This window comes from Mesorhizobium sp. ESP6-5 (assembly GCF_020164695.1).
GTDB lineage: Bacteria > Pseudomonadota > Alphaproteobacteria > Rhizobiales > Rhizobiaceae > Mesorhizobium > Mesorhizobium australicum.
In genome coordinates this window covers 113,341-169,147 of sequence record NZ_JAIUGR010000013.1, presented here as the reverse complement: position 1 = coordinate 169,147, position 55,807 = coordinate 113,341, and the positions used below count along the sequence as shown (strand labels likewise).

Genomic DNA, 55,807 nt, shown 5'->3' with positions numbered 1-55,807 from the left:
GTTCTTCAGACGGACTTGCGAGGTGACGTTGAAGCTGAGCCTCTGGTTGGCATCGGTCGCCGATTTGCCGACGAACTGGGCGAAGGCGGGGTAGAAATAGGGTTTGTAATTAAGTTGGGCGGTCATGGTCAGCAGGCCGCCGCCGCTGGTGTTGCTCGGCAAGGTAACGTTGAGCGTCGCGCTGGCGGGATCGATGTCGTTCAAATTGGCGTTGAAAAAGTCGAGCGCGTAGGCTCTCAGCTGATCGTCGGTGGCGCCTTCCGTCAGCCGGCGGGCCGTGGCGAAGTTGGCGGCGTCGAGCGCGTTCATCACCATCTGCTTTTCACGGTTCATTTCCGTGAAGTCGACCGCGATCGCCAGGCCGCCCATCAGCGGCACCATCGCCACAGCCGTCATGAGAGCATAGTTGCCGCGCCTATCGCGGCGGAACTGACGCCAGATTTCAAACATGCTTGCAGCAGCCCCCGCCGACGGATTCTCGGCCGGCGCCAGCTTTCCACAAAACGCTGAAGGACGAGTTTGGGAAACCGCTCTATTGCTTGGTCGGCGCTTCACCAACCGCTAACCAATCAAGGCCGCGGCTTGCGCCGCAATTCGCGCCGATCAAGGCGAAAGCTGGTGACAGCATGGGCCGGTTCGGATAATTCGAACCGGCTGCGGGGAACCGTCGGCCGCTGTAACCGCAACGATCATACTGAAGGAAACGGCATGGCGGATTCGCCTGAAATCGTCGGCTCGCTCGAAGACGTCTCGAAAGCCTATTCGGCAATTCTTTGCGATGTCTGGGGGGTGGTGCATAATGGCGAATGGCATTTTCCGGCTGCCGCGGCTGCGCTGGCAGCGGCAAGGGCGGACGGCACTCCTGTCGTTCTGATCACCAATTCGCCGCGCCGCCGCGCCGATGTCGTGGCGCAGATGAGCGTGATCGGCGTCCCGCCATCAGCCTATGACCGTGTGGTGACCTCGGGCGACGTGACCCGTGATCTGATCGCGGAGGGCCCGCGCAAGGTCTTCCACATCGGCGCCGACCGCGATCTGACGCTTTATGACGGCCTCGATGTCGAACTCGTCGAGGAGTTCGAGGCCACTGGCGTCGTGTGCACCGGGCTGTTCGACGACGAGGTCGAAAAACCCGACGACTATACGGAACTGCTGCGCCGGTTGCGCGCCAGGAACCTGCCGTTCATCTGCGCCAATCCCGATATCATGGTGGAACGAGGCGAACGGATCATCTGGTGCGCCGGCGCGCTCGCGCGCGACTACGCGCAGCTCGGCGGTCGCACGCTGATCGCCGGAAAACCCTACGCGCCGATTTACGAGGTCGCGATGAAGGAGGTGGCCGAGATCCTCGGCCGGTCGGTTGAGCGTTCGCGAATACTGGCAATCGGCGACGGCATGATGACCGACGTCAAGGGCGCTGCCGACAATGGTTTCGACGTCCTCTATGTCTCTGGCGGCATTCATGCCCGCGACTATGGCGATCCATCCCGGCCGGATCCGGCAAAGCTCGGGCTCTTCCTGGAGCGGCACGGCTATCGTCCGGTGGCCGTGATCGCAAGACTGCAGTAGGTGGCAATGGTCGCGTTCCAGCATCTTACGACAACCGCGCCGCTGCCCGCCGATCTGCGAGGGGGCGTGGTCGCGATCGGCAATTTCGATGGCGTCCACCGCGGCCATCAATCCGTGCTCGAACGGGCATTGGCGGAGGCCGTGCGGCGTGGCGTACCGGCCCTGGTGCTGACCTTTGAACCGCACCCGCGAACGGTTTTCAGGCCTGATCTGCCGCTTTTCGTGCTGACGCCGCCGCCGATGAAGGCGCGCCTCCTGTCGCTGCTGGGCTTTGCCGCGCTCGTCGAGCAGCCCTTCACGCGCGACTTCGCCTCGCTGTCGGCGGAAGCCTTCGTCACCGATGTGCTGGAGAGGGCGCTGGGCATTACCCATGCCGTGACCGGTTTCGATTTCCATTTCGGCAAGGACCGCCAGGGCGGGCCGGCTTATCTGATGGCTGCCGGCGAGCGCCACGGCTTCGGTGTTACCCTCGTCGACGCCTTTCGCGACGAAGGCGCCGAGGTGGTTTCGTCGAGCCGCATCCGTGCCTTGCTTTGCAAGGGCGAGGTGGCCGAGGCCGCCGGTCTGCTTGGCTATCGCTTTACGGTGGAAAGCGAGGTTGTCGGCGGCCAGCAGCTCGGGCGAACGCTCGGCTTTCCCACAGCCAATATGAGGCTTCCGGCGGAAGCCACGCTCAAGGAAGGGATCTACGCCGTCCGCTTCCGTCGCGCGGACGGTACGCTGCACGACGGCGTCGCCAGCTTTGGCCGCCGCCCGACCGTCGACGACAATGGCGCGCCGCTCCTGGAAACCTTCGTCTTCGATTTTTCCGGCGATCTCTATGGCGAGACTTGCGAGGTGTCGTTCTTCGGCTTCCTGCGCAGCGAGATCAAGTTCGACGGGCTCGACGCACTGGTCGTGCAGATGAAGCGCGATGAAGTCGAGGCCCGCGCGCTGCTTGGCGGCGTCAAGCCGCTCTCCGGCCTGGACGCCGCGGTGGCGTTCTGAAGCATGATCCCGAAAGGGGAAACGAGTTCCTATTTCTTCAACGCAAGGCCGACGGCGATGAAGGTCCAGCCCTGGAAGATCAGGTCGATCGCCAGGAACAGTCCGAGCACCCACAGGCTGTTGACCGGCCAGCCCATGGCGATGATCAGGCCCGCGAGCACGCTGATGACGCCCGCCGCGACAATCCAGCCCCAGCCGCGCTCCGGACGGTGGCTGTAGCCGACCCAGGCCCGCAGCGCGCCGGAAGCGACGAGCGCGATGGCCAGCAGGAAGGTCAGCACCGCCGAGGCGAGCAGCGGATTGTCGAAAGCGAAGAACCCTGCGACCGCATAAAGCAGTCCGCTGAGCAGCCAGTAGAAGAAGCGGCCCCAGGTCTTGACCCCGAAAGCATGCATGATCTCGATGATGCCGGCCACCAGCATCAGCCATCCGACAACGTAGACGGAAGCCACCGTGGCGATGAACAGATTGCCGAAGGCTACACCGCCGAGGATCAGCAGCACCACGCCCAGACCGACGAACCATCCCCATTTGTCACGCGTCCGGCCGATCGCGTTCTTCAGAGTATCGCCGTGCAAGGTCATGTCGCCACCTCCATAGAGGACCGCCAGCATGCAGGGAGGTTACCCTCGGCGCCGACCCGCGTCCAGCCGATGGCGGGCGCGATGGTGCAGGCAATGCGCGCTGGATGTCTCGCCCTTAAATCAAATTTTACCAAAGCCTCGTCAAAGCTGTCGCCGCAGGGCAGTTGTATCGTGTTAGTGGAGTGACCATGAGTCAGGTCGGGAAGATTTCTGTAGCCGTGGCTACTGTCGTGCTCGCCATGTCAGGCGCGGCCGAAGCCGGTGATGGCGCTTTCGGCTGGCTGTCCGGCGACTGGTATCTGACGGTCGGCGCGACCGGCCTGGTGGCGCCCAATTTCGAAGGCGGCAAGAAATACATGCTGAGCGCCCAGCCCATCATTTCGCTGGGCAAGGCCGGCCCTGCTGCTCGCTTCACCTCACGCAACGACAATATTTCGCTGGCGCTTGTCGACGACGGCGGCGTCCGTGCAGGCCTGACCGGCAAGTTCCTGTTCTCGCGCGACGACGGCGATGCCGACGAGCTCAGGGGGCTCGACCCGGTCCGCTGGGGCGGCGAGGTCGGCGGCTTCTTCGAATTCTATCCGACGGACTGGATGCGCGCGCGCGCGGAATTGCGGCATGGCATCCGAGCCCATAACGGCTTTGTCGCCGACATCGCCGCCGATGCTTTCTACGACGTGACGCCAACCGTCAGGATCTCGGGTGGCCCGCGCGTGTCGTTCGCCTCGGCGAACTATTTCGATGCCTATTACGGTGTCAACGCGCAGGAAGCCGTGGCCTCGGGCCTGAGCCAGTACAATCCCGGCGGCGGCCTGAAATCCGTCGGCCTCGGTGGCGCGGTGACCTGGAAGGTGACCGATCCGATGACTGCCAGCCTGTTTGGCGAATATTCGCGCCTGGAGGGTCCGGCCGCCGATTCCAGCCTGGTCAGGGAGCGTGGCGACCGCAACCAGTTCATGGTCGGCGTGTCGACCACCTACCGCTTCGACTTCAAGATGTAAGCGAATCGAACGAGACGCTTTATTCCTGCGCTCTTCTCCGCTAAAAGCCCAGCAATGACGAGCTTTTTGCGCCTTCACGCGCCGACGATACGAATTACCAGCCCGGTGTTCCCAGCAGCCTGAAGGCTGTAGGAGCTGCCGGGAATATTGCGCGCGGCCTCTCGCGCTTTTCCAGATCATCAAAGCATGTCGCCCCGAGTGGGCCCCGTTTTTGGGAACGGCATGCGTGTAAAATAGAGTTTCACGCCGCAAGCCACGTGGCCCGGCATGCACATGGCAGACCAATGACCGACGAAACCCAATCGAAGATCGACTATTCGAAGACCCTTTATCTGCCGCAGACGGAGTTTCCGATGCGCGCCGGCCTGCCCGAGAAGGAGCCGGTGCTGGTCAAGCGCTGGCAGGACATGGACCTCTACCGCAAGCTGCGCGAGAGCGCGGCGGGGCGTACAAAATACGTGCTGCATGACGGCCCGCCCTACGCCAACGGCAACATCCATATCGGCCACGCGCTGAACAAGATCCTCAAGGACGTTATCACCCGCTCATTCCAGATGCGCGGCTATGACTCGAACTATGTGCCCGGCTGGGACTGTCACGGCCTGCCGATCGAATGGAAGATCGAGGAACAATACCGCGCCAAGGGCAAGAACAAGGACGAGGTGCCGGTCAACGAATTCCGCCAGGAATGCCGTGAATTCGCCGCGCACTGGATCTCGGTGCAGGGTGGAGAGTTCCAGCGTCTCGGTGTCATCGGCGACTTCAAGAACCCTTATACGACCATGGCCTTCCACGCCGAGTCGCGCATCGCGGGTGAATTGTTGAAGTTCGCCATGTCCGGCCAGCTCTACCGTGGTTCGAAGCCGGTGATGTGGAGCGTCGTCGAGCGGACTGCGCTCGCCGAGGCCGAGATCGAGTACCAGGACTACGAGTCCGACACGATCTGGGCGAAGTTTCCGGTGGCCAATCTCGTGGTAGCCAGTGTCGTGGACGGGCAGCCGGCGGAGCTCGATCCGGACCTGAGCGGTCGGTCGCTTGACCTGCTGGATGCTCATGTCGTCATCTGGACGACGACGCCGTGGACCATCCCGGGCAATCGCGCCGTCAGCTATTCGCCGCGTGTCGCCTACGGCCTCTACAAGGTGACGGCGGCCGAGAATGCGTTTGGCCCGCAGCCAGGCGAGAAGCTGATCTTTGCCGATGCGCTGGCAGAGGAAAGCCAGGCCAAGGCCAAGGTCACCTTGAAGCGTCTTCACGGCATCAGCGCCGAACAGCTTGGAAATCTTGTGCTTTCGCATCCCTTCAAGGGCCTCGGTGGCGGCTATGAATTCCCGGTTGCGATGATTGCCGGCGACCATGTCACCGACGATGCCGGCACCGGCTTCGTGCACACCGCTCCCGGCCATGGCCGGGAGGACTTTGATGCCTGGATGGACGCCGCGCCCGCGCTGCGCCAACGTGGCATCGACACCGAAATCCCGTTCACCGTCGACGATGCCGGCTTCTTCACCAAGGACGCGCCGGGCCTCGGCCCTGACCGCGAAGGCGGAGCCGCGCGCGTGATCGACGACAATGGCAAGAAGGGCAACGCCAACCAGGCGGTCATCGATGAGCTGATCAAGCGCAATGCGCTGTTCGCGCGCGGCCGGCTGAAGCACAGCTACCCGCATTCATGGCGTTCGAAGAAGCCGGTCATCTTCCGCAACACGCCGCAATGGTTCGTCTACATGGACAAGGACCTCGGCGACGGCACCACGCTGCGGGGCCGCGCGCTGAAGGCCATCGACGAGACGCGCTTTGTCCCGGCCGCCGGCCAGAACCGCATTCGCGCCATGATCGAGGAGCGCCCGGACTGGGTGCTGTCGCGCCAGCGCGCCTGGGGCGTGCCGATCGCCGTCTTCGCCGACGAGGATGGCAATGTGCTGAAGGATGAGGCCGTCAACCGCCGCATCATGGACGCCTTCGAGGCGGAAGGCGCCGACGCCTGGTTCGCGCCCGGCGCCAAGGAGCGCTTCCTCGGCAATCACGATGCCTCCAAATGGAAGCAGGTGATGGACATTCTCGACGTCTGGTTCGATTCGGGCTCGACACATGTCTTCACCTTGGAAGACCGGCCCGACCTGAAGTGGCCGGCCGACGTCTATCTCGAAGGCTCCGACCAGCATCGCGGCTGGTTCCACTCCTCGCTGCTCGAAAGTTGCGGCACCAGGGGCAGGGCGCCTTACGACACCGTCGTCACCCATGGCTTCACCATGGACGAGGATGGGCGCAAGATGTCGAAATCGCTCGGCAACACGGTCGTGCCGCAGGATGTGATCAAGCAGTCCGGCGCCGATATCCTGCGGCTCTGGGTGGTGACGACCGACTATTGGGAAGACCAGCGCCTCGGCAAGAACGTGCTGCAGACCAACATCGACGCCTATCGCAAGCTGCGCAACACCATACGCTGGATGCTGGGCACGCTCGCCCATGACGATGGTGAGGTCGTTCCCCTGGAGACGATGCCGGAGCTTGAGCGGCTGATGCTGCACCGGCTGGCCGAACTCGACGAGGTGGTACGCCAGGGCTACGACGCCTTCGAGTTCAAGCGCATCACGCGCGCACTGCTCGATTTCATGGTGGTCGAGCTGTCGGCCTTCTATTTCGATATCCGCAAGGACGCGCTCTACTGCGACGGCCCGTCGAGCGTGAAGCGCAAGGCCTCGGTCCAGGTGGTGCGCCATCTCTTCGACTGCCTGGTGAAATGGCTGGCGCCGATGCTGCCCTTCACCATGGAGGAGGCGTGGCTGGAGCGTCATGCCGATGGGGTGTCGGTGCATCTCGACCAGTTCCCGCAAATCCCTGCGGGTTGGAGGAACGAGGCGCTGGCGGAGAAATGGCGCAAGGTCAGGCAGGTGCGCCGCGTCGTCACCGGCGCGCTCGAGATTGCGCGTGCCCAGAAGGTGATCGGCTCCTCGCTGGAGGCTGTCCCCGTGGTCACGATCAACGACGCGGCGCTCGAGGCGGCGATATCGGACGTCGACATGGCTGAAATGGCCATCACCAGCGATCTCGTCATTGCCCATGGCGAGGCGCCGCGAACCGCCTTCGCCCTCGATGATGTTAAGGGCGTTGCCGTGGTCGTCGAGAAAGCGGAGGATCGCGGCCTGGTCAAATGCGCGCGTTCCTGGCGCTACACCGCCGATGTCGGGCAGGATTCCGAGTTTCCGGATGTTTCGGCACGGGATGCCGCGGTGCTGCACGAACTGAAAGCGCTGGGAAGGCTCTAGTGCCTGTCGCCCAAAGAAGTGCACAAATGCCACGCCGCGCGGGTGCAAACCCGCCCGTGCGTTGCCCTTAACGAGTGGTTGAGGTAAACACGCGAAACTCCGGAAGACAAATTGTCGCCGGATTTCCGTCGCAAGTGCTTGCACGATGGGGACCGGACACAAGGCCGGTGCGATCGAGAGGTTGTCTAGAGTGGGACTTTTTGGCATGACCGAAAGATATAACGCGCGCCTTGCGCTGCTGGCGCCGCTTGTCGCATCGGGCCTCGCTTTGTCCGGCTGCATGGGCTCTCCGACCTACGGCACCGACAAGACCGCCGCCGAGCAGCTGGCCGGCGATCTTACAGGCGCCGTTTCCTTCGCGCCGAAGCGCAAGGACCCGATCGACTACAAGCCACGTCCCACCCTGGTGAAGCCGGCACCTGGCCAGAAGGAAGCGCTGCCTGCCCCGCAGGAAAGCATCCAGACGGCAAACGCCGGTTGGCCCGAATCGCCCGAGCAGCGCCGCGCGCGCCTGCGCGCCGACGCCACCGCACACCAGAATGATCCGGCCTACCAGTCGGAGATCGTCGATGACGTGCAGACGGATCCGGCTTCGGTGAAAAGGGCGATGGAGGAATCAGGATCGAGCCACCCGCCGGCGTGGAAACCCGCCGATTCCGACAAGGGCCGCGCCGCCGAGATCCAGCGCCGCCTTGCCGAGAGCAAGCAGGGCGATCCGAACACGCGTAAATACCTCAGCGAGCCGCCATTGGCCTACCGTGTCGCCTCCGATGCCGCGCCGCAGAACGAACTCGGCGAAGACGAGTACAAGAAAGAACGCGCTCTCAAGGCAAAGGCCGAGGGCAAGAAGGGCGGCTGGTTCGACTGGTTGCAGTAAGAACAAGTCGCGCAGGTCTTGCGGCGGCCTTGGCTCAGTCTCGACGTCCCCTGAAAAAATCCTTCAGCAGCAGGCCTGCTTCGGTCTCGGCCATGCCCGGATAGATGTCGGGCGTGTGGTGGCAGGTCGGAGAGGCGAAGAAGCGCACGCCGTTGACGACGGCGCCGCCCTTTTCGTCGGCCGCGCCAAAATAGAGACGGCGCAGCCTGGCGAAGGAGATTGCCCCGGCGCACATGGCGCAGGGCTCCAGCGTGACATAGAGATCGTGGCCGGTGAGCCGCTCGCTCGAGAGTTTGCCGCAGGCTTCACGGATCACCAGCATCTCGGCATGGGCCGTCGGGTCCGCAAGCTCGCGCGTGCGGTTGCCTGCACTGGCAATAACCGCGCCGCCATTGGCGATGACCGCGCCGACCGGCACTTCGCCACGCAAGGCTGCCGCTTCGGCCTCTTTTAGCGCCAGGGCCATGAAATCCGGCCTCTTCAAGGGGTTTGTCTTCCCATTATATCCTCGCCACCCGGCGGTGATCCTGTTATGGAGCGCATCAACCCGAAAAATCGGACTCGATTTTCGGAAATGATCATGCGCCAAATCAAAAGTGCTACAGCGTTCGTTGCGCGCCGAACGGATGCGCCACGCTGTAGCAGCGCAAACGGACAAAGGCCACATGGACGACAACGACAAGAAATCTCCGCGCAAAGCCGGCCCGGGCAGGAGTGGCCCGAAATCGGCAGGTGCACGTGGCCGCGATGCCGGCAAGGGCGGGAAGCCGTCCTTTGCTGCGAAAAAACCTTATGCGCCACGTGGCGATCGGCCGATGGCCGCCGACGGCGACCGGCCGAAGCGGGACTTCAAGGGCGGCGACAGGCCATTCAGCAAGGGACCGCGCCCCGAAGGCAAGCCTTATGAAAAGCGCGAAGGCCCGCGCAAGCCCTATGCGCCGCGTGGCGACCGCCCGATGGCGGCCGAAGGCGAGCGCAAGCCTTATGAAAAGCGTGAGGGACCACGCAAGCCCTACGCGCCGCGCGGCGACCGCCCGATGGCAGCCGAAGGCGAACGCAAGCCCTATGAGAAGCGCGAGGGACCACGCAAGCCCTACGCGCCGCGTGGCGACCGTCCGGTTTCTGCATCGGCGGAGGGCGGTGAAAAGCGCTTCGACCGTCCCAAGCGTGATTTCGGAGATCGTCCGAAGCGGGATTTCGCTGACCGTCCAAAGCGTGACTTTGGCGGCGACAGACCCAAGCGTGATTTCGGTGATCGGCCGCAAGGCGCGTCTGGCGGCGGCTTCAAGCCGCGCTCGCGGCCTGCCGAAGCAACGGAAGAAGCCGGCGAGCGCATCGCCAAGCGGCTGGCACGCGCCGGGCTCGCCTCGCGCCGCGACGCCGAGGAGTTGATCGCCGCCGGCCGCGTCAAGGTCAATGGCAAGGTGCTGGCTTCGCCGGCGTTCAACGTCATGCCCAATGACATCATCCATCTCGATGGCATGGAAATCCCGCCGATCGAACGCACGCGCCTGTTCCTGTTCCACAAGCCGGCCGGCGTCGTCACCACCAACCGCGATCCGGAAGGCCGCAAGACCGTCTTCGACGTGCTGCCGGCCGAACTGCCGCGGCTGATGACCATCGGCCGCCTCGATATCAACACCGAAGGCCTGCTGCTGCTGACCAATGATGGCGGCCTGTCGCGCGTACTCGAACTGCCGGCCACTGGCTGGTTGCGCCGCTACCGCGTGCGCGTTCATGGCAAGGTCGAGGAAAGCGCGCTCGCCGGCCTGCGCGAGGGCATTGCCGTCGACGGCGTCTTCTACGGCGCCATCGAAGCCAGCTTGGATCGCGAGCAGGGCTCCAACGCCTGGCTGACGATCGGTCTGCGCGAGGGCAAGAACCGTGAGGTCAAGAACATCCTCGGCGCGCTCGGCCTCGACGTCACGCGGCTGATCCGCATCTCCTACGGTCCGTTCCAGCTCGAGGACCTCGCCGAGGGCCATGTTCTGGAGATCAAGGGCCGGGTGCTGCGCGACCAGCTCGGCGAGCGCCTGGTCGAGGAATCCGGCGCCAATTTCGAGGCCGAGATAACAAAACCGTTTTCCAACCAGCCGGTGCGGCGCACCGAAGTGCGTGAGGTCGAGCCCGAACGGCCGAAGTTTACGCGAGATGGCGAGCGCCGGCCGATCGGCGAGGGCGGGCTGATCAAGAACCGCAAACGCCGGGAAGGCAGCCGCGACGAGGCGCTCGGCAAACTGTCGACGAGCCCCGACAGGGGTGAGAGACCAGAAAAGAGCTTCGGCGATCGCGGTCCGCGACCGGAGCGCGGTGGCTTTGGCGATAAGCCGCGTGGAAGTTTTGGCGACAAGCCGCGCGGTGGATTCGGTGACAAGCCTCGCGGCGGCGGCAAGAAACCCGAGCGCGAGCAACGGCCGATCGAGCCGCCCGGCCAGCGCAAGGCCAATGTCTGGATGGCGCCGGGAGCCCGGCCGATCGGCAAGGGCAGGGCGGAGGCCGATGCGGCCAAGGCGGCCGAGAACAAGGCACGCAAGGCCTCGTTCAAGCCGTCTTATGGCAAGCCCGCCGGCAAGCCAGGTGGCGCGAAACCGTTCGGCAAGCCGCGTGGCGAGCGTCCAGGAGGCGCCGGTGGCGGCGAGCGGCCGCGCGGCGGCCCCAAGGGCCCCCGGACAAGATGAGAATCGTCGGCGGTGAGTTTCGCGGGCGTCCGCTGGCGACGCCCCGCAGCAGCGCCATCCGCCCGACGACCGATCGCACCCGCGAGGCCGTCTTCAACGTTCTGGCGCATCGCTTTGCCGGGCAACTGGACGGCGCGCGCGTGCTCGACCTGTTCGCTGGCACCGGCGCGCTTGGCCTGGAAGCCCTGTCGCGCGGGGCATCCTATGGCGTCTTCATCGAGGAATCGGCCGAGGGCCGTGGCCTGATCCGCGACAATGTCGAAGCCTTCGGCCTGACCGGACGCACCAAGATCTTCCGCCGCGACGCAACCGGCCTTGGCGAGGCGGGCACGCTGGCGCCGTTCGGCCTGGTCTTTGCCGATCCGCCCTATGGCAAGGGCCTTGGCGAGCTAGCCCTGCGGTCGGCCCAGGCCGGCGGCTGGCTGCGGCCAGGCGCACTCTGTGTGGTCGAGGAGACGGCGGTGGTTCCCTTCGAGCCAGGCCCGGGCTTTTCCGTGCTTGATGAGCGCAACTATGGCGAGACCGTGATCCGCTTCATCGAAGCTGCCTGAGAGGCCTGCTTTCAGCCGTGGCCTCTTTGCCGCCGCCTTTGCCGGCAACATGACCAACAATTCACTTTGCTAGTCGCCAGCGCCTTGCCTATCGTCGCTGCATGAAACCGGAGCCATCGATGACATCAAGGACTGAATGGCTTCGGGCCACGCTGCTGGCGACGTCGCTGGCATTGTTCATGACCGCCCCCGTCCTGGCGGACGGCCCCGTATTGCCAAGCACAGTGCCGGCCGAGTTCAAGGTCACGGACTTCCTGCTCGACAACGGCATGGAAGTGGTCGTCATTCCCGATCACCGCGCGCCGATCGTCACCCACATGGTCTGGTACAAGATCGGCAGCGCCGACGAGCCGCCGGGCAAATCCGGCATCGCCCATTTCTTCGAGCATCTGATGTTCAAAGCCACGGCCCACCACGCGGCCGGCGAGTTCGACCGCGCCGTCTCCGACATTGGCGGCTCCAACAACGCCTTCACCTCCTACGACTACACCGCTTTCCACGAGACGGTGGCACCGTCGGCGCTCGAGCTGATGATGAGCTTCGAAGCCGACCGCATGCGCAACCTCATCCTCACCGATGACGTCATCAAGACCGAGCGCGATGTCATCCTGGAGGAGCGCCGCTCGCGCATCGACAACAATCCGCAGGCCGTGCTCGACGAAGAGGTCGATGCCACGCTATGGCAGAACCAGCCCTATCGCATCCCGGTCATCGGCTGGATGCAGGAGATGGAGCAGCTGAACCGCACCGACGCGGTGGCGTTCTACGACAAATACTACCGGCCCAACAACGTCGTGCTGATCGTGACCGGCGATGTCGAACCGGACACGGTGAAGGCGCTGGCCGAAAAGACTTATGGCAAGGTGGCCCGCGGGCCGGACCTGCCGCCGCGCGTCCGTCCGGTCGAGCCGGAGCAGAACACCAGGCGCACGGTCACGCTCTCCGACGCTCGCGTCAGCGTGCCGAGTTTCTCGACACAATGGGTCGTGCCCTCCTATCACACTGCGAAGCCCGGCGAGGCCGAAGCGCTCGATCTGCTGGCCGAGATCCTCGGCGGCGGCAACCGCAGCCGGCTTTACCAGGCCCTTGTCGTCAAGCAGGGCATTGCTTCCGGCGCCGGTGCGTACTTCCAGGGCACCATGCTCGACGACACCAATTTCACCGTCTACGGCGCGCCGCGCGGTGACGCCAAACTGGCCGACGTCGAAGCCGCGGTCGATGCGGAAGTGGCGCGCATCGCCAGCGACGGCGTCACCCCGGACGAGCTCGAAAAAGCCAAGGACCGCTATGTCAGGTCGATGATCTTTGCTCGCGACAAGCAGGATTCCATGGCCAACATCTATGGCTCGACGCTTGCCACCGGCGGCAACGTCCAGGACGTGCAGCAATGGCCGGACCGCATCCGCAAGGTCACCACCGACGAGGTCAAGGCCGTTGCCGCGCGCTATCTGGTATTGGCCCGCTCGACGACCGGCTATCTCTTGCCGCAGCAACAGGCGGGGAATTGATGATGACGAACCAGTTTAGCGGCGCGTTGACGTCGCCCCGCCAGGCTCCCCCTTCTCCCCTCGTGCGAGAAGGGAAGGCCCTCCACGCCCTCGCAACCTTCTTCCTCTCCGTCCTCTTCCTGGTTCTGCCGGCACTTGCCGCCCGCGCCATGGAGATCCAGTCCGTTACCTCCTCGAAAGGCGTCACGGCCTGGCTGGTCGAGGACTATTCCGTGCCGGTGGTCGCCGTCCGCTTCGTCTTCGGCGGCGGCTCGACGCAAGATCCGGTGGGGAAGGAAGGTCTCGCCAACCTGATGACCGGCCTGTTCGACGAGGGTGCCGGCCCGCTCGACTCGGAAGCCTTCCAGATCAAGCTCGACGATGCCGGGGCGGAAATGAGCTTCGACGAGACCCGCGATGGCATCTACGGTTCCATGCGCATGCTGGCCGAACAGCGCGACGAAGCCTTCGACCTGTTGCGTCTGGCGGTCAATGAGCCGCGCTTCGACCAGGCGCCGATCGACCGCATCCGCGCGCAGGTCCTGTCCGGCATCATCGCCAACGAGAACGATCCCGACACGGTGGCGCAGAACCGCTGGGCGCGCGCCGTCTATGGCGACCACCCTTATTCGCGTTCCGACCAGGGCACCAGGCAGAGCATCGCCGCCGTCACGCAGGCCGATCTCGAGGCCCTGCACAAGGCGGTGTTCGCGCGCGGCGGCTTGCATGTCGCCGTGGTCGGGGCCATCGACCCCGAGACCCTGAAGAAGAAGCTCGACATGGTGTTCGGCGACTTGCCGCGGGACCAGGCGCTCGCTCCTGTAGCCGATATCGAGCCCAAGCTGGCGCAGCATATCGAGGTCAATTACGACCTGCCGCAGACATCGCTGCAGCTCGCCTGGCCGGGCGTGAAGCGCAAGGCGACGGATTTCTTCCCGGCGGTGCTGATGAATGAGATCCTCGGCGGTGGAACTTTCACCTCGCGCCTGTTCCAGGAGGTGCGCGAAAAGCGCGGGCTCGCCTACAGCGTCAATTCCTCTCTGGTCAACCAGGACCATGCCAATGCGCTGATCGTCACCACTGGGACGCGCTCCGATCGCGCGGCCGAGACGCTCGCTATCGTGCGCGACGTCGCCAAGCGCCTGGCCGAGGATGGCCCGACTGAGGCCGAACTGGCGGCGACCAAGAAATATCTGATCGGCGCCTATGCGATCAGCAATCTGGATTCGTCGAGTTCCATCGCCGCCACGCTTGTCGAGCTGCAGATTGACGATCTCGGCATCGACTACATGCAGCGCCGGGCCGGCTATATCAACGCGGTGACGATCGATCAGGTCAAGGAGGCGGCGAAGAAGCTGCTGACGACCGAGCCGACCATCATGGTGGTCGGGCCGCCGCTGGCGGGAGCCGGCAAGGGATGAGCCCCACTTTCGGCATAGCGTTCGGCGGTGGCGGCGCGCGCGGTCTGGCGCATATCCATGTCATCGAGGCGCTGGACGAGCTCGGCATCAAGCCGGTGGCGATAGCCGGCTCGTCGATCGGCGCCATCATGGGTGCCGGCATGGCCTCGGGCATGACCGGCAAGGATATCCACGACTATGCCCGCTCGATCCTCGGCCGCCGCGCCGAGGTGGCGAGCCGCATGTGGCGGGCGCGGCCGGGCACGATCGCGGAAGCCATGCAAAATGGCATCCGCGTCAGCCAGTTCAATGTCGAGCGCATCCTGAAGGCGTTTCTGCCCGAGGCTATTCCCGAATCCTTCGCCGGATTGAAAATCCCGCTGAAGGTGACAGCAACCGACTATTTCGGCCACAAGCTCGCCGTGTTCGACGATGGCGACCTGCATTCCGCCCTTGCTGCCTCTGCCGCCATTCCTGCCGTCTTCCGTCCGGTGACGCGCGACGGCAGGCTGCTGATCGACGGCGGCATCTACAACCCCGTGCCCTTCGACCTGATCGAGAAGGATGCCGATATCATCATCGGCGTCGACGTGGTCGGCGCGCCGGAAGAGGCCGACCGCAAGCAGCCGACCTCCGTCGACCTGATGTTCGGCGCCACGCAATTGATGATGCAGTCGATCATCGCCAACAAGCTGAAACAGTGCCAGCCTGACATACTGGTCCGCCCAGCGGTATCGAAATACCGCGTCCTCGATTTCCTGAAGATCGAGGCCCTGATGAGCGAGACGGTTGAAATCAAGGATCGGCTGAAGCGGGAGGTGGAGGTCGCAATTGAACGGCGTTCCGCCAACGTCGAGGCAAAAAGGACAAGAACACCAGCCAGGTCGTGATCGCGGTCAGCGAGACTGCGAGGCTACTTTGTGCCGTGTCGGCGGGGCATCATGCCGAGGCGGCAACAATGCCTCCGCCTCGCTCAGTCCTTCGCCCGCTCCACATAGGACCCGTCCGCCGTCATCACCACGACGCGGGTGCCAGGCGCGATGTGCGGCGGCACGGTGGTGCGCACGCCATTGGAAAGCACGGCCGGCTTGTAGGAAGACGATGCCGTCTGGCCCTTGGTCGTCGGCTCGGTCTCGACCACTTCGAAGGTGGCGCGCTGCGGCAGCACCAGGGCGATCGCGATGCCGTTGAACTGTGACACCTGCACCGGCATGCCCTCCTTCAGATAGGGCGCCGCGTCGCCGACCACGGCTTCAGACACCGCCACCTGGTCGTAGGTTTCCGGGTTCATGAAGTGATAGCCTTCGCCATCGGCGTAAAGGAAGGTGTGCTCGCGCTCCTCGACATAGGCGCGCTCCACCTGTTCGGTGGTGCGGTAGCGCTCCGACACCTTCACCCCGTCGCCGATGCGGCGCATATCGAGCTGCGTCACGGGCGTGCCCTTGCCGGGGTGGATGTTTTCGGCGAAGAGGATCACATAAAGCTTGCCGTCCTTGTCGACGACATTGCCTTTGCGGAGCGAACTGGCGATGACTTTCACCACGGTTTTAAATCCTGCGAGAGTTGACTGGCGTTTGCCGGCTTGCGCGGCGCTGGATGGGGGCCTAGCGCATCTTGGCGCGAACCGCCAGCCCCCTCGGCGAACCGAAGCGCGCTGATGACCGCCGCGTCGCCCTGGTGGACGCCGCATGTCCATGCCGACCGCCGTCCGCGCCTGATGCTGCGCAACGGGATGACGGCTGCCTTGCGCGACTGGTTCGCCCGCAACGACTTCATCGAGGTGGAGACGGCGGCGCTGCAGGTCTCGCCCGGCAACGAGGCGCATCTGGCGGCCTTCGCCACCGAAGCGGTCGGGCCGGATGGCGTCCGCTCGCCGCTTTATCTCCACACCTCGCCGGAATTCGCCTGCAAGAAACTGCTTGCGGCGGGGGAGCAGCGCATTTTCAGCCTGGGGGCCGTCTACCGCAACCGTGAGCGCGGCCCCTTGCACCATCCCGAATTCACCATGCTCGAATGGTATCGGGTGGGCGAGACCTATGAAAGCCTGATGCGCGATTGCGGCGATCTGCTGGCGCTGGCCGCGACACGGGCAGGGGCCACGCACTTCTCTTTCAGGCGCCGCGACTGCGATCCGTTTTCCGAGCCGCAGCGACTGACCGTGGCGGACGCCTTCAGCCGCCACGCCGGGATCGATCTGCTGGCCACGGTCGCGCCCGACGGCGGCACGGACCGGGACGCGCTGCATGCCGCTCTGATCCAGGCCGGTCTGCGCACCGCGCCTGACGACAGCTGGGCCGATTTGTTCAGCCGCGTGATGGTGGAAAAGATCGAACCCAATCTCGGCCTCGGCCGCGCGACCATTCTTTGCGAGTACCCGGTCGCCGAGGCGGCACTGGCGCGGCCGAGCCCGAGGGATCCGCGCGTCGCCGAACGCTTCGAGCTCTATTGCTGCGGCGTCGAGCTCGCCAACGGCTTTGGCGAACTGACCGACGCGGCCGAGCAACGCCGGCGCTTCGTCATCGAGATGGACGAGAAAGAGCGCGTTTATGGTGAGCGCTACCCGCTGGACGAGGACTTCCTCGCCGCGTTGGCCATCATGCCGCAGGCCAGCGGCATCGCGCTCGGCTTCGATCGGCTGGTGATGCTGGCGACCGGCGCGCAGAAGATCGAGGACGTGATCTGGACTCCGGTCGCGGCATCTTGAAGACGGGCTGCCGCCCCTTTGATCTCAATGCGCGAATACCTGCTCCAGCGAGCGAAAGCCCTTGAATTCCAAGGCATTGCCCGAGGGATCCCGGATAAACAATGTCGCTTGTTCGCCGGGCTCGCCCTTGAAGCGGACCATCGGCCGCTCCAGCCAGTCTATGTCGTCGCGCGCTTCCAGCCGCGTCGCCAGGCGCTGCCAGTCGTCCATCAAGAGCACAGCGCCGAAATGCGGGATCGGCACCAAAATGCCGTCGACCTTGCCGTCGCTTGCAGCTCGCGCGGCCTGCGGCCGCAAATGCGCCGACATCTGGTGGCCGTAGAGGTCGAAATCGACCCAGGTCGCCGACGAGCGGCCGATCGCACAGCCCAGCACCTCGCCATAGAAAGTTCGGGTTTCATCGAGATCACGGACTGGAAAGGCAAGATGGAAAGGCGTCATGGCGAAGGCTCCAGTTAGGCAAAAACCGCGACGTCCGCTCTTTGCGGGCGCTTCGATGGCGATTTGGTCGCAACATCCTGATTGCCCTTCTGCCATTGCACAAGCGGCAGTGGAACAATAGATGGTGCGGCAGCACCTGCCTTCCGGACAGGCTGAAGAAAACAGGATCAAGTGCATGACCGACAAGCTCGACGCCGCGAAATTGACGGACCGTGTCGCGGCCCTGGTCGAGGCCGCCAAACGCGCTGGCGCCGATGCCGCGGACGCCGTCGCGGTGCGTGGCCGCTCGACCGGTGTTTCGGTGCGGCTTGGCAAGGTCGAAAACACAGAGGCGTCCGAGGGCGACGACGTTTCGCTGCGGGTGTTCGTCGGCCAGCGTGTGGCCAGTGTATCGGCCACCGCAGCGTCCGATCCGAAGGCCCTTGCCGAGCGCGCTGTCGCCATGGCCAAAGTGTCCCCCGAGGATCCCTACCAGGCTCTTGCCGACCCCGCGCTGCTCGCCAGACAGACGCGCGATCTGGACCTGTTCGATGCAACCGAAGTGTCGGCAGACCAGTTGAAGGAGGCGGCCCTTGCGGCCGAGGCGGCGGCTCTCGCCGTCAACGGCGTAACCAATTCGGCCGGCAGCAATGCCAGCGCCGGGCTGGGCGGGCTGGTTCTGGCCACCTCGCACGGTTTTCTCGGCCAGTATGTCGCCTCGCGCTTTTCGCGCTCGGCCAGCGTGATCGCCGGCGAGGGCACCGGCATGGAACGCGACTACGAATTCTCCTCGCGCCAGCATTTTGCCGATCTCGACGCGGCCGAGGATATCGGCCGCCGGGCCGGCGAACGGGCCGTGCGTCGCCTTGGCGCGCGCAAGGCGGCGACCGGATCGGTCGACGTGGTGTTCGACCCGCGCGTCGCGCGCGGCATTGCCGGCCATATCGCCGGGGCCATCAACGGCGCTTCCGTCGCGCGAAAAACCTCGTTCCTGCGCGACATGATGGGCAAGCAGGTGGCCGCGTCCGCCATCACCGTCACTGACGAGCCGCTGCGGCGCCGTGGCCAGGCCTCGCGCCCGTTCGATGGCGAAGGCGTCGAGGGCGAGAAACTCCTGATGATCGAAAAGGGCGTCCTCAATCACTGGTTCCTGTCGACATCGGCGGCCCGGGAGCTCGGCCTCGTCACCAACGGGCGCGGCACGCGCGGCGGCTCCTCCGTCTCACCGTCTTCCACCAATCTTGCCATCGAGCCAGGCGAAAGGTCGCCGGAAGACCTGATCGGCTCGCTCAAGAGCGGCTTCTACGTCACCGAAGTGTTTGGCCAGGGCGTAGACATGCTCACCGGCGAATACAGCCGCGGCGCTTCGGGCTTCTGGATCGAAAATGGGGCGCTTGCCTATCCGGTCGCCGAAGTCACCATCGCCTCGAACCTGAAGACGATGTTCCTCAACATGGTGCCCGCGAATGACCTTGATCGCAATTTCGGCACCGCCGCCCCGACGCTCCTGATCGAAGGCATGACCCTTGCCGGAGCATGAGCTGACCACCGCCGGTGCCGATCTGGACCTGCCGCTGCTGCGCGACGCCGCCCGTGACGCGGGTCTCATAGCCATGCGCTACTTCGGCAACAATCCGCAGGTCTGGATGAAGGGCGGCACCTCGCCGGTCAGCGAAGCCGATCATGCCGCCGATGCGTATCTGCGCCAGACGTTGCTTGCGGCACGGCCGGATTATGGCTGGCTGTCGGAAGAGACGGACGACGACCTGGCGCGGCTTTCGGCGCGCCGCACCTTCGTTGTCGACCCGATCGACGGTACGCGCGGCTTCCTTGAAGGCCAGCGCGCCTGGTGCGTCAGCGTCGCCGTCGTCGAGAATGGCCGCACGCTCGCCGGCGTGCTCGAATGCCCGGCGATGGACGAGACCTATTCCGCGCTGCCAGGCCAGGGCGCATTCCGCAACGGCAAGCGCATTGCGGTGCGCAAGCCAGGCGACAAGCCCGAGATTTCCGGCCTGAAGCAGTTGATCGACCTGATGCCGGCCGGCTGGCAGAAGCGGCTGCAACGGGCGCCCTACAGCCCTTCGCTTGCCTACCGCCTGGCGATGATCGCCAATGGCACGCTCGACGGCACCTTCGTCAAGCCGAACGCGCATGACTGGGACATTGCAGCCGCCGACCTCATCCTGCGCGAGGCAGGTGGCCAGCTGCTCGACCCGCACGGCCACGCACCGCTCTATGCCGGCGAGGTGACCCGCCACGGTGCGCTCGCGGCCGGCAGCGGCGAACTGCTGGCCGTGCTGGTCGACGTCATTGCCGGGCTGGATGGCTGAAAGCGTTTTCGAAGGTTCCAAAGTCGGCGGCTTTGGTCTAGACCTGTCACAAACTCACGATATGTGAAGGACCGACATGGCCGCGGAAGACGGAAAGAAACAGCTTTTGCATCTGGTATTCGGCGGCGAACTGAAGAAGCTTGGCGGCACCGAGTTCCGCGATCTCGATGCGCTCGACATCGTCGGCGTCTATCCGGATTATCAATCCGCGCACACGGCGTGGAAAGCCAAGGCGCAGGCCAGCGTGGACAATGCTCATATGCGTTATTTCGTCGTTCATCTGCACCGTCTGCTGGATCCCGATAGCAAGGCCACCGGTTGACTTCGATGGAGCATGATCTGGCGAAAGAGCCAGCCGGCGAGGCCGCGCCCACGGGCAGGGGCCGCAGCCGCACGACCAAGGCCTTCTGGCGCAGGATCCGCGAACCGCTCGCGCAGTCGCGATTCGTCAAGAACGCCATTGCCAGCCTGCTCGCGCAGTTCGTCCGGCTGGTTCGCGTGACCAGCCCCCTGGTCGCCGGATCAGCGCGCTTTTCGGGCGGCGCCTATGCCGAGTTCGAGCCGGGGATCATTGCTCTGTGGCATGGCCAGCATCTTTTGACGCCGGCCTATTACCCCAAGCGCAAGCCGCTGGTTGCCATGGTGTCGCGTAGCGCCGATGCCGAGCTCAACGCCCTGATGCTGGAGAAATTCGGCATCGAGGCGGTGCGCGGTTCGGGCGGGCGCGACAATGCCAGGCATCTCGACAAGGGCGGAGCCAAGGCGCTCATCGCCCTCAAAAAGTCGCTCACATCAGGCAAGAACGTCGCCATGATCGCAGACATTCCCCACGGTACCCCGCGCGATGCAGGGCTCGGTATCGTTCTCCTGGCTCGCCTCTCCGGCCGGCCGCTGCTGCCCGTCGCCATCGCCACCAGCCGCCGCAAGGTGCTGGAAAAGAGCTGGGACAAGACCACCATCAACCTGCCCTTCGGCCGCTCCGCCGTGACCATCGGCACGCCGATCTTCGTGGCGGCGGATGCCGATGACGCCGAAATGGAACGCAAGCGCCAGGAAATCACCACCGCCCTCAATGCCGCGACCGCCGAGGCCTACCGCCTCGTGGATGGCCCGCGGTGAGCGGCCGCTGGGCCCGCACCATGTTGTCGGCATACCGTTTTGCCGGCGCGGCCGCCTATCCGTTGGTCGGGCCTTACGTCGCCTGGCGCACCTCGCGCGGCAAGGAAGACCGCAATCGCCGCCGCGAGCGCTACGGCGTCGCCGGCCGGCCGCGCCCCGAGGGCCCGGTGATCTGGATCCATGCCGCGAGCGTCGGCGAGACGTTGGCCGTCGTGCCGCTTGTCGAAAGCATCCTCGACTATGGCGTCAACATCGTGCTGACGACTGGCACGGTCACCTCGGCCCAGGTCGTCGACGAGCGGCTCGGCGACCGCATCATCCACCAATATGTGCCACTCGATCTGAAGCCGGCGGTCAGCCGCTTCCTCGATCACTGGAAACCCGATCTGGCGATCATCGCCGAATCCGAGATATGGCCGATGACCATCCTCGAACTCGGTGCCCGCCACGTGCCGCAGGTGCTGGTCAATGGCCGGCTCTCCGATCGCTCCTTCACGTCTTGGAAGAAGCGGGCCAACATCGCCGAGGCGCTGTTCGAGAATCTGGCCCATGTCGTTGCCCAGTCCGACGTCGACGGCGAGCGTTTTCGGGCGCTCGGCGCCCGGCCGGTGACGGTATCGGGCAATCTCAAGGTCGACACCAACCCACCTCCGGTCGACTTGCGAGCGCTTGGCACATTGCAGCGGCAGATCGGCGATCGCCCGACCTGGGCGGCGATCTCGACCCATGATGGCGAGGAAGTGGTCGCCGCGGAAGTTCACGCGACGCTGCACAGGCGTCACCATGGCCTTTTGACGCTCGTCGTTCCGCGCCATCCCGATCGGGCCGAAGCCCTTGCCGCGCAGATTTCCGGCATGGGCCTTAAAGTCGCGCGGCGCAGCAAGGGCGACCGTATCGGGGCCGATACCGATATCTTGCTTGGCGATACGATCGGCGAAATGGGCTTGTATCTCCGGTTGACCGAAATCGCTTTCGTCGGCCGCTCGCTGACCTCCGAAGGCGGCCAGAATCCGCTTGAGCCGGCCATGCTCGACACCGCCGTTCTCGCCGGGCGCAACGTGCAGAATTTTCGCGAGGCCTATCAGCGCCTGCTCGACAGCGGCGGCGCCAAGCTGGTGCGCGACCGCGACATGCTGGCCGGCGCCGTCAATTTCCTCCTGACCAACGAAGTGGCGCGCCACGAGATGATGGCGGCGGGGATCGCGACTGTCGAAGAGATGCGCGGCGCACTGGCACGCACGCTCAAATCGCTCGAACCCTATATCCAGCCGCTGGTGGTCAAGGCGCGCCTGAAGGGCGCCAACGGGCGTTAGAATGGCCTCCGAAGCACCGCCATTCTGGTGGGAAGAGCCGGACTGGAAGGTCCTGGCGCTGTCGCCGCTGTCGGCTGTCTACGCGCTGGTTGCCGGTCGCGGCATGCGGCGGGCCCGGCGCGAGAAGATCCAGGCGCCGGTTCTGTGTATCGGCAATTTCACCGTCGGCGGCACCGGCAAGACGCCGGTGGCGATCGCGCTCGCCCAACAGGCCAAGCGCATGCATCTGAAGCCCGGGTTCCTGTCGCGCGGCCATGGCGGTTCCTTCGCCGAGCCGCATGTCGTCGATGTCAGCCATGACAGCGCCAGGCATGTCGGCGACGAACCGCTGCTGCTGGCCGAACATGCCCCGGTGGCGGTGACGCCGAACCGTGCCGCCGGCGCCCGGCTGCTGCTGGAAAAACACGGTTGCGATTTCCTGATCATGGACGACGGCTTCCAGAGCGCGCGCATCCACATCGATTATGCACTGGTCGTGGTCGATGCCCGCTATGGGATCGGCAATGGCCGTGTCATCCCGGCCGGTCCGCTCAGGGCCAAGATCGTCGACCAGCTGGTCTTCACCAGCGGGCTGCTGAAGATGGGCGAGGGCACGGCCGCCGATGCCGTGGTCCGCCGAGCCGCGCGTGCCGGCCGGCCGATCTTCGAGGCCCACACGGAGCCGAGCAGCACGGCCGGGCTTGCCGGAAAGCGGTTCCTGGCCTTTGCCGGCATCGGTCATCCCGAAAAGTTCTTCGACACGGTGCGTGACGCCGGCGGCGAAGTGGTCCTGTCCAGGCCCTTTCCGGACCATCACTTCTACGCCGAGGACGAGCTTGCCGAACTGGCCGCGACGGCACGCGCCGAAGGCCTTGGCCTGATCACCACCGCCAAGGACGCCGCCCGGCTGCGTCACGGCGCCCCGCAGGACTTTCTCGACCGTCTCGACGTGCTGGAAATCGACACGGTGTTCGAGCTTGATCACGTGCCCCAACGCATCATCGAGGAAACGCTCGATGCCTGGCGGCAGCGCAAGCTGAGAAACTAACGCTATTCCAGGAAAAGTGCGTAGCGGTCTTCAGTAAGGAATTGCGTAAAACAAAGAAGGAGAGCGGGTCAGATTCTATCATAGACTGAGCCGCTTTTAACTCCGTTTGCGCAACTCCGGATGCACCTCGATTTCGCGGCGCAGCGATGCGGTGGCGTTCACGTAGGGTTCCTGCCTGGCGACGCTCCAGTATTTCAGCTCGTCCAACGGGATGTTTTCGCCCGTCACCGCGCAGCGCACGAACGAGCCCGGGCTGGTGACCTGGAAATCGCCATCGAGATAGCGGATGCGGGCTTCCTTGCCGCCCGGGCCTTCGAAACGGTTCATCATGCAACGGCACTTGAGTTCATCGGGATTCAATCGCCATAAATCGTGGGCAAGGTCAAGCTTGGCGCAATGCTCATATAATATTGCGGTATGGCACAATGGTTGTCAGGAAGCGCCATGGACATCGCCAATGCCAGTATGACGTCTTTGCTGAAAGAAGCGCTCATTCCCGGGCCGGTGCCTTCGCCCAGGGCCGATCCCGCGACCGCGGCTCTGGTCAAAGCGCTCGTCCAGCCGGCGGCGCCCGCGATGGTGCAATCGGCGCAGTTCGCCGCCCAGGCGCTGCAAGGCTCGCTACCGCGGCCGGCCGGTCAAACCTCGCAACGCCTGTCCTCCCCCGAGATCGAGGATGCCTACCGGGCCGTCATGGAACCTGACGCCGCCACCCACCATGCATTGGCACGAGCCTCGACGGGTGGGGCAGGGACGGACACCGATCAGGCTTCGCGCGGCTTCGCTCCGCCGCGGATAACGGCCAACGACAGCACCCCCAAACTCGCGGCGCCGCCGGCCCTATCCACATTCTCGCCGGCCGTCGCTTCGGCCGCGGTGCTGGTCGCGGCCAATGTCAACGCGCCGCAACCGCGCGGCGCCTCCATCCGTCCAGCGGGCCATGCTCCCCGATCCGAGCCAGTTCCGTCGTCGCTGTGGACGATATCGATCGTGACGGCCATCGTCTCGGCCGCAACCACCACGATCGTGCTTTTGCTGTTCCGTTAAGCGAGTATCACGCGATTTCCAGCAGCGGCCGTCACGTATTCTCCGAGATGCGTCAGAGCCTAATCCTCATCCTGCAGGAAAGCTTCCAGCCTTGCCGAAGCAAGCCCGGCCTGTTCGGCAATGCGCCTGGCGAGATCCGCGGCGGCCGCGCGCGGCCGGCCCACCGGACGATCCAGCCAGTAGGAAACGGGATTGAGCACGGTGCGATCGTCAACGGCGACAAGGCGGCCGGACTGTATCTGGTGCTCGGTGAGCGGCGGCCGCGCCAGCGCGATGCCGAGGCCATGAGCCGCTGCATCGAGCACCAGATTGTAATCCTCGAAACGACGGTCTTGCGGGCGCGGCCGGTAGTCCATGTCCTGCGCGGCCAACCAGGCGCGCCAGCCCGAAGCGTCGGAATCGTTGATCAGCGGGAATTTGAGCAGCCGGGCTGGATCGCCGCTGCCGATCTCCCGTGCGAGGCCCGGCGAGGCGATCGGGAAGAGATATTCTTCGAACAGTTGCACCGAGACACGGCCCGGGATGCGGCCGCGACCGCAGCGCACCGACAGATCGATGCCTTCGTCGGCGAGATCGGCCTGGCGGTTGTCGACATCGAGCACGATGCGCAGGCGGGGGGGATCGTTCTCCAGCGCCGCCATGCGCGGCATCAGCCACAGGCCGCTCACCGAAGGAATGGAGGCCAGGCGCACCACCGCGGTGCCGCGCGGCTCCACCCACCGGTCGGAATTGACCGAGATCAGCGCGAAGGCTTCGGTGGTCCTGAGATGCAGGCGATTGCCTCCGTTGGTCAGCGTCACGCCGCGCGCGCCGCGCTCGAAAACCTTCAGGCCAAGCCAGTCCTCGAGTTTGGCGACCTGCCGGCTGACCGCGCCATGTGTGAGGTTGAGTTTTTCGGCGGCGGCCGAGAAGCTCCCCGTGCGCGCCGCCGCGTCGAAAGCGCGCAACGTCTCCAAGGGCAGCATACTGTTCGAGCTGTGATCCATGCTCACAGGTGACCCTCGATTTGGTCGTTTGTCAATTGACCTGGAAAGGCGTTTCCTGCTCCCGAGACCTGAAGAATCCGAGGCACTGGGATGAGCATGACGACAGGCACGTTGAATTCGACACAGCGGATGGACACCACGGCCGCCATTGCCGTGGCGCTGACGGTGATCGGCTGGGCCTCCGCCTTCCCGGCGATCCGGGCCGGGCTCGCCGCCTTTCAGCCGCTGGAGCTTGGCGCCCTGCGCTTTGCCATCGCCGCCGTGCCGGCGGCGATCTTCCTTGCCGTCAAGCGTCCGGCTCTGCCCAGGATTGGCGATCTCTGGCGCTTCGCCTTTGGCGGCGCCATTTTCGTCGCGCTCTACACGGCGATGCTCAATTTCGGCGAACTGACGGTCTCGGCCGGAGCGGCGGGCTTCATCATCAATGTCAGCCCCATCTTTACCGCCATCATGGCAATGGCGCTGCTCGGCGAGCGCTTCTCCGGCCTGGCCTGGATCGGCACGGTCATCTCCTTCGCCGGCATCGGCATCATCGCCGTCGCCGACGGGCGTGGCCTTCATTTCAATGCCGGCGCGCTGCTGGTACTTGGCTCGGCCCTCTGCTCGGCCGTCAACACCATCGTCCAGAAGCCGCTGTTTGCCCGTCATCATCCGCTAACGATCGCGGCGTCCAACATGGTGCTCGGCGCGCTCTGCCTGGCGCCCTTCCTGCCCACCGCTCTGCAGCAGGCCGCTGTCGCCAACACTGCCGGCCTCGGCGCCGTCATCTATCTCGGCATCGTGCCGAGCCTGATTGCCTATGCGGCGTGGGCAACCGCGCTGTCGCGCCTGCCGGCGGCGCGTGCCTCGAACTTCCTCTATCTGGTCTCGCCGATGTCGGCCCTGATCGGCTTCTTCTGGCTGGGCGAGGTGCCGACGCTGCTCGGCATCCTCGGCGGCGCGCTGGCGCTCGGCGGCGTCATCGTGGTGAATTTGAAGCGCTGATTCAAAAGCTTGCGATCTTTCCCTGACTCGTGTCGGGAACCACCGATTTCATCGCCAGTTGACGGCTGCCGCAAGGCAAGGCAACTGTCACTCGGTCTTGGCGGATGGTCGTCGCGGGCGCTGCGAGGTCGGGATGGGAAGACGTTTTATCTCAACGGTCGTTTGCTTGTTGCTGCTTAACGCGAAAGCCGTCGCGGGTTGGTACCACGTGGAAAGCTACGAGGGTTTCCTCGGGCCATCTCCCATCCATTTCTCCATACAGACATATGATAGCTTAGGCAGCGCGCCAAAGGTCGATGGAAGCTACTTCTACGACGCGAAGCAGAGCCCGATTGCGCTGTATGGCACGGTCACCGGCACCAAGTTCGTGCTTTGCGAGATTTCAGACGACAAGGAATTCTATCGGATAATTGTGCAGGGGCCGAGACCCGCTGTCGATGCCACAAGCTGCCCATTCTCCCTCGACCTCAATGGAAACGCTATGACCGGAAGCTGGAGCAAGGGCACTGATAGATATCCCGTCACCCTCAAGAAAATAGCGAGCCTGGATGACACTGGCGAGGCGAAGATCGATGGCACGGTCGAGATTTCCTTCTGGGCGCAGACAGCCACCGACAGGTTTTCGGGAATTTACACGAATACCAGCGCCGGCCTTTGCATGGAAAAAATGCGTGTCGTCAAAAAGAGCAGCCGCAAGGTTGTCCAGGAAATTACTTTCGCCGATGACGACGCGTGCAGTGCCGGCATGCTGATGACGACCATCTATATGAACGTCGAGAAATGGGTGGAGCGAGGCAAGGACGTCATTTCCGTGAATTTTCGAGGCGGTGGCGCCGGAACCGCGGTCGACTACGTCTTCAATTCACGGACAAGGAAATATCAGCGGAGGAAGTGAGGGCTGGCCGCCGGGCAGCCGTTTCACCGCCGTCCGAACAGCCGCTCGATGTCGGCCAGCTTCAGCTCGATATAGGTCGGGCGGCCATGATTGCAGGTGCCTGAGCCCGGCGTCGCTTCCATCTGGCGCAGCAGAGCGTTCATCTCCTCGGCCTTGAGCAGCCGCCCGGAGCGCACCGAGCCATGGCAGGCCATGGTGGCGGCGATCTTGTCCAGCCGTTCCTTGAGCGTCTCGACCGTGTCGTTGTCGGCAATCTCGTCGGCGAGGTCGCGGACCAATTGCTGGACGTTGGTCTCACCGAGCATCGACGGCGTCTCGCGCACGGCGACCGCACCCGGTCCGAAACGCTCGATGCCGAGGCCGAAGCGGGCGAGCGTTTCGGAATGCACGGCCAGCCGCTCGGCGTCCTCCTCCGGCAGGTCGACAATCTCGGGCAGAAGCAGCATCTGTGACGGCACCGGCCGCGCGTGCAGCGCGTTCTTCAGCGCCTCGTAAACCAGCCGCTCATGCGCCGCGTGCTGGTCCACGATGATGAGGGAATCCTTGGTCTGGGCGACGATATAGTTCTCATGCACCTGCGCGCGCGCGGCCCCCAGCACCGCGCCGAGCAGCGTCTCCGCCGCCTCGCTCTGCCCGGCGCGCGCATCGGCGCTGGCAAGCGGGCCGGCATCGAACGCGGCTTGCTCATTTTCGCCAAATCCGCCCGGTCTTGCGCCGGTGTGTTCAAAGCCCGGGCTGTCGAATTGCATGTCGAGCGGCCGCTGCGGCGAGCGCGCGGGATCGAAGCCGGCGGCGCCTGAAGCGCGATAGGCCGCGTCGTAGCTGCGATGGCCATTGGCCGGGCCGGGATGTGCATAGGACGGGCTGCCCGGCCGGAACGCTGCCATCATGCCGGCGGCGCCGGTGGTGGCCGAGCGGATGCCGGCATCGGCCAACGCCTGCCGGATCGCGCCGACAATCAACCCGCGCACGAGGCCCGGATCGCGGAAGCGGACATCGGCTTTGGCCGGGTGGACGTTGACGTCGACGATGGCCGGATCGAGCGAAAGAAACAGGACCGTCACCGCATGGCGGTCGCGCGGCAGGACGTCGGCGAAGGCGCCACGGATCGCTCCGGCGATCAGCTTGTCGCGCACCGGGCGGCCGTTGACATAGGCATATTGCTGCAATGCGTTGGCGCGGGTGAAGGAGGGGATCGACACATGGCCGGTCAGGTGCACGCCTTCGCGCATCGCATCGATGGCAATGGAATTGTCGGGAAAGTCGGCGCCCATCACCTGCGCGACCCGGCGCAGGCTGCCGTCCGCGCTGTCGTCGGTGGCCGGCAGTTCCAGCGTCGTGCGGTCGGAACCGGCCAGCGTGAAACGCACCATGGGGAAGGCGATGGCGATGCGCTTGACCACATCGCTGATCGCCGAGCTTTCGGCGCGTTCGCCCTTCATGAATTTCAGCCGCGCCGGCGTGGCGAAGAACAGGTCGCGCACCTCGACGGTCGTGCCGCGATTGGCCGCCGCTGGCTTGATTGGCAGGACGCGGCCGCCCTCGATGCCGATCTCTGCGGCGCTGTCGCTAGAGGCCGTGCGCGAGCGGATCGACAGCCGCGACACCGAGCCGATCGATGGCAGCGCTTCGCCGCGAAAGCCGAGCGAACGAATGTCGTTGATATCCTCGGTGAGCTTGGAGGTGCAGTGGCGTGCAATGGCCAGCGCCAGTTCCCGTTCAGGAATGCCAAAGCCGTCGTCGGTGACGCGGATCAGGTTCAGCCCGCCGCCCGATGTGACGACTTCTACCTTGCTGGCCCCGGCATCGAGCGCATTCTCGACCAGTTCCTTGACCACGCTCGCCGGACGCTCGATGACTTCGCCGGCGGCGATCTGGTTGATCATCGTTTCGGAAAGCTGGCGGATGGGCATCCTCTGATCTTACACGGATTCGGTGGGCGCGCGCGAGGCCACTTTACGCCTGCGCCAGCAGCCAATCCCTGACCTTGCGCGCATTGTCGCTGAGCTCGCGGTTCTTCGGCCAGATGACGTAGAACGCGGTGCCCGTCTTCATGATGTGGTCCGTCACCGGCACCAGCAGCCCGGTCGACAGCAGCCGCTCGACAAGGTGGCGCCAGCCGAGCGCGATGCCTTGCCCCTCCATGACCGCCTGGATCACAATCGCATAGTCATTGATGCGCAAGCCACGCTCCGCATTGCGGAGACTGGCTCCGGCCGACCGGAACCATTCGTCCCAGTTCGGGGCCTCGCGATAGGGCTCTTCCAGATGAATGAGGCGGTGTGTCGCCAGTTGCTCGACGGTCTCGGGCCGGCCGAATTTCGTCAGATAACTGGGACCCGCGACCGGAAAGATCTCTTCGTCGGAGAGCGCTAGCGAGTGGTAGTCCGGCCAGTCGCGTGGCACGCCTCCGCGCACGGCAAGCGGAATGCCTTCCGGGATGATGTCGAGATCTCGGTCGCCGGTCTGGATGCGCAGATCGATGCCCGGCAGTTCGTCGCGGAACCTCTGCAGGCGCGGCATCATCCAGAACGAGCCGAAGGCGGTCGACGCGGCGAGCGTCACATGGCCGCCAGTCGCCTGCAGGCGAAGGTCCTCCGCCGACTTGCGGATGTGGGAAAGGCCGAGCGAGACGTCGGCATGGAAGCGCTCGCCGGCCTCGGTCAGGCTGACCTGGCGGTGGCGGCGCTGGAACAGCGTGGCGCCAAGCTGTTCCTCCAACCCACGCACGGCATAGGAAACTGCGGCCTGCGTCATGCCGAGCTCGCGCCCGGCGGCGGTGAAACTCGACAACCGGCCGGCCGCCTCGAAGACGATCAGGCTGCCGGCGGAGGGCAGGAGGTGGCGAAGGCTTCGCATAAGCTCAGCTTATACAAGAGATCAGGATTTTCCAGCGTCACAGTCGGATTTCACCTCGCTAAGTTGACCGGGATCGAAGGGATGGAGGCTCCATGAACGCACCGGCCACTGAATTGACCGAGCAAACCCATCGCCGTGGTGGTGGCCGTCTCGGGCGCAAGGCGATGAGGAGCGCGCCGATTGCCTCGTTCCCGACCCTGGTGCGCCAGATCCCGGTCTATGAGATCGTTCCCGATGAGGCGGTGGAACTGATCCACGAGGAGTCGCTCAAGATACTCGAAGAAGTGGGCTGCGAATTCCGCGACGACGGAGCCATCGAGCTCTGGAAGGCGGCTGGGGCCGATGTCAGGGAAACGCGCGTGCGTATCGACCGCGCGCTGCTGATGGAGCTCGTCTCGAAAGTCCCATCCGAATTCACGCTCAATGCGCGCAATCCCGAGCGCACGGTCCGCGTTGGCGGCAAGAACTCGATCTTCGTGCCGATGTATGGCGCGCCCTACATACGCGACCTCGACAACAACAGGCGCTACGGCACGCTTGCCGACCTCAACAATTTCCACAAGCTCGCCTACATGGCGCCGGCGCTGCATTCCTCGAGTTCGGTCATCTGCGAGCCGATGGAAATCGCCGTGCCGAAGCGGCATCTGCATATCATCCATTCGGCGCTGAAACATTCCGACAAGCCGTTCATGGGCATCGTGACGTCCAAGGAGCGCGCCGAGGACACGATGGCGATGGCTGCAATCGTCTTCGGCGAGGAGTTCGTCCGCGAAAACCCGGTGCTGGTGGCGATCACCAACTGCAATTCGCCGCTGGTCTGGGACGCCACCATGATCGACGCGATGCGGGTCTATGCAAGCCACAATCAGCCGCTGATCCTGGCGCCGTTCGCGCTCTGCGGCGCCTCGACCGCGGCGTCGGCCGTCGGCGCGGTGGCGCAGGTCAATGCCGAGGCGCTCGCCGGCGTGGCCCTGACCCAGCTCATCCGTCCCGGTTCGCCCCAGATCTACGGCCAGTTCATGGTCACGGTCGACATGAAGACCGGCGCTCCCATGGGCGGCACGCCGGAGGCCGCCCAGATGATGTATCTGATGGGTGCGCTGGCGCGGAAATACAAACTGCCGTGGCGCACATCGGGCTTTCATGTCGGCTCGAAGCTCAACGATGCCCAGGCTGGCTATGAGGCGAACATGCTGATGCATGCAGCCATCCTCGCCGGCGCCAACTACATCTGGCATTCGGCCGGATGGCTGGAAGCGGGTCTCACTTGCGGTTACTCGAAATTCGCCACCGACTGCGAACAGCTTGTCGGCTGGTACAAATATGCCGGCGGCCTGCCTTTCGACGATTTCAAGGAAGCGATGGCAGCGATCCGCGAAGTCGGGCCGCAGGGCCATTTCCTCGGCACCCAGCACACGCTCGAGCATTTCGAGAAGGCTTTCTTCATGCCGAGCATCATGGACTTCAACTCCTACGAACAATGGAAGGCGGAAGGGGCGAAGGACCACGACACGCGCGGCCGCGAGAAGGCGCGCAACATGCTTGCCGACTATGAGGAGCCGAAACTCGACGAGGGCATCGCCGACGGTCTCAAGGATTTGATCGCGCGGCGCGAGGAAAAACTGCCTGACAGCGTTAGTTGAAAAAGCAGGCAAAGACCTCACGGGAACAACAAGGGGAGAATGACATGACGATTTTCACAAGCAACGGCGATCGTGTGCCGCCCGCTATCGAAGCGATGGCGGCGGAAGCGAAGGCGGGTCGCATGGACCGGCGGGAGTTCCTGGCGCTGGCCAGCGCGCTTGGTGCGTCGACCGCATTTGCCTATGGCATGATCGGCCTCGCCGCGCCGACGCAAGCTGTGGCCGAGGAACCGAAGAAGGGCGGGACGCTGCACGTCTCGATGGCGGTGAAAGCGCAGAAGGATCCGCGCACTTACGATTGGGTGGAACTGGCCAATATCTCGCGTTGCTGGCTGGAGCCGCTGGTGCGCTACACCAGGCAATTCACCTTCGAGCCGGTGCTGCTCGAAAGCTGGGACATCAACGACGACGCCACCGAATACACGCTGCATGTGCGCAAGGGCGTCACCTGGAACAATGGCGATGCCTTCAGCGCCGATGACGTGGTGCACAATGTGACGCGCTGGTGCGAGAAGGGCGTCGCCGGCAACTCGATGGCGGCCCGCGTCGGTGCGCTGATCGATGCCAAGACCGGCAAGGCCAGGGACGGCGCCATCACCAAGGTCGACGACAACACGGTCAAGCTGAAGCTCAGCGAGCCCGATATTTCGCTTATTCCCAATTTCACCGATTATCCGGCGCTCATCGTGCACCGCAATTTCGACGCCGATGGCGCCGACCCGATCAAGAAGCCGATCGGCACGGGAGCGTTTGAGTTGGTTTCTTACGACGTCGGCCAGAAGGCGGTGGTCAAGCGCCGCGAGAACGGCAAATGGTGGGGCGGCGAGGCGCCACTCGACGGTATCGAATTCATCGACTACGGCACCGATTTCAACGCCACGGTGAACGCATTCGATTCCGGTGAGATCGACCTCAACTTCGAGTCGCCCGCCGACTTCATCGACATTCTCGACAAGATGGGGCTGCAGAAGTCGGAGGTCGCGACCGCCACCACGCTGGTTGCCCGCACCAACATCACGCACAAGCCCTACGACGATCAGCGCGTTCGCAATGCGCTGCAGATGGCGGTCGACAACAACGCGGTGCTGCAGCTTGGCTACAACGGCCGCGGCACAGTCGGCGAGAACCACCATGTCAGTCCGATCCATCCGGAATACTATGCCCTGCCCAAGAAAGAGCGCGACGCCGCCGGCGCCAAGAAGCTGATGGCGGACGCCGGTCAGGCCGACTTCGAGCACGAGCTGATCACCATCGAGGACGACTGGCAGAAGAACACCGGCGACGCGATCGCCGGCCAGCTGCGTGACGCCGGCATCAAGGTCAAGCGCACGGTGCTGCCGGGCTCGACCTTCTGGAACGACTGGACGAAATATCCCTATTCGATGACCATCTGGTACATGCGCCCGCTCGGTGTCCAGGTGCTGGCGCTGGGTTATCGCACCGGCGAGGCGTGGAACGAATCGGCCTATTCCAATCCCGATTTCGACGCCAAGCTCAAGCAGGCGCTCTCGCTCATCGATGTCGCCAAGCGCAAGGAGGTGATGAAGGATGTCGAGCAGATCCTGCAGGACTCCGGCGTCATCATCCAGCCGTTCTGGCAGAAGCTCTACAGCCACACGAACAAGAAGGTGAAGAACTACGGCGTCCACCAGACCTTCGAGATGGACCTCCAGAACGTCTGGCTGGACGCCTGACGCCAGAAGTTCTGCCACACGGCGCCGGCGCTCCCTTGCGCCGGCGCAATGCCGCCGATGGGGAAGAATTTGCATGTCCGGCCGGGTCTTCAAACGTTTGTTCGAGCCGGCCACCTTGCGTGGCAAAACATTGCGCAACAGGATCGTGTTTGGAGCCCATACGGCGAACATGGCCGAGAACGGGCTGCCGACCGAACGCCATGTCGGCTACTACGCCGAACGCGCCATCGGCGGGGCCGGCATGATCGTGGTCGAGCCGATGCCCGTGCATCAGGCCGCCGTGCTTACCCGTGGCAATTTCAGCCCGTCCGATGACCGCGTCATTCCGCATTTCCGCAAGGTGACGGAGGCGATCCGCGGCAACGGCGCCGTCGCCATCCAGCAGCTCTACCATGTCGGTCAGCACGCGGACGCGGACAACTCGTTTCACCCCGGTTGGTCGCCTTCCGGCCTGCCGAGCTACCACGATTCCGACGGCTCGCATCGGATGTCCGAAGCCGAGATCGAAGAAACGATCGACGGCTTCGTCCAGGCCGCGCGCCGTTGCCACCAGGCCGGCTTCGACGGCGTCGAGGTCTGGGCGGCGTACCATTCGATGCTGGACCAGTTCTGGACACCTTGGTCGAACCGCCGGGACGACCGATGGGGCGGCAGCCTCGAGAACCGCACCCGCATGAGCCGTGAGGTGATGACCAGGATTCGCCGGGAATGCGGCGATGATTTTATCATCGGTCTCGCGATCAATGATGAGCCCGAAGTCGAAGTGGCGCTGAAGCGCGAAGCGCTGGCCGAGATCATCGACCTCCACGACCGCGATGCCTTGATGGACTATGTCACTTGCGGAACGGGTTCCTACTTCGATTTCTACAAGATCATGCCGACCTTTGTTTACCCGGAGAAGCTCGGTGCCGACCTGGCGTCCGTGCTCAAATCCACCGTGCGTCACGCGTTGATCACCGCCGAGAGCCATATCCGCACGCCCGAGAACGCCGAGAGCGTGCTGAGCGAAGGCCGTGCCGATCTCGTTTCCATCGTGCGTGGGCAGATCGCCGATCCGCATCTGGCTGCAAAGGCTGCCGCCGGCCGGCCGCAGGACATTCGCGGCTGCCTGTCCTGCAACCAGATGTGCTGGGGCCGGCGCAGCCGTGACTACTGGATCAGCTGCGTCATCAATCCTTCCGCGGGGCGGGAATGGGAGTGGGGCGGCGACCGCTTTGCTCCGGCCGGCCAGCCGAAGCGCGTACTGGTCGTCGGTGGCGGCCCGGCCGGTCTCGAAGCGGCGCGCGCCGCGGCCGAGCGCGGCCATCGCGTCACGCTGGCCGAGGCATCCGATCGCCTTGGGGGGCAGTTCCGTCTTGCCGGGCTGCAGCCGCGCCGTGCCCAGATTCTGGACCTGATCGACTGGTATGAGCGCCAGCTCGGCCAGCTCCAGGTCGATATCCGCTACGGGCAGTATGTCGAGGCCGACGATGTCGAGCGCGAAGGCGCCGATCACGTCATCGTGGCGACCGGCTCGATGCCACCGGACGGCGCTTTCCAGCGGGCCTTGCCGCACTGGGAGAGCATTCCGGGCGGCGGTCCGGTGCTCTCGGCCGAAGCGGTGATGGCGCGCGAGGCGAGGCCGGGAAAAAATGTTCTCTTGCTGGACGATGGCGGCAATTGGAAGGGCTGCGGCACCGCCTGGAAACTGGCCGAGGATGGTCACAATGTAACGCTTGTGACACCGGACGCCCTGGTCGGCAAAGAGCTTCAGCGAATGGCCGTCGATGCGCCGCTGCGACGGGCACTCGCCAAGCTGAAGGTGCGGTTTGTGACCGAGAGCGCCGTCGTTCATTGGGACGGCAGGGTGGCCAGGATCGCTTCGCTGCTCGACGGGACCGAGCAGCAGGTCGAGGCCGACGCTTTGGTCTTCGCCACCACCAGCATGGCGCAGGACAGCCTGTCCATCGAGCTCGAAAGGCGCGGAATTGCGCATACCTCCATCGGCGATTGTACCGCCTCCAGACAGGCGGCATTTGCCATTCATGACGGGCGCAAGGTGGCGCTTGGTCTTTGACCATGGCGAAAGGCGCCAGACCAGGCAAGGCATGAACGAGGCTAATGTCTGAATGCGTATCAGGTCAATCAAAGTCTATCAGACGCTTCTGCCTGTTAAAGGCGGTGCCTACCGGATGGCCAGCGACACCGTGCAGAATTTGGACAGCACGCTGGTTGAAGTCACCACCGAGGATGGACTGTCAGGCTGGGGTGAGACTTGCCCGATCGGCCCTGTTTATCAACCCCAGCATGCTCTGGGCGCGAGAGCGGCAATTGCTGAAATAGCGCCGGGACTCATCGGCGAGGACACAGCGTCCATGCGCCGCCTCGCCAAACGAATGGACGAACGGCTGAACGGTCACAACTATGCCAAGGCGGCCTTGGACATAGCTCTCCTCGACCTCGCCGGCCAGCGGCTGGGCGTCCCTGTTTCAACACTTCTCGGTGGTGCGCTCACCGATCGCGTGCCGTCATACTACTCGACGACCGTCGGTGCTCCGGACGAGACCGCGCGTATTGCCGCCGACAAGGTCAACGCCGGATATCCACGGCTTCAGATCAAGATCGGCGGGCGGGATCTCGAACAAGACGTCGCCACTGTGCACAAAGTATGGGAGGCGGTTGGCTTCAGGGCCCGCATAGCCGTCGACGCCAATCGCGGCCTGACTGCTGCCGCGGCGCTGCACATCGATCGGCTTTGCCAGGCAATCCCGTTCGTGTTCGAACAGCCTTGCAACACCATGGAGGAAGTCGCAGGCCTCAAAGGGCGCGTTACGCATCCGATCTATCTCGATGAGAGTACCGAGGATTTGAATGCCGTGCTTCGGGCAGTTTCGTCAGGTATCGCCGACGGATTCGGATTGAAGGTCACCCGTCTTGGTGGTCTGACCAAGATGGCCACGGTCCGCGACCTGTGTGCGATACGATCTCTTCCGCACAGCTGCGACGATGCCTGGGGCGGAGACGTCATCGCCGCGGCATGCGTCCACCTCGCCGCTACCGTCGAGCCGAGACGTTTTGAGGGAGCCTGGATCGCGCAGGAGTACATCGAAGGGCATACTGATCCCGCAAACCCGATCGTGATCGAGAACGGGCATATACGCGTCCCGCAGATCCCAGGGCTCGGTGTCAAGCCTGAGCGCTCCCAACTCAACGCGCCGATCGCCACTTTCGGAAACTAAGGATCGTTGGATTTGATCTATGCAAGCAGACGCGCCGCCCGGAGGAGGCTTCATGAGCCGCAAAAAAGCCGATATGCACGATGCGTGGTATTGATTGCCTTCCGCAGTCAAACATTCGGGGAAATCCATGCATTCGGGGAAATCCATGAAACTGCTGCTCGCTGCCATCCTGTCGATTGCCACACCAGCCGCGGCATTGGCCGGCCCGGCGTCCGACGCCGTGAAGTTCTTCTATGTCCCGCAGGTCAAGTTCGAGGCCGACGCGCAATACCGCGATCGCTTCACCGAGCCGGTGACGAAACTGTTCGACCTCAACGACCAGGCCAACAAGAAGAATCCGGACCAGGTCGCCTGTATCGACTTCGACCCCGGCCTCGACGCGCAGGATTTCGACCAGAAGGCCCTTTCCAGGACACTGAAGCTGTCCGAGACGGTGGAGGGCGATACGGCGCAGGTGGTGGCGAGTTTCAGTCTTTTTCCGGAAGGAGACGATTCGCAGCGCGAAATGCACTGGTCGCTGAAGAAGGTCGACGGCAAGTGGAAGATATCGGACATTGCATCGAAGACCAGCGACTGGACGCTGAGCCAGCTCGAATGCATGGCGGGCCAAGATCCGGAGTGATGCGATGGCCGGTCGCACGCTTCTTTTGTTCTCGGCCGTGTGCCTGCTGGCGGCGGACTTGAACGGCGCGGCCGCTCAGGGGCTGTTGGGCGCGCCGCCGGCAAAAGCTCCGGCCGGGACCGCGCCCGATGACAGCGTGACGCCGCCGGCAACCCCGCCTGGCGGCGCCGCGGAGCCGCCGACCCCACCCGTCGCATCGCCGCCAAGCGAGCCTGCCGCTCCAATCCAGCCGGGGTCGCCGACAGCGGTGGTGCGGCCGTTCTACGATCAGGTCGGCCTGGAGGTCGATCCTGCTCAGCGCGGCCATTTCATCGATCCGGCGAAAGCCGTGCTCGACAAGAGCGATGCCTTGCGCAAATCCGGGCAGGGCGAGTGCCTGGACCCCAACATGGCGCTCGACAATGCGGACTACGACAAGGCCGAGATCGACAAGAGCCTCAAGACGCTCGAAGCGATCAATGGCGACCAGGCCAAGGTGATCGTCGCCTTCGTCGTCGCCGGTAACCCGCACCGCCTCGAATGGAAGTTCAAGAAGGTCGATGGCGAATGGAAGATAGCGGACCTTTTGTCGGTGACCGGCGAATGGGCGCTCAGCCAGTACCAGTGCGAATGATGGCCGAACTAGCCGCGCCCGCGATAGGGGGCGACGCCGGTATCCGGCAGCCAGGCGCCTTCGGGCGGAGCGCCGGTCTGCCAGAACACATCGATCGGAATGCCGCCGCGCGGATACCAATAGCCGCCTATGCGCAACCAGAGCGGCTTGGTCGCGGCCACGATGCGGCGTCCGATCATCACCGTGCAGTCTTCATGGAAGGCGCCATGGTTGCGAAACGAGGTCATGAACAGCTTGAGCGACTTCGATTCCACCAGGGCGGCATCGGGTGCGTAGTCGATGACGATGTGGGCGAAATCCGGCTGTCCGGTCACTGGGCAGAGCGAGGTGAATTCCGGGCAGGTAAAGCGCACGATCGCCGGCGGCCCGTCGCCGCGCGAAAACGGCACGGTTTCCAGGACCGCGGCTTCGGGGCTCTGTGGCGTCTCGACGTGCGTGCCGAGCTGGGTGAGATTTTTGGTATCGATCATATGCGGTTTCCCTTGGATTTGCCGCTCATTAGCACAAATTAAAACGGCAGGAAGACGATGACCAGCAACGACCCGCTTCTCCAACCCTACCAGCTCAAGCATTTGACGCTGAAGAACCGGGTGATGTCGACCAGCCACGAGCCGGCTTACTCGGAGGACGGCATGCCGAAGGAGCGCTACCGGCTCTACCATGCCGAAAAGGCCAAGGGCGGCATGGCGCTGACCATGACCGCCGGCTCGGCGATCGTTTCGCGGGACAGCCCGGCTGCCTTCGGCAATCTGCACGTCTATGACGACCGCATCGTGCCGTGGCTGGCCGAACTCACCGATGCCTGCCACGAGCATGACTGCAAGGTGATGATCCAGATCACCCATCTTGGCCGCCGCACGGGTTGGAACAAGGCCGACTGGCTGCCGGTGCTCTCGGCTTCGCCGGTGCGCGAGCCGGCGCATCGCGCTTTCCCCAAGACCATCGAGGAGTGGGATATCGAGCGCATCGTCGCCGACTATGCGTCGGCCGCCCAGCGCTGTCAGGCGGCCGGGCTCGACGGCATCGAGTTCGAATCCTACGGCCATCTGATGGACGGCTTCTGGTCGCCCGCCACCAATCATCGCGATGACGAGTATGGCGGTTCGCTCGACAACCGCCTGCGCTTCACCAACATGGTGCTCGATGCGGTGCGCGCGGCGGTCGGCGAGAAATTCGTCGTCGGCATCCGCATGGTCGCCGACGAGGATTTCGACAAAGGCCTGTCGAAGGAGGAGGGCGTCGAGATCGCCAGGCGGTTGGCCGGCTCCGGCAAGCTCGATTTCCTCAACATCATCCGGGGCTCGATCGAGACCGACGCGGCGCTCACCAAGGTCATTCCGGTGACCGGCATGCGGTCTTCGCCGCATCTCGATTTCGCCGGCGAGGTGAGGGCGGCGACGAAATTCCCGACCTTCCACGCGGCGCGCATTTCCGATGTCGCCACCGCACGCCATGCGATCGCCACCGGCAAGCTCGACATGGTCGGCATGACACGCGCCCATATCGCAGATCCGCACATCATCAAGAAGGTGACGGAGGGCCGCGAGCACGAGATACGTCCCTGTGTCGGCGCTACCTATTGTCTCGACCGCATCTATGAAGGCGGCGAGGCGCTGTGCGTTCACAATGCGGCGACCGGCCGCGAGGCGGATATCCCGCACGTTATTGTCAAGACGGAAGGCCCTAAGCGGAAAGTGGTGGTCGTCGGCGCCGGCGCTGGTGGGCTGGAGGCGGCGCGCGTCGCAGCCGAGCGCGGTCATCAAGTCACGATCCTCGAGGCATCATCACAAGCTGGCGGCCAGGTGCGTCTGGCGACCCAGAACCCGCGCCGCAAGGAATTGATCGGCATCATCGACTGGCGGCTGGCCGAACTCGACCGGCTCGGCGTCGAGATCCGCTATGACACCTGGGCGGAACAGGACGATGTTCTGGCGCTGGCGCCCGACGTCGTGGTGATCGCCACCGGGGGCCTGCCGCAGAACCCGCCGCTGGCCTCCGGCGACAATCTCGTCACCTCGAGCTGGGACATCATGGCCGGCAGCGTCAAGCCGGCCGAAAATGTGCTGCTCTACGACGACAATGGCGGCCATCAGGGCATGGGCGCGGCCGAACTGATTGCCAACAGCGGCTCGAAGCTGGAACTGGTTTCGCCGGAACGCTTCTTCGCCCCCGAAATGGGCGGCATGAACCACGTACCCTATGTCAGGGCCTTCCAGGAAAAGGGCGTCACCGTCACCATCAATACCCGCCTGCGCTCGGTGCGGCGCGAAGGCAATCAACTGATCGCGGAACTCGCTTCGGATTTCGCCGATGGCTGGCGCGGAGAGCGCAGGGTCGACCAGGTGGTGGTCGAGCACGGCACGGCGCCGCTCGACGATCTGTACCTTTCGCTGAAACCGCTGTCGAAGAACGGTGGTGCGGTCGACTATGAGCGGCTGGTCAACGGCGGCGACATTTTTCCCAAGCGCAACGCGGATGGCGGCTTCGTGCTCTTGCGCATCGGCGACGCGGTTGCCTCGCGCAACATCCACGCCGCAATCTATGACGGGATCAGGTTCGGGATCAGGATTTGATCACGATCGGGTGGCGCGCAACGGCCTTTGCAAGGAGAGCCACCTGCCGCTCTGGTCCGTTGCGCGCCGCGCATGATCGGCTTTCACCGGCCGTGCGATTCTAAAACATCTTGGCGGTCGCCATGCAAAGCACGGTGATGACCAGCAGCCCGCCGGCAATGCGTTCGCCCCTGGTCATTTTCGCGCGCAGCGCCGTTTGGGTCGCGGCATCGGCGCCGGCAAGCTGCCTGCTGGCGGAGCCCACAAGCGCGCCTTGCACGCCGGCGGCGATCAGCGCCGTCAAAATGCCGAGCGCCAGTACCTTTTCCATCGAGCCAAAAGCACCCTCATGAAAGAAATACCAGAGCAGCAAACCGGTCAGGAAAGCCAAACCGGCCGCGCCCATTTGCGGCCGGAAGAACCGCTCTGCCCGGATGTCCGGATCGCGGCCAACCGCGATGGTCGTGCCGGCCCAGAAGACGCCGGCCATGACGTGCAGGCCGATGACGGCGATATAAACATATTGCATGACCGCATTCCTCTCATTCGCCCACCGCCTACGCGCCGCAACCATGCTGCGACGCCATCAATAAGGCAAAATTAGATATCTAACGGTTAGATGTCAATCACGAAGCCAAGTTTCACATTCCCACTGCTTGCTCTACTGTCAGATCATGACACCATTTGACCGCCCGCCGGTCGGCATGAATCTCGGCCGAACCGCCAAGCTTGTCGCCCAGGCCTTCGACGCTGCCTTGGTTGAAGCAGGCGGCACATTGCCGGTCTGGCTCACGCTGCTGTCTGTCAAGTCGAGCGAGCTTGCCAATCAGCGCGAACTCGCCGGCATGATCGGCATCCAGGGCGCGACGCTGACCCATCATCTCAACGCGATGGAAGCGCAGGGCCTGCTGACGCGGCGGCGCGATCCCGTTAACCGCCGGGTTCACCTGGTCGAATTGACGGAGACGGGAGAAGCGCTGTTCGAGACGTTGCGGCAAGCGGCACTCGTCTTCGACAAGCGGCTTCGCAAAGGACTGTCCGACGAGCGTCTGGCGGAATTTGCGCAGGTGCTTGCGGCGTTGCGGAAAAACGTAGAGAGCTAGGAATGCCGGCCTGTTGGACGCACTGGCCTCGGCATGCATACCGACCATGAACAGCGTTGCCGGAACCTGCGCGGCCTCCAAGACGTCGAGGATGTTGCTTGTACCGTTCAGCGGACCGTCGTCGAAGGTGAGATAGATGGTGCGATCCGCGCCATGGGCAGGCAACGCCGACATCAACATGGCTGCCAGGGCAAGCCGAAAGAATGTCATGGGGCCGCTATCCCCTCGCGATCAGGACAGGCCGCCATTTCCGCGGCTGCTTGTCAAGGCTGGCCGGGCTACGCCAGGCTTCCCTGCAATACCGTTAGCCTGGCTTTCTTCGGCATGCGGGCGGTCAGCCATTCGAGCGCCTTGTCATGCGGCATCGGGAAGGCGATGGAATAGCCCTGCACCTGGTCGCAGCCGATCGCCATCAGCGAGTCGAGCTCGGCCTCGGTTTCGGCACCCTCGGCGACGATGGAGATGCCCAGCCCCCGGGCAAGTTCAGTGATGGCGCGCACGATCTTGGAGTTGTCGCCATTCTCGTGGATGTTTTGCACGAAGCGACGGTCGATCTTGAGCCTGTCGATCTCGTTGGGATTGACGTGGCTGAGCGAAGCATAGCCGGTGCCGAAATCATCGAGTTCCAGATGCACGCCGGCCGCCCTGATATGACGCAGCTTCGCCGCGATGCCAGTCTTCTCGTCGTCCAGAATGACGGATTCGACGATTTCCAGCGACAGTTTATGCGGCGGCAGTCCGGCTTTCTCCAGCGTATCGAACAAAAACGCATCGAAATCATGCTCGCGCAACTCGGTACCCGAGACATTGACCGCAAGCCGGCCGAAGGCAATCCCGGCACGGTTCCACTCGGCGGCCTCGTTGATCGCCTTGCTGATCACGATGCGGCCGATCTCCGGCATGAAGCCGCATTTCTCGGCGACCGGGATGAATTCGCCCGGCGAGATCATGCCGCGCTCGGGATGATTCCAGCGCACGAGCGCTTCGATGCCGCTGATGGTGCCGTCGGTCAGCGAGACCTGCGGCTGGAAATAGACCTGGAACGCCTTTTCGGAAATGGCGACCTTGATGTCGTGTTCGAGCTGCTTGCGGTAGTCGAGTTCGCGGCGCAGTTCCTCGGAGAAGAACGAGAAGTTGCCGCCACCCATTTTCTTGGCGGAGTAGAGCGCCAGATCGGCATGGACGAGCAGGTCCTGCGCATTGTCGGCATCGATCGGATAGACCGCGATGCCGCCGCTGGCGCCCGGGAGAATGGTGGTGCCCTGGAACACGATCGGCTCGTTGATGTGCACCAGGATGCGCCGTGCCAGCATGTTGATGTCCTCGGTGCTGCCGGCTCCGTTGAGGATCATCACGAATTCGTCGCCGCCGAGCCGCGCGCACAGATCCGACGCGCGGCAGGAATCGCGCATGCGCTGTGCCGTCACGACCAGGACATAATCGCCGGCGGCGTGACCCAGCGTATCGTTGATCTGCTTGAAGCGGTCGAGGTCGAGCTGGACTACGGCCAGGCGCTCGCGCCGGCGATGCGCGCCCTTGATCAGCGTCTCGAAATGGTCGGTGAGGAAGGTGCGGTTGTGCAGGCCGGTCAGGCCGTCATGCACCGCGATGAAGGCCATCGAATTGCGCGCGTCGACCAACTCACGCGTCTTGCGCAGGATCGCGTTGGACATCGGCCTGAAGATGAACAGCGCCACCAGCAGGATGACGCCGAGTGTGGCGTAGAACAGAGTGCGGTGGAGGGAGAGCAGCTTTTCGGAGCGCTCGTCGGCATCGGCGCTGATGCGCTGGCCGAGCGCGGCATAGCCCGACAGCGTGGCATTGGCGACCGAGGCATCGAGATTGACGCGGTCGGCGCCGCCCTTGTAGCCGCCATTGTCGCCAAGATTGAGCTGCGATTCCAGTGCAGAGACCAGCCGGTCGCCATTGGCGATCAGGCCAACCGAGAAATAGTCGAGATGGAAGGGCTTGGCGAAAAGCACGCTCTGGATCGACTTCGCATCGAGCTTGGCCGGCGATTGCGGATCCGCGCCCGTCTGCTTGAGCAGCAGATCGTAGTTCGTCTCGAACTCCGCCGTGGCCTGCTTCAGCGCGCTGACCAGCGCCGGCTGCTTGTCGCGCGAGGCGGCGCCCGTTGCGTTGGCCAGAAAGACGATGCGCTGCGACAGCGTCTTCTGCGTGCCGACGATGTCGAGCAAGGTGTTGTTGTGCTGCTGCGTGGCCATCGTCTGCTGCAGCAGGACGAAGGAGGCCGCGACCATGGCGGCAATGATCAGCAGCGCCAGCCAGTAGCCAGCCTTGATCAGCAGTATGAGCTTGCCTGAAACGGTTTGCACCGGCTGCTGAGACATGTTCGGGGGCGGTCCTCTCGCCAACGGATTTATGCGAGCACCATTGAACTGCAAACGTTAACAGGACTGGAAATCGACGGCCGGCCGGCGCGGACGAGAGGCGGAAAGATCACGAAATGGTTATCGGGTTCTTTCGCGGCCGGCCTGCATTTGAGCATTCGTCGGCCCATGCGTTTCCGGGTGGTCACCTGGGCAATGTCGGAACGTCCCAGCTGATGCTGCCCGGCCACCTGATCCGTCGCTTTTGCGATGGATTTTTTGTGCGGGCGGGACGACAGTCTGCCGACGTCAAACGGGGCCCGATCATGACCGCAGCATTTCTCTCCCATATCGACAGCGAGCTTGCCGGGTTGAAATCCGCCGGGCTCTACAAGTCCGAGCGGGTGATTTCCTCGATGCAGTCGGCTGAGATCGAGGTCGGCGGCGAGAAAGTGCTGAACTTCTGCGCCAACAACTATCTCGGCCTTGCCGACAGCGCGGAACTGCGCGCGGCGGCCACGCAGGCGCTCGACCGCTACGGCTACGGCATGGCCTCGGTACGCTTCATCTGCGGGACGCAGGAAGAACACAAGCAGCTCGAGACGACGATTTCGTCGTTCCTCGGCTTGGAGGACACCATCCTCTACGGCTCCTGCTTCGACGCCAATGGCGGCCTGTTCGAGACGCTGCTTGGCGAGGAAGACGCAATCATTTCCGACGCGCTCAATCACGCCTCGATCATCGACGGCGTCCGGCTGTCAAAGGCCAAACGCTTTCGCTACGCCAACAACGACATGGCCGATCTCGAGGCACGCCTGAAGGAAGCCAAGGATTGCCGCTTCCGGCTGATCGCCACCGACGGCGTGTTTTCCATGGACGGCATCATCGCCAATCTCTCAGGCGTCTGCGACCTGGCCGAAAAATACGACGCCATGGTCATGGTGGATGACAGCCATGCGGTCGGCTTTGTCGGCGGAAACGGGCGCGGTTCGCCCGAGCATTGCGGTGTCGAGGGCAGGGTTGACATCATCACGGGCACGCTCGGCAAGGCGCTCGGAGGCGCTTCGGGCGGCTACACCTCGGGCAAGAAGCAGGTGGTCGACTGGCTGCGCCAGCGCTCGCGGCCTTATCTCTTCTCCAACACGCTGATGCCGGCGATCGCCGGCGCCTCGATCAAGGTGTTCGAGCTGATCCGCAATGGCGACGGATTGCGCGAGCGCCTATATGCCAATGCGGCGCGGTTCAGGTCCCAGATGGGCAAGCTTGGCTTCACGCTGGCCGGGGCCGACCATCCGATTATCCCGGTGATGCTGGGCGATGCCACATTGGCGCAGGAGATGGCGGCGCGCATGCTGAAGCGTGGTATCTACGTCATTGGATTCTCATTCCCTGTGGTGCCGAAGGGCCAGGCCCGCATCCGCACCCAGATGTCGGCGGCGCACTCCAGCGCCGACATCGACCGGGCCGTGGAAGCGTTCGGAGCGGTCGGCAGGGAATTGGGCGTGATTTCCTGAAGGGCCGGTAGCGAAAAGCGATTCCGGATCAAGAGATTCAAGGGACAAGAGAATGTCGAACATGATGAAGGCACTGGTGAAGGCCAAGGCCGAACCGGGCATCTGGATGGAAGAGGTTCCGGTGCCGGAGATCGGCCCGAACGATGTGCTGATCAAGATCAAGAAGACCGCGATCTGCGGCACCGATGTCCACATCTACAACTGGGACCAGTGGGCGCAAAAGACGGTTCCTGTGCCGATGGTGACCGGCCACGAATTCGTCGGCACGGTAGCCGACTTTGGTGCCGCGGTCACCGAATACAAGGTCGGCCAGCGGGTGTCGGGCGAGGGACACATCGTCTGCGGTCATTGCCGCAACTGCCGCGCGGGCAGGGGACATCTATGCCGTAACACGCTCGGCGTCGGCGTCAACCGTCCGGGCGCCTTCGGCGAGTACCTGGCCATTCCCCAGCACAATGTGGTGCCGATCCCCGACGACGTGCCGGACGAGATTGCCGCGATCTTCGATCCCCTGGGCAATGCGGTCCACACGGCGTTGTCCTTCGATCTGGTCGGCGAGGATGTGCTGGTTACCGGCGCCGGACCGATCGGCATCATGGGCGCGCTGGTGGCGCAGTGCGTCGGCGCACGCAAGGTTGTCATCACTGACATCAACCCGGTGCGCCTGGCGCTGGCGAAGAAACTCGGCGTCCAGCATGTCGTCGACGCTTCGCAGGAGAAGCTCCGCGACGTCATGCCGGCACTCGGCATGACGGAAGGTTTCGATGTCGGGTTGGAGATGTCGGGCGCCGCGCCCGCCTTCCGCGACATGATCGACACCATGAACAATGGCGGCAAGATCGCCATCCTCGGCATCGCCCCGACTGGTTTCGAGATCGACTGGAACAAGGTCATCTTCAAGATGCTGCACTTGAAGGGCATCTACGGCCGCGAGATGTTCGAGACCTGGTACAAGATGATCGCCCTGGTACAGGGCCCGCTCGACGTCTCCGCGCTCATCACGCACCGCATCGGCATCGACGATTTCCAGGCCGGCTTCGATGCGATGCGCAGCGGCAGTTCCGGCAAGGTGGTGATGGACTGGTAACGGCGCGCATAGCGCGCTATCCGGTGAAACGTCTGCGCGAGGCGTCCCCTCTGTCCTGCCGGACAGAGGTGGCGCTGTCCCGCCAGCCTATCCCCATTCTTTCAGCGCTACTTTTCTTCCAACGCCTTCTCCAGCGCCGCCACCCCACGCACAATCGCCGCACGTTCGTCCACGCCAAGTTTCGCCAGCAGTTCCCGCTCGAAACTCTGCGCCAGCGGCACCATCTCGCGATAGGCTGCAAGCCCGACTTTGGTAAGCGTCAAGTGCTCGACGCGGCCGTCGTTCTCGTCAGGTGTTCGTACCAGCCAGCGCCGCCGTTCTAACTCGGCCACGGCGCGCGAGACCTTGGTCTTGTGCATGGCCGACTGCTCGCCAAGTTCCGTCGCGGTCATCGTGCCGCGCTGTCCCAATCCCGACAACGTGCGCCATTCGGGCCGGGTCAGGCCATGGCGGTCCTTATAGACCTTCGAGAATTCGCGGCTGACCGCATCTGCAAGGCGGTAGAGCCGGTAGGGCAGAAAGCTTTCGAGTTCGAGAATGTCCATTGTCCGCATCCGGGAAAAACGGAAGATTGATAGTTACATTTTCGATGGTTACAAATGAAACCAATTTGGTCAATCCGGGAGGAAGCAATGGCCTTTTCCTATATGCCGGGTTTCGGCAACGACTTCGAAACCGAAACCTTGCCCGGCTCACTGCCGCAGGGACGCAACTCGCCGCAGCGGCCGGCCTACGGCCTCTATGCCGAGCAGCTTTCAGGCTCGCCCTTCACCGCGCCGCGCGGCACCAATGAGCGCTCCTGGCTCTATCGCATCCGGCCGAGCGTCAAGCACACGGGCAGGTTCAAGGCGGCGAGTTATCCCCTGTGGAAGAGCGCCCCCAATGTTGGCGACCACGAGCTGGCGCTTGGCCAGTACCGCTGGAATCCGGTGCCGATGCCGAAAGAGCCGACCGACTTCATCAAGGGTATGCGCACCATCACCACCGCCGGCGACGTGCTTGGCCAGACCGGCATGGCTGCCCATGTCTATGTCGCCAACCGCTCGATGACCGACGATCATTTCTTCAACGCCGACGGCGAGCTGCTGATCGTGCCGCAGGTGGGCAGCTTGCGCTTCATCACCGAGATGGGCGTCATCGAGCTTCGGCCCGGTGAAATCGCCGTGCTGCCGCGCGGCCTCGTCTTCAAGGTCGAACTGGTCGACGCCGAAGTGCGCGGCTATGTCTGCGAGAATTACGGCGCCAAGCTGACGCTGCCTGACCGCGGCCCGATCGGCGCCAATTGCCTGGCCAACCCGCGCGACTTCAAGACGCCTTGCGCCTGGTTCGAGGAGAAGGAGACGCCGTGCCGGCTGATCGTGAAATGGTGCGGCAATTTTCACGTCACCGAGATCGGCCATTCGCCGCTCGACGTCGTTGCCTGGCACGGCAACTACGCGCCCTATAAATATGATCTGGCGACCTTTTCGCCGGTCGGTGCGCTGCTGTTCGATCACCCCGATCCGTCGATCTTCACCGTGCTGACGGCGCCGAGCGGCGAGGAAGGCACCGCCAACATCGATTTCGTCATCTTCCCGCCGCGCTGGCTGGTGGCGGAAAATACGTTCCGGCCGCCCTGGTACCATCGCAACATCATGAGCGAGTTCATGGGCCTGATCCATGGCCAGTACGACGCCAAGGAGGAAGGTTTTGTCCCCGGCGGTATCAGCCTGCACAATCTGATGCTGGCCCATGGCCCGGATGCGCCTGGCTTCCAAAAAGCCTCGCGCGCGGACCTGAAACCGGTCAAGCTCGACAACACCATGGCCTTCATGTTCGAGACCCGCTTTCCGCAGATGCTGACCCGCTACAGCGCCGAACTCGAAACCCGGCAGGACAACTACATCGATTGCTGGGCCGACCTGGAGAAGCGGTTCAATGGCACGCCCGAGGGCGACTGGTCTTGAGCGGCAAGCCAATGCCGGACCGGCTGGTGCTGCTCGGGTCGAAAGGCGGTCCGGCACTGCGGCCCGGCGGGCCGTGGCCGAGTTCGTCGCTGCTCGAGATCGGTGGGCGAGCGATCGTCGTCGATTGCGGGCTTGGCGTGACGCGCGGTCTGGTCGATGCCGGTGTCAGCCTGAAGGCACTCGACCTGATCTTCATCACGCATCTGCATTCCGACCATGTGCTGGAACTCGGGCCGCTTATCCACACCGCCTGGACGGCCGGATTGGCGACGCCGGTCACCGTGTTCGGGCCGCCTGGACTTGGCCACTACTGGCGGCGCTTTTGTCAGGCGATGGAATTCGACATCGAGATCCGCATCGCCGACGAGGGCCGCCCCGATATTCGCGAGTTGGTCTCTATCGACGAATTCGGCCAAGGGCATGTGGTCGAGCAGCGCGGACTGAAGGTGACGGCGCTGCGCGTCGACCATCCGCCTGTGACCGATTGCTTCGCCTTGCGCTTCGAGCATGGGGGAAACAGCGTGGTGTTCTCGGCCGATACTGCTTTCTTTCCGCCGCTGGCCGATTTTGCCGATGGCGCTGCTATCCTCGTCCATGAAGCCATGCTGGAAGAAGGCATCGAGCGGCTGGTTGCCAGAACCGGCAATGGCGCGCGGCTCAGGGAACATCTGCTCGCCAGTCACAGCTTTGCCGAGGAGGCAGGCCGTATCGCCAGCGATGCCGGCGTCACAAGATTGGTGCTCAATCACCTCATTCCAGCCGACGATACCGAGATCGGCGAGGTCGACTGGATAGCCGCTGTCAGGAAAACATGGGCTGGCGACTTGACGATCGCTCGCGACGGCCTTGTTGTGGAGTTAAGCGGCGCCAAGGCCGCATCAGGAGAGGGAACCGCATGAAGCTTGCCACGCTGAAGGACGGAACACGCGACGGAAAACTCGTCGTCGTTTCGCGCGACCTGACGCAATACACGGACGCCTCGTTCCTGGCGCGGACGCTGCAGGCCGCACTCGACGACTGGCGCAGGATCTCGCCGCATCTCGCGACCATAGCGGAATCGCTGGAGAACAATGCGATGCCGGCGGCCCGTTTTCACGAGCATGACGCGCATTCGCCGCTGCCGCGCGCCTATCAATGGGCCGACGGCTCGGCCTATGTGAACCATGTCGAACTGGTGCGGAAGGCGCGCGGCGTCGAGATGCCGGCAAGCTTCTGGACCGACCCGCTGATCTACCAGGGTGGCTCGGATTCCTTCGTTGCCCCGCGCGATCCGATCCGTCTAGCGGACGAGGCCTTCGGCATCGACATGGAAGCCGAGATCGCCGTCATCGTCGACGATGTGCCGATGGGCGCCAGCCTCGAGGAAGCGCGCGCCGCGATCCGGCTGGTCATGCTGGTCAACGATGTCACGCTGCGCGCGCTGACCGGGCCGGAACTGGCCAAGGGATTCGGCTTCTTCCAGTCGAAACCGTCCTCCGCCTTCTCTCCGGTCGCGGTGACGCCGGATGAGCTGGGCGATGCCTGGGACGGCGGCAAGGTCAATCTGCCGCTGCTTGCCGACATCAACGGCAAGCCGTTCGGCCGCGCCGATGCCGGTGTCGACATGACCTTCGATTTTCCGGCCCTGATTGCTCACGCTGCCCGCACAAGGCCGCTGGTGTCAGGCACCATCATCGGCTCGGGTACGGTGTCCAACAAACTCGACGGCGGCCCGGGCAAGCCGGTCTCTGCGGGCGGAGCCGGTTATTCCTGCATCGCCGAACTGCGCATGATCGAGACCATTGTGTCAGGCGAGCCCAAGACACCTTTCCTGCGCTTCGGCGACACCGTGCGCATCGAGATGAAGGACAGATCAGGGCATTCGATCTTCGGCGCCATCGAGCAGAAGGTCGAGAAATACCAGCGGTAGGCACAATGAGAGGTTTGAGTGATGGACCTGCTGGATCATCTGCGTCGCATGGCGAAGAACAATCTCTGGTCGAATGACCGGCTCTATCGCGCCGTGCTTGCGCTGAAGCCCGGTGAATTCGAGGCCGAGCGCACCAACTTTTTCCCGTCGATCAAGGCAACGCTCAACCATGTCCTCGCGGTCGATCATCTCTATCTCGATTTTCTCGAAGACGGCGGCCTCGGTGCGGCTGCCTACGATGACTTCGTGCCTTTCGATGCCGCGCCGGAGCTTTACCTGGCTCAGCTTGCGGCCGACCGGCGGCTGATCGCCTTCTGCGATGGCCTGTCGAAGGCCGATCTCGATCGCAGCGTCGTCACCGACCGGCGCGAGGACGGCATGATCCCGGAAAAGACCGGCGATATCCTGGCGCACGTCTTCCTGCACGACATCCACCATCGGGGCCAGGTGCATGCCATGCTCGCGGGTACCTCCGTAGCGCCGCCGCAGCTCGACGAGTTCCTGCTCGATTATGACGTTAAGTTGAGAACAGCGGAGGTCGAACGGCTGGGATTATGAAACGTCATGCCAGCGCGACGTCATAGAGAGCAAATTGCTTGTCCGCTGTCAGGATGGTGAGATTTTCGACCTGCGCTTGGGCGATCAGCAGCCGGTCGAACGGATCGCCATGGTGGCGGGGAAGGCGGCCGACAACATGCGCATGCTGAAACGTGATGGTCAGCGGCTGGAATTGCATTCTCGGGAGTAACGCCGGCAGGTCGTCCGGAACGTCGAGTTTGCCGATCGATCGCTTGATCGCGACTTCCCAAACGCTTGCCGCGCTGGCGTAAACGGTCGCGTCCGATGCAAGGACAGCCCGGTGCTCCTCGCTGAGTCGAGGGTCGTCCTTAATAGACCAAAGGATAATTTGCGTATCGGCAAGAAAGGAGCCGGCAGTCATTTGACGTATTCGTCCCATTCGGGACCGAGTTCGTCAAAATCGTCCGCTATCCAAATCTTGCCCTTTAAGGCGCCAATACGGGGCAGGAGATTTTCGCCGAGCGGTGGCACCAGCCGAGCCGCGATCTTGCCGTGACGTGTAAGCACGATCTCTTCGCCAGCTTCCGCACGGCTGATCAGTTCCGACAGTTTTGCCTTGGCTTCTGCAATGGAAACATTCATGGGCTCGACCTCTTATGACCAAAATTTAGGTCATAATTAGTCGAGCCGCAAGCGGAGCCGGAGAAATTACTCTGCCGCCTGAACCTTGATCACACCGCGCTTGATCTGGTCCTGCTCGATCGATTCGAACAGCGCGCGGAAATTGCCTTCGCCAAAGCCTTCGTCGCCCTTGCGCTGGATGAACTCGAAGAAGATCGGCCCGATCACGGTCTTCGAAAAGATCTGCAAAAGAATCTTGGTCATGCCGCCGTCGACCACACCTTCGCCGTCGATCAGGATGCCATGCTTCTTCATCCGCTCGATCGGCTCGTCATGGCCGTTCACGCGGTCATACGACATGTCATAGTAGGTCTCGGGCGGGCCGGGCATGAATTTCAGCCCGTTCTCCGCGAGCTTGTCGGTGGCGGCGTAGATCTCGTCGGTTCCCACCGCGATGTGCTGGATGCCTTCGCCATTGTACTTCTTCAGATATTCGGCGATCTGGCTGGTTTCATCCTTGGACTCGTTGAGCGGAATGCGGATCTTGCCGCAGGGCGAGGTGATCGCCCGGCTGACCAAGCCCGTGATCTTGCCGTCGATGTCGAAGAAATGGATCTGCTTGAAGCCGAACAGATTGCGGTAGAAATCCCACCATTTGTCCATCTGGCCGCGATAGACGTTGTGGGTCAGGTGGTCGAGGAAATAGAAGCCGACGCCTTGCGGCTTGGGGTCGCGTTCGCCGAGCCACTCGAATTCGGCGTCGTAGGCCGAGCCCTTCTTGCCATAGCTGTCGATGAAATAGAGCAGCGAGCCGCCGATGCCGACGATAGCAGGCACGTCGAGCGCCTTGTCGTCGCCTTCGTAAGGCGTGGCGCCCTTCGAGACGGCATGCTCGAAAGCGTGCTTGGCATCGACCATCCGCCAGGCCATCGAGGCAGCACAGGGGCCGTGCTTGTCGGCGAATTTCATCGCATGCGAGCCGGGCTCGGCATTGACGACATAGTTGATGTCGCCCTGGCGCCAGACGGTGATGTCCTTGGTGCGATGCCTGGCTACCGCGACATAACCCATGCGGGTGAACAGCTCGGCCAGCTTCTGCGGCTCCGGATGCGCGAATTCGACGAACTCGAAACCGTCGGTGCCGGCGGGGTTGTCTTTGCTGATCGTGGCGGGCGGGGCGTCGTGCGGGAAAGGACCCATGATATCCTCCGGAAGCTGCTCGGCCTGAAAAGCCGTTCGAAACCATAATAGCGCGGAGCCCACGCACGGTGCTTGCATTCAAACGCTTGAAATGGTGATGTCATGCGCGAACCGTGCATGATGAAGGCAAAAGTCATGGATGACGCGCGCATTGACCAGTTCGACCGCAAGATAATGGCGCTTTTGCAAGGCGACGCGCGGCTCACCAACAACGATCTCTCCGAGCGGGTGAACCTCTCTGCCTCGCAATGCTCGCGCCGCCGCCAACGGTTGGAGGAGGACGGCTACATCAAGGGCTATCGAGCGGTGCTCGACCGCGACAAGCTCGGTTTCTCGCTGGTCAACGTCATCTCGGTGACACTGGCCACCCACAATCGCGACAATGCGCGCCGCTTTAGCGAATTGGTGGCACGGCTGCCCGAGGTGCAGGAGGCTCATGCGCTGACTGGCGAGATGGATTACATCCTGAAGGTGGTAACGCCAGACCTCAAATCACTGTCGGAATTCGTCAACGGCGTGCTCCTGCCGCACGAATCCGTGCAGCATGTGAAGACGGCGATCGTGCTGGAGACGCTGAAGGAGACCGGCGCGCTGCCGATTTAACCCTTCGACTGCTGGATCAGCCCGTACAGATTGGTACAGCGGGCTCCGGAGCGGCAATAGGCGAACACCGGGCCGTCGAGCTCATCGAGCGCCTCGGCCTGGTCGTCGACATTCTCTCGCGTGATCTGGCCGCTGATCACCGGAATGTAGCGAAAGGCGAGGCCAGCGGCCTCGACCGCGGCCTTGAGCGTGTCCGCCGAAGGCTGTCCCGGCTGCTCATCATCAGGCCGGTTGCAGATCACGCTCTTGAAGCCGGCTTCCTTGATGGCGGCAACGTCCTCGGGCTGGATCTGGCCCGAGACCGAATAGTCTTCGCTGATCTGGCGGTATTCCATGGCTCGTATCCTCGCGATCTCTTTGACGGCAGTCTTGCCACTCCGGGAGGGGGGCGGCAATCCGCATCGAAGGAATTCTCTGCCAAATAGACATCGCGCGCCAGAAAATCCAACCGGGCCGATACGGCCCGGCTGGCCGCAGATCAAACTCAGCTGCCGAGAATGGCGCCTTTGATCTGGCGGATGTTGTTGTGCATCATGTCGATATAGGTCGAGCCAGGGCCGTCGGGCTGCGACAGCGCGTCCGAGTAAAGCGTGCCGCCGACCTTGATGCCGGTCTCGCTGGCAATCTGCTCGATCAGGCGAGTGTTGGTGATGTTCTCGACGAAGATGGCCGCGGCCTTGTCCTGCTTGACCTGCTCGACCAACTTGGCGACATCGGCGGCCGACGGCTCGGAATCGGTCGAGATACCTTGCGGGGCGAGGAAAGTCAGGCCGTATTCGTGCTCGAAATAGCCGAAGGCGTCATGCGAGGTGATGACGACGCGCTTTGCCTCGGGGATCGACTGGATCGCCGCCTTCACTTCGCCTTCCAGCGCGTCGAGCTTCTTGGTGTAGGCGGCGGCATTGGTCTGGTAGCTGACGCAGCCGTCGCTGTCGGCCGCACAGAAAGCTTCGGCGATGTTCTTCACATAGATCCTGGCATTGGCGATCGACTGGAAGGCGTGTGGATCGGTGACCGTCTTGCCGGTGCCGGCGCCTTCGGCCGCGTCGGCTTCGGCGAATTCAGGCTTGAAGTCGATCGGCGTCACACCCTTGGTCAGCGTGACGATCGAGGCCTTGGTGGCGCTGGCATCGACCAGCCGCTGCAGGAAACCTTCGAAATGTAGGCCGTTGACCAGCACGATGTCGGCCTTCGCCATGGCGACCGCGTCGGCAGGGCTTGGCTCATAGACATGGGCGTCGCCATCCGGCCCGACGATCGTGGTGATCGCGACGCGGTCGCCGCCGACGTTTTTGGCAAAGTCGGCAATGACCGTAAAGCTGGCGACCACCTTCAGCGGCGCAGCGAAGGCCGATGATGCGCCAAAGGCAGTTAATGTTATAACGCTCAATGTCAGGCCGGCACGGATCGTTTTCAGCATAAGCGGGGTTCCTTTTAGAGGGTGAGGCGGATCAGGCCGTTCTGTGGCGGTGATGGATGATGCGACCGCGCAGGATGCCGCGCGTGCCAAACAGGATCGAGGCGAAATAAACGACACCGGCCGACAGGATGATGGCCGGGCCGGAGGGCAACGACGCATGATAGGACAAGAGCAATCCGGCAATGCAGGAGGCAAAGCCGATCAGCACCGCCAGCACGCACATCGGCTCGACGCGTGCGGTCCAGAATCGCGCGGCTGCCGCCGGCAGCATCATCAATCCGACGGATAGCAAAGTGCCGAGCGCCTGGAAGCCGCCGACGAGATTGAGCACGACGAGGCCGAGGAAGATGAAATGCACCGGGCTGCCCATGCGGCTGACCGAACGCAGGAACAGCGGGTCGAGGCATTCGGCGACCAGCGCCCGCCAGAAGATGGCCAGGCTGGCCAACGTCACCGCGACGATGCCGCCAATCAGCATCAATGCCTCGTTGTTGAGCGCCAGCACCGTGCCGAACAGCACATGCATGAGATCGACGCTGGAGCCGCGGATCGACACCATCAGCACGCCGATGGCGAGCGAAATCAGATAGAAGGCGGCCATCGAGGCGTCCTCGCGCTGGATGGTGAAGCGCGAGACAGCGCCAGCACCGAGCGCGACGATGACGCCAGCGATCAGGCCGCCAATGGTCATCGGCAGGATTTCAAGGCCATAGAACAGGAAGCCGGCGGCCGCTCCTGGCAGGATGGCATGCGCCATGGCGTCACCCGACAGGCTCATGCGCCGCAGCATCAGGAAGACGCCGATGGGGCAGGCGCCGAGCGACAGCATCAGCGAGCCGAACAGCGCCCGCTGCATGAACCCGAAATCGGCGAAGGGAGCAATGAAAAGACCGTAGAGCGTGTCCATCAGGCGGCCCTCGGTCCGGCGCCATGGTGATGGTCGTGATCGTGGCCATGATGATCATGATCATGGCCATGAGCGTGCTCGTCAGGCTCGCACCAGGGGGCGTTCTCTTCCCAGGCTTCGTGGAAGCGGCGCGCGCGCAGCAGGTTCTCAGGCTTCAGCGTCTCCCGGGTATCGCCCCAGGCAACCGGCCGGCGGGCAAGCAGCAGTGTTTCGGGAAAA

The 55,807-nt window shown here is 63.7% G+C and carries 55 protein-coding genes and 1 pseudogene (2 of these 56 running past the window's edge); 35 read left to right on the top strand and 21 right to left on the bottom strand.

Features of this window, described 5'->3' with window-relative positions; all coding sequences use genetic code 11:
- Positions 1–450, bottom strand: partial view of a TadE/TadG family type IV pilus assembly protein gene (locus tag LB524_RS21880; protein ID WP_224530042.1) — the start only. The gene continues 1,536 nt to the left of window position 1, outside the view; 450 of the gene's 1,986 nt are visible here — the first part of the coding sequence; its start codon is at positions 448–450; its stop codon lies off the left edge, out of view.
- Positions 451–708: 258 nt separating this feature from the next.
- On the opposite strand from LB524_RS21880, the gene LB524_RS21875 reads away from it, so the two are divergent.
- Entirely contained in the window at positions 709–1,569 is an 861-nt protein-coding gene (locus tag LB524_RS21875) for a TIGR01459 family HAD-type hydrolase (protein WP_224530040.1), read from the top strand.
- Positions 1,570–1,575: 6 nt separating this feature from the next.
- Entirely contained in the window at positions 1,576–2,556 is a 981-nt protein-coding gene (locus tag LB524_RS21870; RefSeq protein ID WP_224530095.1) for a bifunctional riboflavin kinase/FAD synthetase, read from the top strand.
- Positions 2,557–2,585: 29 nt separating this feature from the next.
- Here LB524_RS21870 and LB524_RS21865 read toward each other — a convergent pair whose 3' ends face one another.
- Complete coding sequence (locus LB524_RS21865; protein WP_015318363.1) at positions 2,586–3,140, bottom strand: HdeD family acid-resistance protein; 555 nt, start codon at positions 3,138–3,140, stop codon at positions 2,586–2,588.
- Between the two features lie 188 nt (positions 3,141–3,328).
- Here LB524_RS21865 and LB524_RS21860 point away from each other — a divergent pair, with 188 nt between their 5' ends.
- The 3 genes from LB524_RS21860 to LB524_RS21850 all read left to right on the top strand — a co-directional run bounded on the left by LB524_RS21860 (position 3,329) and on the right by LB524_RS21850 (position 8,287).
- Positions 3,329–4,141: a MipA/OmpV family protein gene (locus LB524_RS21860; RefSeq protein ID WP_140720936.1), complete on the top strand. Its 813-nt coding sequence runs from the start codon at positions 3,329–3,331 to the stop codon at positions 4,139–4,141.
- 284 nt (positions 4,142–4,425) lie between these two features.
- Entirely contained in the window at positions 4,426–7,410 is a 2,985-nt protein-coding gene (gene ileS, locus LB524_RS21855) for an isoleucine--tRNA ligase (RefSeq protein ID WP_224530038.1), read from the top strand.
- A 205-nt stretch (positions 7,411–7,615) separates the two neighbouring features.
- Positions 7,616–8,287 (top strand): hypothetical protein, encoded by a 672-nt coding sequence (locus tag LB524_RS21850; RefSeq protein ID WP_015318360.1) that lies wholly within the window; start codon positions 7,616–7,618, stop codon positions 8,285–8,287.
- Between the two features lie 34 nt (positions 8,288–8,321).
- On the opposite strand, the gene LB524_RS21845 is transcribed toward LB524_RS21850, so the two are convergent.
- Positions 8,322–8,771 carry a nucleoside deaminase gene (locus tag LB524_RS21845; protein WP_041163474.1) on the bottom strand — a complete coding sequence of 150 codons (450 nt, stop codon included), beginning with the start codon at positions 8,769–8,771 and terminating at the stop codon, positions 8,322–8,324.
- A gap of 181 nt (positions 8,772–8,952) precedes the next feature.
- On the opposite strand from LB524_RS21845, the gene LB524_RS21840 reads away from it, so the two are divergent.
- The 5 genes from LB524_RS21840 to LB524_RS21820 all read left to right on the top strand — a co-directional run bounded on the left by LB524_RS21840 (position 8,953) and on the right by LB524_RS21820 (position 15,293).
- Positions 8,953–10,965, top strand: a complete 2,013-nt coding sequence (locus tag LB524_RS21840) for a pseudouridine synthase (protein WP_224530035.1) — start codon at positions 8,953–8,955, stop codon at positions 10,963–10,965.
- A complete protein-coding gene (rsmD, locus tag LB524_RS21835; protein WP_015318357.1) occupies positions 10,962–11,516 on the top strand; it encodes a 16S rRNA (guanine(966)-N(2))-methyltransferase RsmD in 555 nt (184 codons plus the stop codon). Before LB524_RS21840 ends, rsmD begins: the two co-directional genes overlap by 4 nt.
- Before the next feature lie 119 nt (positions 11,517–11,635).
- The gene (locus tag LB524_RS21830; RefSeq protein ID WP_224530032.1) at positions 11,636–13,024 is read left to right on the top strand and encodes a M16 family metallopeptidase; all 1,389 of its coding nucleotides are present in this window, start codon (positions 11,636–11,638) and stop codon (positions 13,022–13,024) included.
- Between the two features lie 2 nt (positions 13,025–13,026).
- Positions 13,027–14,424: a M16 family metallopeptidase gene (locus tag LB524_RS21825; protein ID WP_224530029.1), complete on the top strand. Its 1,398-nt coding sequence runs from the start codon at positions 13,027–13,029 to the stop codon at positions 14,422–14,424.
- Positions 14,421–15,293, top strand: coding sequence for a patatin-like phospholipase family protein (locus LB524_RS21820; protein WP_140717647.1), 873 nt, complete (start codon positions 14,421–14,423; stop codon positions 15,291–15,293). The genes LB524_RS21825 and LB524_RS21820 overlap by 4 nt, the downstream gene beginning before the upstream one ends.
- A gap of 83 nt (positions 15,294–15,376) precedes the next feature.
- Here the strand turns inward: LB524_RS21820 and efp are convergent, their stop codons facing one another.
- Positions 15,377–15,946, bottom strand: coding sequence for an elongation factor P (efp, locus tag LB524_RS21815; RefSeq protein WP_015318353.1), 570 nt, complete (start codon positions 15,944–15,946; stop codon positions 15,377–15,379).
- Positions 15,947–16,060: 114 nt separating this feature from the next.
- Here efp and epmA point away from each other — a divergent pair, with 114 nt between their 5' ends.
- Positions 16,061–17,107 carry an EF-P lysine aminoacylase EpmA gene (epmA, locus tag LB524_RS21810; RefSeq protein ID WP_140717649.1) on the top strand — a complete coding sequence of 349 codons (1,047 nt, stop codon included), beginning with the start codon at positions 16,061–16,063 and terminating at the stop codon, positions 17,105–17,107.
- Positions 17,108–17,131: 24 nt separating this feature from the next.
- Here epmA and LB524_RS21805 read toward each other — a convergent pair whose 3' ends face one another.
- A complete protein-coding gene (locus tag LB524_RS21805) occupies positions 17,132–17,548 on the bottom strand; it encodes a VOC family protein (protein ID WP_015318351.1) in 417 nt (138 codons plus the stop codon).
- A 175-nt stretch (positions 17,549–17,723) separates the two neighbouring features.
- On the opposite strand from LB524_RS21805, the gene LB524_RS21800 reads away from it, so the two are divergent.
- The 6 genes from LB524_RS21800 to lpxK all read left to right on the top strand — a co-directional run bounded on the left by LB524_RS21800 (position 17,724) and on the right by lpxK (position 23,316).
- A complete protein-coding gene (locus LB524_RS21800; RefSeq protein WP_224530026.1) occupies positions 17,724–19,067 on the top strand; it encodes a TldD/PmbA family protein in 1,344 nt (447 codons plus the stop codon).
- The gene (locus tag LB524_RS21795; protein ID WP_140824535.1) at positions 19,054–19,857 is read left to right on the top strand and encodes a 3'(2'),5'-bisphosphate nucleotidase CysQ; all 804 of its coding nucleotides are present in this window, start codon (positions 19,054–19,056) and stop codon (positions 19,855–19,857) included. Before LB524_RS21800 ends, LB524_RS21795 begins: the two co-directional genes overlap by 14 nt.
- A 76-nt stretch (positions 19,858–19,933) precedes the next feature.
- On the top strand, positions 19,934–20,179 hold the full coding sequence (locus LB524_RS21790; RefSeq protein ID WP_140661886.1) for a DUF4170 domain-containing protein: 246 nt from the start codon (positions 19,934–19,936) through the stop codon (positions 20,177–20,179).
- Between the two features lie 5 nt (positions 20,180–20,184).
- On the top strand, positions 20,185–20,976 hold the full coding sequence (locus LB524_RS21785; RefSeq protein ID WP_224530023.1) for a lysophospholipid acyltransferase family protein: 792 nt from the start codon (positions 20,185–20,187) through the stop codon (positions 20,974–20,976).
- Entirely contained in the window at positions 20,973–22,289 is a 1,317-nt protein-coding gene (gene waaA / locus LB524_RS21780) for a lipid IV(A) 3-deoxy-D-manno-octulosonic acid transferase (protein WP_224530020.1), read from the top strand. The genes LB524_RS21785 and waaA overlap by 4 nt, the downstream gene beginning before the upstream one ends.
- Position 22,290: 1 nt before the next feature.
- Positions 22,291–23,316, top strand: coding sequence for a tetraacyldisaccharide 4'-kinase (lpxK, locus tag LB524_RS21775; RefSeq protein ID WP_224530017.1), 1,026 nt, complete (start codon positions 22,291–22,293; stop codon positions 23,314–23,316).
- Positions 23,317–23,412: 96 nt separating this feature from the next.
- Here the strand turns inward: lpxK and LB524_RS21770 are convergent, their stop codons facing one another.
- On the bottom strand, positions 23,413–23,646 hold the full coding sequence (locus tag LB524_RS21770) for a DUF2093 domain-containing protein (protein WP_010915490.1): 234 nt from the start codon (positions 23,644–23,646) through the stop codon (positions 23,413–23,415).
- A 114-nt stretch (positions 23,647–23,760) separates the two neighbouring features.
- Here LB524_RS21770 and LB524_RS21765 point away from each other — a divergent pair, with 114 nt between their 5' ends.
- Complete coding sequence (locus tag LB524_RS21765; RefSeq protein ID WP_140617124.1) at positions 23,761–24,363, top strand: hypothetical protein; 603 nt, start codon at positions 23,761–23,763, stop codon at positions 24,361–24,363.
- Positions 24,364–24,422: 59 nt separating this feature from the next.
- On the opposite strand, the gene LB524_RS21760 is transcribed toward LB524_RS21765, so the two are convergent.
- Positions 24,423–25,349 carry a LysR substrate-binding domain-containing protein gene (locus tag LB524_RS21760; RefSeq protein WP_224530015.1) on the bottom strand — a complete coding sequence of 309 codons (927 nt, stop codon included), beginning with the start codon at positions 25,347–25,349 and terminating at the stop codon, positions 24,423–24,425.
- Between the two features lie 90 nt (positions 25,350–25,439).
- Here LB524_RS21760 and LB524_RS21755 point away from each other — a divergent pair, with 90 nt between their 5' ends.
- On the top strand, positions 25,440–26,333 hold the full coding sequence (locus LB524_RS21755) for a DMT family transporter (protein ID WP_224530011.1): 894 nt from the start codon (positions 25,440–25,442) through the stop codon (positions 26,331–26,333).
- 133 nt (positions 26,334–26,466) lie between these two features.
- A complete protein-coding gene (locus LB524_RS21750) occupies positions 26,467–27,228 on the top strand; it encodes a hypothetical protein (protein ID WP_224530008.1) in 762 nt (253 codons plus the stop codon).
- A 23-nt stretch (positions 27,229–27,251) separates the two neighbouring features.
- Here LB524_RS21750 and mutL read toward each other — a convergent pair whose 3' ends face one another.
- A complete protein-coding gene (gene mutL / locus LB524_RS21745; RefSeq protein WP_224530006.1) occupies positions 27,252–29,141 on the bottom strand; it encodes a DNA mismatch repair endonuclease MutL in 1,890 nt (629 codons plus the stop codon).
- Positions 29,142–29,184: 43 nt separating this feature from the next.
- Entirely contained in the window at positions 29,185–30,087 is a 903-nt protein-coding gene (locus LB524_RS21740; RefSeq protein ID WP_224530004.1) for a LysR substrate-binding domain-containing protein, read from the bottom strand.
- 92 nt (positions 30,088–30,179) lie between these two features.
- Between LB524_RS21740 and LB524_RS21735 the strand changes: the two genes are divergently transcribed.
- The 6 genes from LB524_RS21735 (at position 30,180) to LB524_RS21710 (ending at position 37,877) form a co-directional block, all read left to right on the top strand.
- The gene (locus tag LB524_RS21735; protein ID WP_224530002.1) at positions 30,180–31,730 is read left to right on the top strand and encodes a trimethylamine methyltransferase family protein; all 1,551 of its coding nucleotides are present in this window, start codon (positions 30,180–30,182) and stop codon (positions 31,728–31,730) included.
- A gap of 44 nt (positions 31,731–31,774) precedes the next feature.
- Complete coding sequence (locus tag LB524_RS21730; protein ID WP_224530000.1) at positions 31,775–33,424, top strand: ABC transporter substrate-binding protein; 1,650 nt, start codon at positions 31,775–31,777, stop codon at positions 33,422–33,424.
- 73 nt (positions 33,425–33,497) lie between these two features.
- Complete coding sequence (locus tag LB524_RS21725; protein ID WP_224529989.1) at positions 33,498–35,480, top strand: FAD-dependent oxidoreductase; 1,983 nt, start codon at positions 33,498–33,500, stop codon at positions 35,478–35,480.
- A 52-nt stretch (positions 35,481–35,532) separates the two neighbouring features.
- Positions 35,533–36,642: a mandelate racemase/muconate lactonizing enzyme family protein gene (locus tag LB524_RS21720; protein WP_224529985.1), complete on the top strand. Its 1,110-nt coding sequence runs from the start codon at positions 35,533–35,535 to the stop codon at positions 36,640–36,642.
- A gap of 145 nt (positions 36,643–36,787) precedes the next feature.
- Positions 36,788–37,264, top strand: a complete 477-nt coding sequence (locus LB524_RS21715) for a DUF3828 domain-containing protein (RefSeq protein ID WP_224529983.1) — start codon at positions 36,788–36,790, stop codon at positions 37,262–37,264.
- A gap of 4 nt (positions 37,265–37,268) precedes the next feature.
- Positions 37,269–37,877, top strand: a complete 609-nt coding sequence (locus LB524_RS21710) for a hypothetical protein (protein WP_140617116.1) — start codon at positions 37,269–37,271, stop codon at positions 37,875–37,877.
- A gap of 8 nt (positions 37,878–37,885) precedes the next feature.
- On the opposite strand, the gene queF is transcribed toward LB524_RS21710, so the two are convergent.
- Positions 37,886–38,347 (bottom strand): preQ(1) synthase, encoded by a 462-nt coding sequence (gene queF, locus LB524_RS21705; RefSeq protein WP_140717669.1) that lies wholly within the window; start codon positions 38,345–38,347, stop codon positions 37,886–37,888.
- Positions 38,348–38,404: 57 nt separating this feature from the next.
- On the opposite strand from queF, the gene LB524_RS21700 reads away from it, so the two are divergent.
- A complete protein-coding gene (locus LB524_RS21700) occupies positions 38,405–40,450 on the top strand; it encodes an FAD-dependent oxidoreductase (protein ID WP_224529980.1) in 2,046 nt (681 codons plus the stop codon).
- A 100-nt stretch (positions 40,451–40,550) separates the two neighbouring features.
- Here the strand turns inward: LB524_RS21700 and LB524_RS21695 are convergent, their stop codons facing one another.
- A complete protein-coding gene (locus LB524_RS21695) occupies positions 40,551–40,958 on the bottom strand; it encodes a hypothetical protein (RefSeq protein WP_140617114.1) in 408 nt (135 codons plus the stop codon).
- A gap of 145 nt (positions 40,959–41,103) precedes the next feature.
- Here LB524_RS21695 and LB524_RS21690 point away from each other — a divergent pair, with 145 nt between their 5' ends.
- Positions 41,104–41,532 (top strand): MarR family winged helix-turn-helix transcriptional regulator, encoded by a 429-nt coding sequence (locus tag LB524_RS21690; RefSeq protein WP_015318329.1) that lies wholly within the window; start codon positions 41,104–41,106, stop codon positions 41,530–41,532.
- A 33-nt stretch (positions 41,533–41,565) separates the two neighbouring features.
- On the opposite strand, the pseudogene LB524_RS21685 reads toward LB524_RS21690, so the two are convergent.
- Together LB524_RS21685 and LB524_RS21680 are read right to left on the bottom strand one after the other, a co-directional pair.
- Positions 41,566–41,706, bottom strand: a pseudogene (locus tag LB524_RS21685) (polysaccharide deacetylase family protein); the annotation flags it as partial.
- A gap of 104 nt (positions 41,707–41,810) precedes the next feature.
- Entirely contained in the window at positions 41,811–43,883 is a 2,073-nt protein-coding gene (locus LB524_RS21680; protein WP_224529977.1) for a putative bifunctional diguanylate cyclase/phosphodiesterase, read from the bottom strand.
- 305 nt (positions 43,884–44,188) lie between these two features.
- Here LB524_RS21680 and LB524_RS21675 point away from each other — a divergent pair, with 305 nt between their 5' ends.
- A complete protein-coding gene (locus LB524_RS21675; protein ID WP_140617110.1) occupies positions 44,189–45,376 on the top strand; it encodes a glycine C-acetyltransferase in 1,188 nt (395 codons plus the stop codon).
- A gap of 52 nt (positions 45,377–45,428) precedes the next feature.
- A complete protein-coding gene (gene tdh, locus LB524_RS21670; protein WP_015318326.1) occupies positions 45,429–46,463 on the top strand; it encodes an L-threonine 3-dehydrogenase in 1,035 nt (344 codons plus the stop codon).
- Positions 46,464–46,570: 107 nt separating this feature from the next.
- On the opposite strand, the gene LB524_RS21665 is transcribed toward tdh, so the two are convergent.
- A complete protein-coding gene (locus tag LB524_RS21665; protein WP_224529973.1) occupies positions 46,571–47,008 on the bottom strand; it encodes a MarR family winged helix-turn-helix transcriptional regulator in 438 nt (145 codons plus the stop codon).
- A gap of 87 nt (positions 47,009–47,095) precedes the next feature.
- Between LB524_RS21665 and hmgA the strand changes: the two genes are divergently transcribed.
- Genes hmgA through LB524_RS21645 form a run of 4 tightly spaced genes read left to right on the top strand, consistent with a single transcriptional unit; the run spans position 47,096 to position 50,876 of the window.
- A complete protein-coding gene (gene hmgA, locus LB524_RS21660) occupies positions 47,096–48,409 on the top strand; it encodes a homogentisate 1,2-dioxygenase (protein WP_224529969.1) in 1,314 nt (437 codons plus the stop codon).
- A gap of 11 nt (positions 48,410–48,420) precedes the next feature.
- A complete protein-coding gene (locus LB524_RS21655; protein WP_181177834.1) occupies positions 48,421–49,308 on the top strand; it encodes an MBL fold metallo-hydrolase in 888 nt (295 codons plus the stop codon).
- Positions 49,305–50,318 (top strand): fumarylacetoacetate hydrolase family protein, encoded by a 1,014-nt coding sequence (locus LB524_RS21650; RefSeq protein ID WP_140661901.1) that lies wholly within the window; start codon positions 49,305–49,307, stop codon positions 50,316–50,318. The genes LB524_RS21655 and LB524_RS21650 overlap by 4 nt, the downstream gene beginning before the upstream one ends.
- Before the next feature lie 21 nt (positions 50,319–50,339).
- Positions 50,340–50,876 carry a DinB family protein gene (locus LB524_RS21645; protein WP_140662076.1) on the top strand — a complete coding sequence of 179 codons (537 nt, stop codon included), beginning with the start codon at positions 50,340–50,342 and terminating at the stop codon, positions 50,874–50,876.
- A 4-nt stretch (positions 50,877–50,880) separates the two neighbouring features.
- Here the strand turns inward: LB524_RS21645 and LB524_RS21640 are convergent, their stop codons facing one another.
- The 3 genes from LB524_RS21640 to hppD all read right to left on the bottom strand — a co-directional run bounded on the left by LB524_RS21640 (position 50,881) and on the right by hppD (position 52,658).
- Positions 50,881–51,258, bottom strand: a complete 378-nt coding sequence (locus LB524_RS21640) for a type II toxin-antitoxin system VapC family toxin (RefSeq protein WP_224529967.1) — start codon at positions 51,256–51,258, stop codon at positions 50,881–50,883.
- Positions 51,255–51,479 (bottom strand): type II toxin-antitoxin system Phd/YefM family antitoxin, encoded by a 225-nt coding sequence (locus LB524_RS21635; protein WP_140661902.1) that lies wholly within the window; start codon positions 51,477–51,479, stop codon positions 51,255–51,257. The genes LB524_RS21640 and LB524_RS21635 overlap by 4 nt, the downstream gene beginning before the upstream one ends.
- A 66-nt stretch (positions 51,480–51,545) precedes the next feature.
- Entirely contained in the window at positions 51,546–52,658 is a 1,113-nt protein-coding gene (gene hppD, locus LB524_RS21630; protein ID WP_224529954.1) for a 4-hydroxyphenylpyruvate dioxygenase, read from the bottom strand.
- Positions 52,659–52,793: 135 nt separating this feature from the next.
- On the opposite strand from hppD, the gene LB524_RS21625 reads away from it, so the two are divergent.
- A complete protein-coding gene (locus LB524_RS21625; protein ID WP_140721020.1) occupies positions 52,794–53,261 on the top strand; it encodes an Lrp/AsnC family transcriptional regulator in 468 nt (155 codons plus the stop codon).
- On the opposite strand, the gene LB524_RS21620 is transcribed toward LB524_RS21625, so the two are convergent.
- The 4 genes from LB524_RS21620 to aztA form a co-directional block, all read right to left on the bottom strand.
- Entirely contained in the window at positions 53,258–53,596 is a 339-nt protein-coding gene (locus tag LB524_RS21620; RefSeq protein WP_015318316.1) for a TIGR01244 family sulfur transferase, read from the bottom strand. The genes LB524_RS21625 and LB524_RS21620 overlap by 4 nt on opposite strands.
- Before the next feature lie 149 nt (positions 53,597–53,745).
- Positions 53,746–54,681: a zinc ABC transporter substrate-binding protein AztC gene (gene aztC, locus LB524_RS21615; protein ID WP_015318315.1), complete on the bottom strand. Its 936-nt coding sequence runs from the start codon at positions 54,679–54,681 to the stop codon at positions 53,746–53,748.
- Positions 54,682–54,712: 31 nt separating this feature from the next.
- Positions 54,713–55,588, bottom strand: coding sequence for a zinc ABC transporter permease AztB (aztB, locus tag LB524_RS21610; protein WP_224529944.1), 876 nt, complete (start codon positions 55,586–55,588; stop codon positions 54,713–54,715).
- Positions 55,588–55,807, bottom strand: the 3' portion of a protein-coding gene (aztA, locus tag LB524_RS21605; RefSeq protein ID WP_224529942.1) for a zinc ABC transporter ATP-binding protein AztA. 593 nt of this gene lie beyond the right edge of the window; the window shows 220 of its 813 coding nt (coding positions 594–813); the start codon falls outside the window, past its right edge — the gene reads right to left on this strand; it ends in the stop codon at positions 55,588–55,590. Before aztA ends, aztB begins: the two co-directional genes overlap by 1 nt.

Coding starts and splice junctions, on each gene's coding strand:
- LB524_RS21680 (WP_224529977.1), bottom strand. CDS start 43,883: ATGTCTCAGCAGCCGGTGCAAACCGTTTCAGGCAAGCTCATACTGCTG.
- LB524_RS21870 (WP_224530095.1), top strand. CDS start 1,576: ATGGTCGCGTTCCAGCATCTTACGACAACCGCGCCGCTGCCCGCCGAT.
- LB524_RS21650 (WP_140661901.1), top strand. CDS start 49,305: ATGAAGCTTGCCACGCTGAAGGACGGAACACGCGACGGAAAACTCGTC.
- LB524_RS21620 (WP_015318316.1), bottom strand. CDS start 53,596: ATGGAATACCGCCAGATCAGCGAAGACTATTCGGTCTCGGGCCAGATC.
- LB524_RS21690 (WP_015318329.1), top strand. CDS start 41,104: ATGACACCATTTGACCGCCCGCCGGTCGGCATGAATCTCGGCCGAACC.
- LB524_RS21850 (WP_015318360.1), top strand. CDS start 7,616: ATGACCGAAAGATATAACGCGCGCCTTGCGCTGCTGGCGCCGCTTGTC.
- LB524_RS21700 (WP_224529980.1), top strand. CDS start 38,405: ATGACCAGCAACGACCCGCTTCTCCAACCCTACCAGCTCAAGCATTTG.
- LB524_RS21640 (WP_224529967.1), bottom strand. CDS start 51,258: ATGACTGCCGGCTCCTTTCTTGCCGATACGCAAATTATCCTTTGGTCT.
- lpxK (WP_224530017.1), top strand. CDS start 22,291: ATGGCCTCCGAAGCACCGCCATTCTGGTGGGAAGAGCCGGACTGGAAG.
- LB524_RS21710 (WP_140617116.1), top strand. CDS start 37,269: ATGGCCGGTCGCACGCTTCTTTTGTTCTCGGCCGTGTGCCTGCTGGCG.
- hppD (WP_224529954.1), bottom strand. CDS start 52,658: ATGGGTCCTTTCCCGCACGACGCCCCGCCCGCCACGATCAGCAAAGAC.
- LB524_RS21755 (WP_224530011.1), top strand. CDS start 25,440: ATGAGCATGACGACAGGCACGTTGAATTCGACACAGCGGATGGACACC.
- LB524_RS21655 (WP_181177834.1), top strand. CDS start 48,421: ATGCCGGACCGGCTGGTGCTGCTCGGGTCGAAAGGCGGTCCGGCACTG.
- LB524_RS21790 (WP_140661886.1), top strand. CDS start 19,934: ATGGCCGCGGAAGACGGAAAGAAACAGCTTTTGCATCTGGTATTCGGC.
- LB524_RS21785 (WP_224530023.1), top strand. CDS start 20,185: ATGGAGCATGATCTGGCGAAAGAGCCAGCCGGCGAGGCCGCGCCCACG.
- aztB (WP_224529944.1), bottom strand. CDS start 55,588: ATGGACACGCTCTACGGTCTTTTCATTGCTCCCTTCGCCGATTTCGGG.
- LB524_RS21840 (WP_224530035.1), top strand. CDS start 8,953: ATGGACGACAACGACAAGAAATCTCCGCGCAAAGCCGGCCCGGGCAGG.
- LB524_RS21770 (WP_010915490.1), bottom strand. CDS start 23,646: ATGATGAACCGTTTCGAAGGCCCGGGCGGCAAGGAAGCCCGCATCCGC.
- aztC (WP_015318315.1), bottom strand. CDS start 54,681: ATGCTGAAAACGATCCGTGCCGGCCTGACATTGAGCGTTATAACATTA.
- LB524_RS21825 (WP_224530029.1), top strand. CDS start 13,027: ATGACGAACCAGTTTAGCGGCGCGTTGACGTCGCCCCGCCAGGCTCCC.
- LB524_RS21860 (WP_140720936.1), top strand. CDS start 3,329: ATGAGTCAGGTCGGGAAGATTTCTGTAGCCGTGGCTACTGTCGTGCTC.
- LB524_RS21625 (WP_140721020.1), top strand. CDS start 52,794: ATGGATGACGCGCGCATTGACCAGTTCGACCGCAAGATAATGGCGCTT.
- LB524_RS21740 (WP_224530004.1), bottom strand. CDS start 30,087: ATGCGAAGCCTTCGCCACCTCCTGCCCTCCGCCGGCAGCCTGATCGTC.
- LB524_RS21750 (WP_224530008.1), top strand. CDS start 26,467: ATGGGAAGACGTTTTATCTCAACGGTCGTTTGCTTGTTGCTGCTTAAC.
- LB524_RS21645 (WP_140662076.1), top strand. CDS start 50,340: ATGGACCTGCTGGATCATCTGCGTCGCATGGCGAAGAACAATCTCTGG.
- LB524_RS21830 (WP_224530032.1), top strand. CDS start 11,636: ATGACATCAAGGACTGAATGGCTTCGGGCCACGCTGCTGGCGACGTCG.
- ileS (WP_224530038.1), top strand. CDS start 4,426: ATGACCGACGAAACCCAATCGAAGATCGACTATTCGAAGACCCTTTAT.
- hmgA (WP_224529969.1), top strand. CDS start 47,096: ATGGCCTTTTCCTATATGCCGGGTTTCGGCAACGACTTCGAAACCGAA.
- LB524_RS21735 (WP_224530002.1), top strand. CDS start 30,180: ATGAACGCACCGGCCACTGAATTGACCGAGCAAACCCATCGCCGTGGT.
- tdh (WP_015318326.1), top strand. CDS start 45,429: ATGTCGAACATGATGAAGGCACTGGTGAAGGCCAAGGCCGAACCGGGC.
- epmA (WP_140717649.1), top strand. CDS start 16,061: ATGACCGCCGCGTCGCCCTGGTGGACGCCGCATGTCCATGCCGACCGC.
- LB524_RS21715 (WP_224529983.1), top strand. CDS start 36,788: ATGAAACTGCTGCTCGCTGCCATCCTGTCGATTGCCACACCAGCCGCG.
- LB524_RS21665 (WP_224529973.1), bottom strand. CDS start 47,008: ATGGACATTCTCGAACTCGAAAGCTTTCTGCCCTACCGGCTCTACCGC.
- queF (WP_140717669.1), bottom strand. CDS start 38,347: ATGATCGATACCAAAAATCTCACCCAGCTCGGCACGCACGTCGAGACG.
- rsmD (WP_015318357.1), top strand. CDS start 10,962: ATGAGAATCGTCGGCGGTGAGTTTCGCGGGCGTCCGCTGGCGACGCCC.
- LB524_RS21760 (WP_224530015.1), bottom strand. CDS start 25,349: ATGGATCACAGCTCGAACAGTATGCTGCCCTTGGAGACGTTGCGCGCT.
- LB524_RS21720 (WP_224529985.1), top strand. CDS start 35,533: ATGCGTATCAGGTCAATCAAAGTCTATCAGACGCTTCTGCCTGTTAAA.
- LB524_RS21730 (WP_224530000.1), top strand. CDS start 31,775: ATGACGATTTTCACAAGCAACGGCGATCGTGTGCCGCCCGCTATCGAA.
- LB524_RS21875 (WP_224530040.1), top strand. CDS start 709: ATGGCGGATTCGCCTGAAATCGTCGGCTCGCTCGAAGACGTCTCGAAA.
- LB524_RS21695 (WP_140617114.1), bottom strand. CDS start 40,958: ATGCAATATGTTTATATCGCCGTCATCGGCCTGCACGTCATGGCCGGC.
- LB524_RS21765 (WP_140617124.1), top strand. CDS start 23,761: ATGGACATCGCCAATGCCAGTATGACGTCTTTGCTGAAAGAAGCGCTC.
- LB524_RS21820 (WP_140717647.1), top strand. CDS start 14,421: ATGAGCCCCACTTTCGGCATAGCGTTCGGCGGTGGCGGCGCGCGCGGT.
- LB524_RS21635 (WP_140661902.1), bottom strand. CDS start 51,479: ATGAATGTTTCCATTGCAGAAGCCAAGGCAAAACTGTCGGAACTGATC.
- LB524_RS21800 (WP_224530026.1), top strand. CDS start 17,724: ATGACCGACAAGCTCGACGCCGCGAAATTGACGGACCGTGTCGCGGCC.
- LB524_RS21675 (WP_140617110.1), top strand. CDS start 44,189: ATGACCGCAGCATTTCTCTCCCATATCGACAGCGAGCTTGCCGGGTTG.
- mutL (WP_224530006.1), bottom strand. CDS start 29,141: ATGCCCATCCGCCAGCTTTCCGAAACGATGATCAACCAGATCGCCGCC.
- LB524_RS21865 (WP_015318363.1), bottom strand. CDS start 3,140: ATGACCTTGCACGGCGATACTCTGAAGAACGCGATCGGCCGGACGCGT.
- LB524_RS21805 (WP_015318351.1), bottom strand. CDS start 17,548: ATGACGCCTTTCCATCTTGCCTTTCCAGTCCGTGATCTCGATGAAACC.
- LB524_RS21725 (WP_224529989.1), top strand. CDS start 33,498: ATGTCCGGCCGGGTCTTCAAACGTTTGTTCGAGCCGGCCACCTTGCGT.